The organism is Anaeromyxobacter sp. SG17 (assembly GCF_022690695.1).
Lineage (GTDB): Bacteria > Myxococcota > Myxococcia > Myxococcales > Anaeromyxobacteraceae > Anaeromyxobacter > Anaeromyxobacter soli.
The window spans coordinates 55,383-110,241 of the sequence record NZ_JALCYX010000004.1 but is presented as its reverse complement, the minus strand read 5'-3'; the positions used below and the strand labels follow the sequence as shown (position 1 = coordinate 110,241).

General features: G+C 72.3%; 58 protein-coding genes (2 of these 58 only partly in view). 20 read left to right on the top strand and 38 right to left on the bottom strand.

All coding sequences use genetic code 11. The annotated features are described in order from the left end of the window. The 4 genes from MNY60_RS03350 to MNY60_RS03335 form a co-directional block, all read left to right on the top strand. Window positions 1-1,027, top strand: the 3' portion of a protein-coding gene (locus MNY60_RS03350; protein ID WP_242333594.1) for an ABC transporter substrate-binding protein. 200 nt of this gene lie to the left of the window's left edge; only the last 1,027 of its 1,227 coding nucleotides appear in the window; its start codon lies off the left edge, out of view; it ends in the stop codon at window positions 1,025-1,027. Window positions 1,028-1,120: 93 nt separating this feature from the next. Continuing rightward, window positions 1,121-1,999: a branched-chain amino acid ABC transporter permease gene (locus MNY60_RS03345; protein ID WP_242333596.1), complete on the top strand. Its 879-nt coding sequence runs from the start codon at window positions 1,121-1,123 to the stop codon at window positions 1,997-1,999. 16 nt (window positions 2,000-2,015) lie between these two features. Then, window positions 2,016-3,977: an ATP-binding cassette domain-containing protein gene (locus MNY60_RS03340; RefSeq protein ID WP_242333599.1), complete on the top strand. Its 1,962-nt coding sequence runs from the start codon at window positions 2,016-2,018 to the stop codon at window positions 3,975-3,977. An 11-nt stretch (window positions 3,978-3,988) separates the two neighbouring features. Then, entirely contained in the window at window positions 3,989-4,705 is a 717-nt protein-coding gene (locus MNY60_RS03335; RefSeq protein WP_242333602.1) for an ABC transporter ATP-binding protein, read from the top strand. A 6-nt stretch (window positions 4,706-4,711) separates the two neighbouring features. Here the strand turns inward: MNY60_RS03335 and MNY60_RS03330 are convergent, their stop codons facing one another. Further along, entirely contained in the window at window positions 4,712-5,149 is a 438-nt protein-coding gene (locus MNY60_RS03330; protein WP_242333606.1) for a response regulator, read from the bottom strand. 316 nt (window positions 5,150-5,465) lie between these two features. Between MNY60_RS03330 and MNY60_RS03325 the strand changes: the two genes are divergently transcribed. Next, the gene (locus tag MNY60_RS03325) at window positions 5,466-7,802 is read left to right on the top strand and encodes a CARDB domain-containing protein (protein WP_242333609.1); all 2,337 of its coding nucleotides are present in this window, start codon (window positions 5,466-5,468) and stop codon (window positions 7,800-7,802) included. 298 nt (window positions 7,803-8,100) lie between these two features. After that, a complete protein-coding gene (locus MNY60_RS03320) occupies window positions 8,101-8,820 on the top strand; it encodes an MBL fold metallo-hydrolase (protein ID WP_242360032.1) in 720 nt (239 codons plus the stop codon). Window positions 8,821-8,834: 14 nt separating this feature from the next. Here the strand turns inward: MNY60_RS03320 and MNY60_RS03315 are convergent, their stop codons facing one another. Continuing rightward, entirely contained in the window at window positions 8,835-9,137 is a 303-nt protein-coding gene (locus MNY60_RS03315; protein WP_242360031.1) for a hypothetical protein, read from the bottom strand. A gap of 56 nt (window positions 9,138-9,193) precedes the next feature. On the opposite strand from MNY60_RS03315, the gene MNY60_RS03310 reads away from it, so the two are divergent. Genes MNY60_RS03310 through senB form a run of 3 tightly spaced genes read left to right on the top strand, consistent with a single transcriptional unit; the run spans window position 9,194 to window position 12,146 of the window. Then, window positions 9,194-9,838 carry a TetR/AcrR family transcriptional regulator gene (locus tag MNY60_RS03310; protein WP_242360030.1) on the top strand — a complete coding sequence of 215 codons (645 nt, stop codon included), beginning with the start codon at window positions 9,194-9,196 and terminating at the stop codon, window positions 9,836-9,838. A gap of 54 nt (window positions 9,839-9,892) precedes the next feature. Continuing rightward, window positions 9,893-11,173 (top strand): selenoneine synthase SenA, encoded by a 1,281-nt coding sequence (gene senA, locus MNY60_RS03305; protein ID WP_242360029.1) that lies wholly within the window; start codon window positions 9,893-9,895, stop codon window positions 11,171-11,173. Window positions 11,174-11,198: 25 nt separating this feature from the next. Then, window positions 11,199-12,146: a selenoneine biosynthesis selenosugar synthase SenB gene (gene senB / locus MNY60_RS03300; RefSeq protein WP_242360028.1), complete on the top strand. Its 948-nt coding sequence runs from the start codon at window positions 11,199-11,201 to the stop codon at window positions 12,144-12,146. Window positions 12,147-12,163: 17 nt separating this feature from the next. On the opposite strand, the gene MNY60_RS03295 is transcribed toward senB, so the two are convergent. After that, the gene (locus MNY60_RS03295; protein ID WP_242333626.1) at window positions 12,164-12,532 is read right to left on the bottom strand and encodes a DUF4865 family protein; all 369 of its coding nucleotides are present in this window, start codon (window positions 12,530-12,532) and stop codon (window positions 12,164-12,166) included. Window positions 12,533-12,734: 202 nt separating this feature from the next. Here MNY60_RS03295 and MNY60_RS03290 point away from each other — a divergent pair, with 202 nt between their 5' ends. Then, the gene (locus MNY60_RS03290) at window positions 12,735-14,372 is read left to right on the top strand and encodes an ATP-binding protein (protein ID WP_242360027.1); all 1,638 of its coding nucleotides are present in this window, start codon (window positions 12,735-12,737) and stop codon (window positions 14,370-14,372) included. A gap of 16 nt (window positions 14,373-14,388) precedes the next feature. On the opposite strand, the gene MNY60_RS03285 is transcribed toward MNY60_RS03290, so the two are convergent. Next, window positions 14,389-14,673 carry a hypothetical protein gene (locus tag MNY60_RS03285; protein ID WP_242360026.1) on the bottom strand — a complete coding sequence of 95 codons (285 nt, stop codon included), beginning with the start codon at window positions 14,671-14,673 and terminating at the stop codon, window positions 14,389-14,391. Window positions 14,674-14,782: 109 nt separating this feature from the next. Beyond that, window positions 14,783-15,685, bottom strand: a complete 903-nt coding sequence (locus tag MNY60_RS03280) for a LysR substrate-binding domain-containing protein (protein WP_242360025.1) — start codon at window positions 15,683-15,685, stop codon at window positions 14,783-14,785. A gap of 168 nt (window positions 15,686-15,853) precedes the next feature. On the opposite strand from MNY60_RS03280, the gene MNY60_RS03275 reads away from it, so the two are divergent. Together MNY60_RS03275 and MNY60_RS03270 are read left to right on the top strand one after the other, a co-directional pair. Then, window positions 15,854-16,333, top strand: coding sequence for a cyclic nucleotide-binding/CBS domain-containing protein (locus tag MNY60_RS03275; protein ID WP_242333638.1), 480 nt, complete (start codon window positions 15,854-15,856; stop codon window positions 16,331-16,333). Between the two features lie 170 nt (window positions 16,334-16,503). Next, complete coding sequence (locus MNY60_RS03270; RefSeq protein ID WP_242333641.1) at window positions 16,504-17,319, top strand: alpha/beta fold hydrolase; 816 nt, start codon at window positions 16,504-16,506, stop codon at window positions 17,317-17,319. 22 nt (window positions 17,320-17,341) lie between these two features. Here MNY60_RS03270 and MNY60_RS03265 read toward each other — a convergent pair whose 3' ends face one another. After that, window positions 17,342-17,923 carry a response regulator gene (locus MNY60_RS03265; protein WP_242333644.1) on the bottom strand — a complete coding sequence of 194 codons (582 nt, stop codon included), beginning with the start codon at window positions 17,921-17,923 and terminating at the stop codon, window positions 17,342-17,344. A 127-nt stretch (window positions 17,924-18,050) separates the two neighbouring features. Beyond that, window positions 18,051-18,809: a DUF554 domain-containing protein gene (locus MNY60_RS03260; protein ID WP_242333647.1), complete on the bottom strand. Its 759-nt coding sequence runs from the start codon at window positions 18,807-18,809 to the stop codon at window positions 18,051-18,053. Between the two features lie 266 nt (window positions 18,810-19,075). Here MNY60_RS03260 and MNY60_RS03255 point away from each other — a divergent pair, with 266 nt between their 5' ends. The 5 genes from MNY60_RS03255 to MNY60_RS03235 all read left to right on the top strand — a co-directional run bounded on the left by MNY60_RS03255 (window position 19,076) and on the right by MNY60_RS03235 (window position 23,602). Next, window positions 19,076-20,167, top strand: coding sequence for a branched-chain amino acid ABC transporter substrate-binding protein (locus tag MNY60_RS03255; protein ID WP_242355699.1), 1,092 nt, complete (start codon window positions 19,076-19,078; stop codon window positions 20,165-20,167). Between the two features lie 66 nt (window positions 20,168-20,233). Next, window positions 20,234-21,136, top strand: a complete 903-nt coding sequence (locus MNY60_RS03250; RefSeq protein WP_242333653.1) for a branched-chain amino acid ABC transporter permease — start codon at window positions 20,234-20,236, stop codon at window positions 21,134-21,136. Further along, entirely contained in the window at window positions 21,136-22,107 is a 972-nt protein-coding gene (locus MNY60_RS03245; protein WP_242360024.1) for a branched-chain amino acid ABC transporter permease, read from the top strand. Before MNY60_RS03250 ends, MNY60_RS03245 begins: the two co-directional genes overlap by 1 nt. Further along, entirely contained in the window at window positions 22,104-22,871 is a 768-nt protein-coding gene (locus MNY60_RS03240; protein WP_242360023.1) for an ABC transporter ATP-binding protein, read from the top strand. The genes MNY60_RS03245 and MNY60_RS03240 overlap by 4 nt, the downstream gene beginning before the upstream one ends. Next, the gene (locus tag MNY60_RS03235; protein ID WP_242333662.1) at window positions 22,871-23,602 is read left to right on the top strand and encodes an ABC transporter ATP-binding protein; all 732 of its coding nucleotides are present in this window, start codon (window positions 22,871-22,873) and stop codon (window positions 23,600-23,602) included. Before MNY60_RS03240 ends, MNY60_RS03235 begins: the two co-directional genes overlap by 1 nt. Before the next feature lie 78 nt (window positions 23,603-23,680). Here MNY60_RS03235 and MNY60_RS03230 read toward each other — a convergent pair whose 3' ends face one another. From MNY60_RS03230 to MNY60_RS03155, 16 genes are all read right to left on the bottom strand, one after another. Further along, window positions 23,681-24,370 (bottom strand): P13 family porin, encoded by a 690-nt coding sequence (locus MNY60_RS03230; RefSeq protein ID WP_242333665.1) that lies wholly within the window; start codon window positions 24,368-24,370, stop codon window positions 23,681-23,683. A gap of 131 nt (window positions 24,371-24,501) precedes the next feature. After that, entirely contained in the window at window positions 24,502-25,401 is a 900-nt protein-coding gene (gene rarD, locus MNY60_RS03225; RefSeq protein ID WP_242333668.1) for an EamA family transporter RarD, read from the bottom strand. After that, complete coding sequence (locus tag MNY60_RS03220; protein WP_242333672.1) at window positions 25,398-26,345, bottom strand: DMT family transporter; 948 nt, start codon at window positions 26,343-26,345, stop codon at window positions 25,398-25,400. The genes rarD and MNY60_RS03220 overlap by 4 nt, the downstream gene beginning before the upstream one ends. 80 nt (window positions 26,346-26,425) lie before the next feature. Beyond that, complete coding sequence (locus MNY60_RS03215; protein WP_242333675.1) at window positions 26,426-27,058, bottom strand: LysE family translocator; 633 nt, start codon at window positions 27,056-27,058, stop codon at window positions 26,426-26,428. A gap of 13 nt (window positions 27,059-27,071) precedes the next feature. Beyond that, window positions 27,072-27,386 carry an AzlD domain-containing protein gene (locus MNY60_RS03210; RefSeq protein WP_242333678.1) on the bottom strand — a complete coding sequence of 105 codons (315 nt, stop codon included), beginning with the start codon at window positions 27,384-27,386 and terminating at the stop codon, window positions 27,072-27,074. Continuing rightward, window positions 27,383-28,099 carry an AzlC family ABC transporter permease gene (locus MNY60_RS03205; RefSeq protein WP_242333681.1) on the bottom strand — a complete coding sequence of 239 codons (717 nt, stop codon included), beginning with the start codon at window positions 28,097-28,099 and terminating at the stop codon, window positions 27,383-27,385. Before MNY60_RS03205 ends, MNY60_RS03210 begins: the two co-directional genes overlap by 4 nt. A gap of 55 nt (window positions 28,100-28,154) precedes the next feature. Then, window positions 28,155-28,877 (bottom strand): ABC transporter ATP-binding protein, encoded by a 723-nt coding sequence (locus tag MNY60_RS03200; RefSeq protein WP_242333684.1) that lies wholly within the window; start codon window positions 28,875-28,877, stop codon window positions 28,155-28,157. Continuing rightward, on the bottom strand, window positions 28,874-29,683 hold the full coding sequence (locus tag MNY60_RS03195) for an ABC transporter ATP-binding protein (protein ID WP_242360022.1): 810 nt from the start codon (window positions 29,681-29,683) through the stop codon (window positions 28,874-28,876). The genes MNY60_RS03200 and MNY60_RS03195 overlap by 4 nt, the downstream gene beginning before the upstream one ends. Next, window positions 29,680-30,726: a branched-chain amino acid ABC transporter permease gene (locus MNY60_RS03190; RefSeq protein ID WP_242333690.1), complete on the bottom strand. Its 1,047-nt coding sequence runs from the start codon at window positions 30,724-30,726 to the stop codon at window positions 29,680-29,682. Before MNY60_RS03190 ends, MNY60_RS03195 begins: the two co-directional genes overlap by 4 nt. After that, complete coding sequence (locus tag MNY60_RS03185; protein WP_242333693.1) at window positions 30,726-31,661, bottom strand: branched-chain amino acid ABC transporter permease; 936 nt, start codon at window positions 31,659-31,661, stop codon at window positions 30,726-30,728. The genes MNY60_RS03190 and MNY60_RS03185 overlap by 1 nt, the downstream gene beginning before the upstream one ends. A gap of 89 nt (window positions 31,662-31,750) precedes the next feature. Beyond that, window positions 31,751-32,929 (bottom strand): ABC transporter substrate-binding protein, encoded by a 1,179-nt coding sequence (locus MNY60_RS03180; protein WP_242353532.1) that lies wholly within the window; start codon window positions 32,927-32,929, stop codon window positions 31,751-31,753. Window positions 32,930-33,157: 228 nt separating this feature from the next. Next, window positions 33,158-34,399: a DcaP family trimeric outer membrane transporter gene (locus MNY60_RS03175; protein ID WP_242353530.1), complete on the bottom strand. Its 1,242-nt coding sequence runs from the start codon at window positions 34,397-34,399 to the stop codon at window positions 33,158-33,160. A 209-nt stretch (window positions 34,400-34,608) separates the two neighbouring features. Further along, complete coding sequence (locus tag MNY60_RS03170) at window positions 34,609-35,529, bottom strand: DMT family transporter (protein ID WP_374109394.1); 921 nt, start codon at window positions 35,527-35,529, stop codon at window positions 34,609-34,611. A gap of 104 nt (window positions 35,530-35,633) precedes the next feature. Further along, a complete protein-coding gene (locus tag MNY60_RS03165) occupies window positions 35,634-36,371 on the bottom strand; it encodes an amino acid ABC transporter ATP-binding protein (RefSeq protein ID WP_242333705.1) in 738 nt (245 codons plus the stop codon). Then, a complete protein-coding gene (locus MNY60_RS03160) occupies window positions 36,368-37,084 on the bottom strand; it encodes an amino acid ABC transporter permease (protein ID WP_242353518.1) in 717 nt (238 codons plus the stop codon). The genes MNY60_RS03165 and MNY60_RS03160 overlap by 4 nt, the downstream gene beginning before the upstream one ends. A 30-nt stretch (window positions 37,085-37,114) precedes the next feature. Beyond that, window positions 37,115-37,894 carry a transporter substrate-binding domain-containing protein gene (locus MNY60_RS03155; RefSeq protein WP_242333711.1) on the bottom strand — a complete coding sequence of 260 codons (780 nt, stop codon included), beginning with the start codon at window positions 37,892-37,894 and terminating at the stop codon, window positions 37,115-37,117. Window positions 37,895-38,060: 166 nt separating this feature from the next. Between MNY60_RS03155 and MNY60_RS03150 the strand changes: the two genes are divergently transcribed. Next, a complete protein-coding gene (locus MNY60_RS03150; protein ID WP_242333714.1) occupies window positions 38,061-39,116 on the top strand; it encodes a methionine ABC transporter ATP-binding protein in 1,056 nt (351 codons plus the stop codon). Beyond that, complete coding sequence (locus MNY60_RS03145) at window positions 39,085-39,762, top strand: methionine ABC transporter permease (protein WP_242333717.1); 678 nt, start codon at window positions 39,085-39,087, stop codon at window positions 39,760-39,762. Before MNY60_RS03150 ends, MNY60_RS03145 begins: the two co-directional genes overlap by 32 nt. A 101-nt stretch (window positions 39,763-39,863) precedes the next feature. On the opposite strand, the gene MNY60_RS03140 is transcribed toward MNY60_RS03145, so the two are convergent. The 14 genes from MNY60_RS03140 to MNY60_RS03075 form a co-directional block, all read right to left on the bottom strand. Beyond that, window positions 39,864-40,658: a MetQ/NlpA family ABC transporter substrate-binding protein gene (locus MNY60_RS03140; RefSeq protein WP_242360021.1), complete on the bottom strand. Its 795-nt coding sequence runs from the start codon at window positions 40,656-40,658 to the stop codon at window positions 39,864-39,866. A gap of 118 nt (window positions 40,659-40,776) precedes the next feature. Then, window positions 40,777-41,937: a benzoate/H(+) symporter BenE family transporter gene (locus tag MNY60_RS03135; protein ID WP_242360020.1), complete on the bottom strand. Its 1,161-nt coding sequence runs from the start codon at window positions 41,935-41,937 to the stop codon at window positions 40,777-40,779. A gap of 97 nt (window positions 41,938-42,034) precedes the next feature. Next, a complete protein-coding gene (locus tag MNY60_RS03130; protein WP_242333726.1) occupies window positions 42,035-42,748 on the bottom strand; it encodes an ABC transporter ATP-binding protein in 714 nt (237 codons plus the stop codon). Beyond that, window positions 42,748-43,509, bottom strand: a complete 762-nt coding sequence (locus MNY60_RS03125) for an ABC transporter ATP-binding protein (RefSeq protein WP_242333729.1) — start codon at window positions 43,507-43,509, stop codon at window positions 42,748-42,750. Before MNY60_RS03125 ends, MNY60_RS03130 begins: the two co-directional genes overlap by 1 nt. After that, entirely contained in the window at window positions 43,496-44,575 is a 1,080-nt protein-coding gene (locus MNY60_RS03120) for a branched-chain amino acid ABC transporter permease (RefSeq protein ID WP_242360019.1), read from the bottom strand. Before MNY60_RS03120 ends, MNY60_RS03125 begins: the two co-directional genes overlap by 14 nt. 4 nt (window positions 44,576-44,579) lie before the next feature. Further along, window positions 44,580-45,473 (bottom strand): branched-chain amino acid ABC transporter permease, encoded by an 894-nt coding sequence (locus MNY60_RS03115; RefSeq protein WP_242333735.1) that lies wholly within the window; start codon window positions 45,471-45,473, stop codon window positions 44,580-44,582. Between the two features lie 73 nt (window positions 45,474-45,546). Next, a complete protein-coding gene (locus MNY60_RS03110) occupies window positions 45,547-46,695 on the bottom strand; it encodes an ABC transporter substrate-binding protein (protein WP_242360018.1) in 1,149 nt (382 codons plus the stop codon). A gap of 122 nt (window positions 46,696-46,817) precedes the next feature. Beyond that, window positions 46,818-48,308: a DcaP family trimeric outer membrane transporter gene (locus tag MNY60_RS03105; RefSeq protein WP_242333741.1), complete on the bottom strand. Its 1,491-nt coding sequence runs from the start codon at window positions 48,306-48,308 to the stop codon at window positions 46,818-46,820. Window positions 48,309-48,367: 59 nt separating this feature from the next. Then, entirely contained in the window at window positions 48,368-49,141 is a 774-nt protein-coding gene (locus tag MNY60_RS03100; protein WP_242333744.1) for an amino acid ABC transporter ATP-binding protein, read from the bottom strand. Window positions 49,142-49,158: 17 nt separating this feature from the next. Next, window positions 49,159-49,944, bottom strand: a complete 786-nt coding sequence (locus MNY60_RS03095) for an amino acid ABC transporter permease (protein WP_242333746.1) — start codon at window positions 49,942-49,944, stop codon at window positions 49,159-49,161. A gap of 40 nt (window positions 49,945-49,984) precedes the next feature. After that, window positions 49,985-50,734: an ABC transporter substrate-binding protein gene (locus MNY60_RS03090; RefSeq protein ID WP_242360017.1), complete on the bottom strand. Its 750-nt coding sequence runs from the start codon at window positions 50,732-50,734 to the stop codon at window positions 49,985-49,987. Between the two features lie 236 nt (window positions 50,735-50,970). Continuing rightward, the gene (locus MNY60_RS03085) at window positions 50,971-52,236 is read right to left on the bottom strand and encodes an MFS transporter (protein WP_242333752.1); all 1,266 of its coding nucleotides are present in this window, start codon (window positions 52,234-52,236) and stop codon (window positions 50,971-50,973) included. An 88-nt stretch (window positions 52,237-52,324) separates the two neighbouring features. Beyond that, window positions 52,325-52,972: a glutathione S-transferase gene (locus tag MNY60_RS03080; protein WP_242333755.1), complete on the bottom strand. Its 648-nt coding sequence runs from the start codon at window positions 52,970-52,972 to the stop codon at window positions 52,325-52,327. Window positions 52,973-52,977: 5 nt separating this feature from the next. Further along, window positions 52,978-53,298 carry a DUF2917 domain-containing protein gene (locus tag MNY60_RS03075; RefSeq protein WP_242333758.1) on the bottom strand — a complete coding sequence of 107 codons (321 nt, stop codon included), beginning with the start codon at window positions 53,296-53,298 and terminating at the stop codon, window positions 52,978-52,980. 134 nt (window positions 53,299-53,432) lie between these two features. On the opposite strand from MNY60_RS03075, the gene MNY60_RS03070 reads away from it, so the two are divergent. Next, entirely contained in the window at window positions 53,433-54,377 is a 945-nt protein-coding gene (locus MNY60_RS03070; protein WP_242353503.1) for a LysR substrate-binding domain-containing protein, read from the top strand. Here MNY60_RS03070 and MNY60_RS03065 read toward each other — a convergent pair. Next, window positions 54,337-54,859, bottom strand: the 3' portion of a protein-coding gene (locus tag MNY60_RS03065) for a LysE family translocator (RefSeq protein WP_242333764.1). Its footprint extends 101 nt past the window's final position; the window shows 523 of its 624 coding nt (coding positions 102-624); the start codon falls outside the window, past its right edge; it ends in the stop codon at window positions 54,337-54,339. The genes MNY60_RS03070 and MNY60_RS03065 overlap by 41 nt on opposite strands.

Genomic DNA, 54,859 nt, shown 5'->3' with positions numbered 1-54,859 from the left:
GATCGAGGCCGTCGAGCGCGACGACGAGGCGAAGAACGAGCGCGGGGCGCTCATCGCCCAGGAGCTCGCCGCCATGCCGGACCTCTCCGGCGTCATCGGCTCCGTGAACACGGGCGTGGTGCTCGCGGGCGACAAGCACCTCCAGGACCGGGGCATCGTGAAGATCATCACCCCTGCGGCGGGCTCCGCCTCGATGACCCAGTGGGCGAAGGGCGCAGAGGGCCCGAAGACGCTCTCCATGTTCCGCTTCGCGGCGCACGACGGCATCCAGGCGGCCATGGTGGTCGAGGAGGCGGTCAACCGGAAGTACACGAAGGTCGCGCTGCTGCACGACGCGACGAACTACGGCGTCTCCGGCCGTGACGACCTCGTCCGCCAGATGAAGCTGCAGGGCGACAAGCTCCAGGTGGTCGCCACCGAGAAGTTCAACATCGGCGACAAGGACATGACCGCCCAGCTCCTCCGCGCGAAGGCCGGCGGCGCCCAGGCGATCCTGATCTGGGGCATCGGACCCGAGATGGCGGCCGTCGCGAACGGCATGGCCAAGCTCGGCATGAAGGTGCCGCTCATCGGCGGCTGGACGCTCTCCATGTCGAACTTCATCGACAACGCCGGCAAGAACGGCAACGGCACGCTCATGCCGCAGACGTTCATCGAGGAGCCCATCACCCCGAAGGCCAAGGCCTTCATCGCGGCCTACCACAAGGCCTACGGCGTCACGCGCATCCCCTCCCCCGTGTCGGCCGCGCAGGGCTACGACGCGGTGTACGTGTTCGCCGCGGCGGTCAAGCAGGCGAAGAGCACCGACAGCCAGAAGATCCGCGAGGCGCTCGAGGACCTGACGGAGCCGGTGAGCGGCGTCATCGCCACCTGGAAGAAGCCCTACTCGAAGTGGGATCCGTCGAACGTCGAGACCCACGAGGCGTTCCGCCGCGAGCAGGTCGTGATGGGGATGATCCAGGACGGCCGCGTCGTGTTCGCGAACGAGCGCGATCGCGCCCGCCTGCAGAAGAACGGCAACATGTAGCCTCCGGCGAGGGGGAGGAGGGCCGCCCTCCTCCCCTCCCCCGTTCTCCTCGTTCTCCTCCGGTCTCCTCCCCGCACCTCGGATCCCGCGCCCGTGCCCGCCTCGATCGTCGCCCAGATGGCCATCAGCGGGGCGCTGATGGGCCTCGTCTACGCCCTCATCGCCTACGGCTTCCAGCTCACCTACGCCACGAGCAAGAGCATCAACTTCGGGCAGGGCGAGCTCGTGATGGTGTCGGCGTTCTTCAGCCTCACGCTCCTCGACCTGGGCCTCTCCTACTGGCTCGTGCTCCCCGCCGGCCTCCTCTTCGGCGCGGCGCTCGGCCTCGTGGTCGAGCGCGCCGGCGTGCGGCTCGCGCTGGAGCAGAAGAGCGAGGGCTGGATCCTGCTCACCATCATCCTCGGCCTGTTCTTCTTCTCGGCCGCGGAGAACATCTGGGGCCGCGACGACCGGCCGTTCCCGACGCCCATCCCCTCCGACTCCATCCACGTGCTCGGCGTGGACGTGACGCCGCTCGAGCTGTCGGTCGCGGTCGGCGTCCTCGCCGTGATGGGCCTCATCGAGCTCCTCAAGCGCAGGACCCTGCTCGGGAAGGCGTTCGAGGCGGTGTCGGTGGATCGCGACGCCGGGGAGCTCATGGGCATCTCCGCGAAGCGGACGGTGATGCTCTCGTACGCGCTGTCCGGCGCGGTGGCCGCCCTCGCCGGCATCCTCGTCTCGCCCATCACCACGGTCGGGCCGACGATGGCCTCGGCGCTCGTGCTGAAGGCGTTCTCGGTGGCGGTGGTGGCGGGCCTCGACTCCGGGTTCGGCGTGGTGCTCGTCGGGACGTTCCTCGGCGCCCTCGAGACGCTCGCGAGCTTCTACGTCGGGAGCGGCTGGCGCGAGGCGCCCGGCCTCGTCCTCCTCATCCTGGCCCTGGCCGTGCGCCCCACCGGCGTGTTCGGCAAGGCCGCCATCCGCAAGGTCTGACGGGAGCGCTCGCGCCATGTGGAAACGGCTGTTCCTCGTCCGCGGTGCCGAGCTCCTGCTGTTCGCGTCCCTCGCGGCGCTCCCCCTCGCCGTGGCGAGCCCGTACGCGCTCGGGCTCCTCACGCTCCTCGCCATCTACGGCATCCTCCTCATCGGCCTCGACGTCACGGTCGGCTACCTCGGCCAGGTGAACCTCGCCCAGGCGGCGTTCCTCGGCCTCGGCGCGTACGCCGCCGCGATCGTCGTCACCCACACCGGCCTGGGCCTGGTCGGCGCGCTCCTCGTCGCGCCCACCGTGTGCTTCGTGCTCGGCGCGCTCCTCGCGCTCCCGGCGCTCCGGCTCGAGGGGCCGCAGTTCGCGCTCGCGACCCTGAGCTTCACGGCGCTCGCGACCACCGCCCTGAACGAGCTCGAGTGGCTGACGCAGGGCGCCCAGGGCTTCAGCCTCTCCCGCCCGCCGCTCCTCGGCCACGCCCTCGGGGCGCGCGCGTTCTACTGGATGTGCGTGGCGCTCCTCGCGATGGTCTGGATCGCGATGCGGAACCTGCTCTCGTCGCAGTGGGGCCGCGCGTTCGAGGCGCTGCGAGACAGCCCCATCGCCACCGACGCGATGGGCGTCGGCACCTACCGCCACAAGGTCGCCGCGTTCGCGTTCGGCTCCGGGCTCGGCGGCCTCGCGGGCGCGCTCTACGCGTTCAACTTCCAGTACCTCCAGCCGCAGAGCTTCGTGTACGAGCTCACGGTGATCCTGCTGCTCGGGGTCGTGCTCGGCGGGAGGAAGAGCCTGTGGGGCGCGTTCGTGGGCGCCTCGCTCGTGGCGCTCCTCCCGAACCTGCTCTCCAACCGGACGCTCTTCCAGGCGTTCTCCGCGCTCGGGCTCGCCGTCGCCCTCGCCGCGGGCGCGCGCGGGCTCTTCCGGCGCACGATGCGGCCGTTCCAGGCGATCGCCCCGGTGGTCGCGACCTCCGCGCTCGTGGTGGGCGGGCTCGTCGTCGAGAACACCGAGGACTGGCGCAAGGCGATCTTCGCCTTGATGCTGTTCTCGGTGGTGGTGGGGCTGCCCGAGGGGCTCATGGGCTTCGCCACCCGCTTCCTCGCGCAGCTCCTCCGCATCGCCCCGCCGCCGCTCCCGCCCCCTTCGCCCCTCGACGAGGTCCTCCCGGCCCGGCTCGCCGACGGCGCCGTGCTCCTCGAGCTGCGCGACCTCCGGCGGCACTTCGGCGGCGTGAAGGCGGTCGACGGCGTCTCCCTCGCGGTGCGCGCCGGGCACGTCCACGGCCTCATCGGCCCGAACGGCTCCGGCAAGAGCACGCTCGTGAACGTGATCTCCGGCCTCTACACGCCGACCTCGGGCGAGGCGCTGCTCAGGGGCAGCCCGCTCCCCCACGGCAGCCTCGTCCGCGTCGCCCGTGCGGGCGTCGCCCGCACGTTCCAGAACCTCCAGCTCTTCACCGGGCTCACCGCGCTCGAGAACGTGATGGTCGCGCTCACGGGCGTGTACCGGGCTCCCCTGCCGTTCGTGCTGCTCGGCCTCGGCCGCGCGGAGGACCGGCGCGCGCGCGCCGACGCCCTGGCGCTGCTCGAACTCGTCGGGCTGCGGGAGCAGGCGCGCACCCCCGCGAAGGACCTCACCTACGGCGCGCAGCGCTTCCTCGAGATGGCCCGGGCCCTCGCGCGGAAGCCCGAGGTCCTCATCCTCGACGAGCCCGCCGCCGGCCTCGCTCACCCGGACGTGGTGAAGCAGGTGGAGGTCATCCGCCGGATCCGCGAGCGCGGCGTGACCATCGTGCTCATCGAGCACCACATGGACGTGGTGACGCAGCTCTGCGACGTGGTGACCGCGCTCGACGGCGGCAAGCTCATCGCGGAGGGCTCGCCCGACGAGGTGAAGCGCCACCCCAAGGTCATCGAGGCCTACCTCGGCAACGTCGGGGACGCCGCCCTGCCCGCGCCGCCCGCCGGCGCACGGATCTCGTGAGGGAGAGCGCGATGCTGCTCGTGGAGGACGTGTACGCGGGGTACGGCCTGAGCGAGGTGCTGCTCGGGACCTCGCTCGCCGTGAAGCCCGGGACGGTGGTCGCGCTCATCGGCGCGAACGGCGCGGGCAAGACCACGACGATGCGCGCCATCTCGGGGCTCATCCGGCCGGCGCGCGGCCGCGTGCTCCTCGACGGGGAGCCCGTCGGCGGCCTCCCGGCGTCGCGGATCGCCCGGCTCGGGCTCGCGCACGCGCCGGAGGGGCGCAAGGTGTTCGGCACGCTCTGCGTGGAGGACAACCTGCTCCTCGGCGCCTACGGCCGGCTGCCGCGCTTCTTCGGCTTCCGCCGCCGGGCGGCGGCCGATCTCGAGCGCGTGTACGGGCTCTTCCCGCGCCTGCGCGAGCGGCGCAGGCAGCTCGCCGGGACCCTCTCGGGCGGCGAGCAGCAGATGCTCGCCATCGGCCGGGCCCTGATGGCACGGCCCAAGGTGATGCTGCTCGACGAGCCTTCGATGGGGCTCGCGCCGGTGATCGTGCAGGAGGTCTTCCGCACGATCCGCCAGCTCAAGGCGGAGGGCATGACGATGCTGCTCGTCGAGCAGTTCGCGAAGACGGCGCTCGAGGTGGCCGACTACGCCTACGTGATGGAGCGCGGCCGCATCGCCATCGAGGGCACCCCCGCCGAGCTGCGCCGCGACGAGCGGCTGCTCGCGGCGTATCTCGGGTAGCGGGCTTCAATCTCCCGAGACGAGCCGCGCGAGCTCGCGCTCGAGCAGGTCGGGCCGGAACGGCTTCGCGAAGGTCCGGTCCGCGTCGAGGGCCGGCTCGTCCTCGAGGTAGGCGCTCGCGACGATCACCCGTCGGTCGCGGTGCTTGGGCTCCGAGCGGAGCCAGTCCAGGAAGGCCCGACCGTCCATCCGCGGCATCGTCAGGTCGAGCAGGATCACGTCGGGCTCGAGGCCCGCCTCGAGCAGCTCGACCGCGTCCTGCCCGTCGGCCGCCTCGACCACGTGGTAGCTCTTGCTCTCGAGCCAGCGCGCGATGAGCTCGCGCAGCTCGTGCTCGTCCTCCACCACGAGCACGCTCGCTCGGGGGTCGAGGCGCGGTTCGTGCTCCTCGACTCCGGCGGTCGAGGTCTCGGCCCCCGGTTGAGCTTCCTGCTGCTGGATCACGGTTCGTCGCCCCCTTCGCCGAACCGTGGCGACTCGACGCGCGCGGCGCAAGGGCAACGGGCGCGGGAACGGGCGCCTGCCTGATCGGGCGGCCACCCTGCTCTGTCGAGCGCTCGCCCGCCTTCTTCCAGCGGTTGTCCGGGGGCAAAGTCGCGCGTCGGGACGGCGCGGCTTTTCGCCGCACGGTGCGCGAACATTGACCCACAGCAAACGCGTTCGGGGTAGGCGTCCGTGAGAGCAGGCACGGTATACGCCGGACACCGACCGTGAACGTCGGCAGGCGCCGCAAGGGCGGCGCGCGAAAGGGGTCTCGACGATGAGCTCTCGATGGATGGTCTACCTCGCGGCGCTGGCGCTCGCCGGCACCGCCTCCGCGGCGCCCGGCGACTTCATCGCCCAGATCGGCAGCTCCGGCGCGGGCGCGGGCCAGCTCGACGCGCCCTCGGGCGCGGCGGTGGACAGCGCCGGCAACGTCTACGTGACCGACACCGCCAACGCGCGCGTGGAGGTCTTCTCGCGCGACGGCCAGTTCCTGCGCGCGTGGGGGAGCCTCGGCAGCGCGAACGGGCAGCTCGACGGCCCGACCGGCATCGCCGTCTGCGAGCCGACCGTCTTCGTCGCCGACACGAACAACAACCGCGTCCAGGTGTTCGACACGGCCGGGAACCTTTCCGCCGTGTACGGGGGCATGAACGCTCCGCACGGCGTCGCGTGCGACGACATGTTCCTGTACGTCGCGGACACCGGGAATCACCGCATCGCGGTCATGATGCTCGCCGACTACGGACAGGACTTCCCGCCGGTCCCGAACGGCGGCCACGGCAGCGGACCGGGCCAGTACGACTCCCCGACCGACATCGCGCTCGGCCCCGACGGCTCGATCTACGTCGCGGACACCGGGAACGACCGGATCGTCGCCTCGCGGAACGGGGTCTTCGACTTCGGCGGGACCGGCACCGCCGAGGGGCAGCTCCAGCGGCCCACCGGCGTGGAGGTGGACGCCGGCGGCAACGTCTACGTGGCGGACAGCGGCAACGCCCGCGTGCAGGTCTTCGCGCCGTCCGGCGCCTTCGAGACCGCGTTCGGCACGCCGGGCGCGGAGGCGGGCCAGCTCGCGTCGCCCTCGGGCATCGCGTTCGACCGGGGCGGGGCCCGCGTCGTCGTCGCCGACTCCGGCAACGATCGGCTGCAGAGCTTCCAGGCCATGAGCTCGGATCTCGCGGTGACCGGGATCGTGGCCCCGGCGGCCGCGAGCACCCTGCAGCAGCTCTCCTACGCGGTGACCGTCCGGAACGTCGGCCCGGGCGCGCAGGGGTACGTCTGGTTGTACGGCTACCTCTCCAGCGATCCGGTCCTCTCCTCCAACGACGTGCAGACCTGCACCTCCGCCCTCGCGACCCTCGACCCCGGCGCCGAGCAGACGCTGACGGCGAACTGCACGGTCTCCGCCTACGCCGCCGCCGTCTCCGGCCCCGCGTACCTCATCGTCAGGGCGGCCTCCGCCGCCGGCGTGCTCGACCCGAATCCGGCGAACGACACCGCCGCGGTGGCGATCCAGGTCAACGCCCCCGATCTCGCCGTCTCCTCCGTCGCGGCGCCGTCCGCCGCCGGCACGCTCCAGACGATCACCGTGAGCGCCACGGTCGTGAACCAGGGGGCCGGGAACGCGAATCCGTCCGCCCTCTCGCTCACCCTCGTCTCTGCCAGCACCGGCACGATGTTGGTGTCGCTCGGCAACTTCCAGGTCGGCGCGCTCGCGGCCGGCGGGCAGCAGACGGTGAGCACCACCTACACGCTCCCGTCCAACCTCACGGAGGGCTCGTACCTCATTCGCGCCACCGCCGACGGCACCGGGGCGGTCCCGGAGAGCGACGAGTCCAACAACTCCACCTCCCGGCCGCTCACCATCGGCCTGCCGGACCTGACCTTCGGGCCGGTCTCGTTCCCCGCCTCGGCCGCGCAGGGCGACACGGTCCCGGTGACCGTCACCATCGTGAACCAGGGCGCCGGGGACTCGAAGGCGTTCAGCGTGAGCATCGTGCTCACGCGCGACGGCAACGTCTGCACGCGCCGCACCACCTGCGACGAGTCGGACGACGACTGGTGGCTCGGCTACGTCTCCGTGCCCGGCCTCGCCGCGGGGGCACAGGTCACGCTGACCATCCCGACGCCCCTCCCCGCGGACTTCGTGCCGCTCTCGTGGCCCGTGATCGGCCTCATCGACTGGGACAACCGGGTCGCGGAGTCGAACAACGGCAACAACATCATCACGATCGGGTCGATCTCGGTCCTCCCTTCCGCGAGCACGATCATCGTCGGCGTGGACATCAAGCCGGGCAGCTCCCCGAACAGCATCAACCTCGGCTCGAACGGCGTCGTGCCGGTCGCCATCCTCAGCAGCCCGATGTTCGACGCGACGACGGTGGATCCGCTCACCGTGACGCTCGCGAGCTCGCCCATCGTCCTGCGCGGCAACGGGACGCCCTCCGCGTCCGCCGAGGACGTGAACGGTGACGGGCTCCTGGACCTCGTCGTGCAGGTCCAGACCGAGGCGCTCCAGCTCACGACGACGTCCACGTCCGCGGCGCTCCAGGGGCGCACTTACCTGGGGCAGGCGATCGCCGGCAACGACGACGTGAACGTGGTGCCGTAGCCACGAACGAGGGCGCGCAGGCCGGCTCGCGGCGACGCGGGCCGGCCTGCGGTCCTCATCCGATCGCCGGACCGTCCGCCCGCCGGCCAGGTCCCCGTGGAGACCGGACGGCGAGCCCCCTCCGGAGAGCGGCGGCTCCCTGCGGACCCTCCGGCGCGTCCGGGGCTCCGCCCCCCGAGCGAAACGAGGCGCCTCGACCGTGCTCGCACGGGCGCGCGCCATTACGCGTCCACCGAGCGACGCCTCGCTCCGCGACCATGAGCGGCCGCCGCGAGGCGGCGGCGAGGGGGAGCGCGAGATGAGCGAGCTCGAGACCCGCATCGACGAGATCGCGGACGGCATCCACCGGATCAGCACCTCCGTCCCGGCCATTCCGGGCGGCTTCACCTTCAACCAGTACCTCGTGGTGGACGACGCGCCGCTCCTGTTCCACACCGGCCTCCGCCGGCTCTTCCCGGCGGTCCGCGCCGCGATCGCCCGGGTCATGCCCGTCGAGCGGCTCCGCTGGATCGCCTTCTCGCACTTCGAGCAGGACGAGTGTGGCGCGCTGAACGAGCTCCTCGCCGCGGCCCCGCAGGCAGAGGCTGCCTGCAGCACGATCGGCGCGATGACCTCGGTCGGCGACCTCGCGATCCGCCCGCCGCGCCCGCTCCCCGACGGCGAGCGGCTGTCGCTCGGCCGTCACGAGGTGGTGTGGCATGACGCGCCCCACGTGCCTCACGGCTGGGACTGCGGGTTCCTCTCGGAGACGACCACGCGGACGCTCCTCTGCGGCGACCTCTTCACCCAGCCAGGCGCGAGCCCCCCTCCGCTCACCGAGGAGGACATCCTCGGGCCCTCCGAGGCGCTGCGCGCCGCGCTCGACTACTGGGCGCACGCCCCCGCGACGCGCGCCACGCTCGAGCGGCTCGCGGCGACCTCACCGCGCACGCTCGCGTGCATGCACGGGGCCGCCTGGCGTGGGGATGGGGCGGCGCTCCTGCTCGCGCTCGCGGAGTCACTCGAGAGGCCGGCGTGATCGCCGCGGGCGGGTCAGGCCGGGAGCGGCGCGCCGGCCCAGACCTCCCGCACGGTGATCGGCTGGGTCGTGGGCTCCCCCGCGCGCGCGACGCCTGCCCGCGCGAGCACGCGCGCGACGATCGGGTGGAGGGTCGTCTCGACGAAGCGTCGGTACGCCTCCTGCGACTCCCACACGTCGAGGTAGCGGAGGCCCTTCTCCAGCTCGATCACCACGTGCACGACGAGCCCGGGCGGCGGCCGGTCGCCGAGCTCCGCGCGGATCTGCCGGTAGACCTCCATGCCGATGGGGACGTCCTGCGTGAACGCGTACGCCATGGGAGCGCCTTCCTTTCATCCGAAGCGACCTCGGATTAATATTCGAGGTAGTGACGATGGGACCTCGGCGCAAGCGCAGGCGCTACGACGCGACGCGTCGCCGCGAGGCCGCGGAGCGGACCCGGCACGACATCCTCGAGTCGGCCCAGCGGCTGTTCACGAGCCGCGGCTACGGCGCGACCGCGATGGCGGACGTCGCCCGCGAGGCCGGGGTCGCGCTCGACACGGTCTACGCCTCGGTCGGGCGGAAGCCCGCGCTCATGCGGCTCCTGCTCGAGCGCGCGATCTCCGGCGTCGACGCGCCCGTGCCGGCGGAGCAGCGGGACTACGTGCGCGCGATCCAGGCGGAGCCGGACCCCGCCCGCAAGCTCGCCCTCTACGCCGCCGCGATCCGGCGCATCCACGAGCGGCTCGCGCCGCTCGTGCGCGCGATCCAGGCGGCCGCGGCCGCGCACCCCGAGGTGGCCGAGCTCTGGAGCGAGATCTCGGCGCGCCGCGCGCGGAACATGCGCCTGCTCGCCGCGCATCTCGCCGAGACCGGTGCGCTCCGGCCCGCGCTCGGCGTGGACGAGGCGGCGGACATCATCTGGGCGACGAACGCGCCCGAGCTGTACCTCCTGCTCGTCGGCGATCGGGGCTGGTCGCCGGAGCGGTTCGAGGTCTGGCTCGCGGACGCGTGGCGCAGGCTCCTGCTCGCCTGACCCCAAGCGAGGGCTCTCCGAGCCCGGCGGCCACAGGCGCGCTACATCTCCCGGATGAGGACGCACCGGCTCGTCGGATCCATCGCCGAAGCCAGGCGTCGCACCCTGGAGCTCGCGTCGGCGCTGTCCGAGGCGCAGCTCCTCGGGCCGCGGCTCGCCATCGTGAACCCGCCCCTGTGGGAGCTCGGGCACGTCGCCTGGTTCCAGGAGCGCTGGGTGCTGCGCCACGCGGCCGGCAGCGCGCCCCTCCGCGCCGACGCCGACGCCCTCTACGACTCGTCCGCCGTCGCGCACGACACGCGCTGGGACCTCCCCCTGCCCGGCTTCGCCGAGACCACGGCCTACCTGCGGGACGTCGAGACGCGCGTGGCGACGCTCGCCGCGCGCGGCGAGGCGGACCCCTACTTCGTCGCGCTGAGCGTCTTCCACGAGGACATGCACTTCGAGGCGATGGCCTTCACGCGACAGACGCTCGGGTACGCACCGCCTCCGCTCTCCGGCGAGGCGCCCGCGGCGCCCCGGGAGACCGGCGATCTGCCGGGGGACGTCGCCGTGCCGGGGGGCGAGCTCCGGCTCGGCGCCGAGCGCGGGGACGGCTTCGTGTTCGACAACGAGAAGTGGGCGCACCCCGTCGAGCTCGCGCCCTTCCGGATCTCCCGGGCGCCCGTCACGCAGGCCCGCTTCGCCGAGTTCGTGGAGGACGGCGGCTACCGCCGGCGCGAGGCGTGGAGCGAGGCGGGCTGGCGCTGGCGCTCGGCGGCGGGGGTGGACGGGCCCGCCTACTGGGAGCGCAGGGACGGGCAGCTCGTCCGGCGCGACTTCGACCGCTGGGTGCCGCTGGAGCCGCATCGACCGATGGTGAACGTCAGCTGGTTCGAGGCGGAGGCCTTCTGCCGCTGGGCCGGGCGGCGGCTCCCGAGCGAGGCCGAGTGGGAGGCGGCCGCCGCGGGCGAGCCCGGGCCCGACGGGCACCTCTCGCGCACGAAGCGGCGCTTCCCGTGGGGCGACGCGCCGCCCGACCCCCGGCGCGCGCACCTCGGCGCCCGCCGGCTGCACGCCGTGGACGTCGCGGCGCTCCCCGCGGGAGACAGCGCCTTCGGCTGCCGGCAGCTCGTGGGGAACGTCTGGGAGTGGACGGCGAGCGACTTCGTGCCCTACCCCGGCTTCGCGCCCGACCCGTATCGCGAGTACTCTCAGCCCTGGTTCGGCACGCACAAGGTGCTGCGCGGCGGCAGCTTCGCCACCCCGGCGCGCCTCGTCTCGAACACCTTCCGCAACTTCTACACGCCCGATCGACGCGACCTCTGGGCCGGATTCCGCACGTGCGCCGCATGACGGCATCCCCGAGGCGACGGACACCGTGAACATCCTCGTCACCACCCCAGCCCCGCGCGGCTCGCACAAGGGCAACCGCGTCACCGCGCTGCGCTGGGCCGGGCAGCTCCGCGCGCTCGGCCACCACGTCGGGCTCGCCGAGGCCTGGACGGGCCAGCGGTGCGACCTCCTCGTCGCGCTCCACGCCACGAAGAGCCACCCGTCCGTCGTGCGCTACCGGGAAGCCCGGCCCGACGCGCCGCTCGTCGTCGGGCTCGCCGGGACGGACCTGTACCAGGATCTCCCCGCGTCGCCCCTCGCCCGCCGCTCGCTCGAGTTCGCGACGCGCCTCACCCTTCTCCAGCCGCTCGGGATGGAGGCGCTGCCGCCCGAGGTCCGGCACAAGGCGCGCACGATCTTCCAGTCGGCGCACCCCGCCAGGCCGGCGCCGGCGCCGCCCGGCGTGTTCAGGGTCTGCCTGCTCGCGCACATCCGCGCGGTGAAGAACGCGTTCCTCGCCGCGGACGCGGTGCGGCGCCTCCCGGCCCGCTCTCGCGTCGAGCTCGTCCACCTCGGCGCCGCGCTCGACCCGGGCGCGGACACGCGCGCCCGGCTCGAGACGGAGGAGAACGGCCGCTACCGCTGGCTCGGCGAGCGCCGCCGCTCCGACGCGCTCGCCACGCTCGCCGGCAGCGCGCTGCTCCTCGTGACCTCGCGGCTCGAGGGTGGCTCGAACGCCGTATCGGAGGCGCTCGCGTCGCGCGTACCGGTGCTCTCCACGCGCGTGGACGGGTCGGTGGGCGTGCTCGGCCCGGACTACCCCGGGTTCTTCCCGGTCGGCGACGCCGGCGCGCTCGCGGAGCTGCTCCTCCGCGCGGAGGAGGACGCCGCGCTCGCGGCCGCCCTCCGGGCCGGCGTGGAGCGCGCGCGCCCGCTCGTCGAGCCCGCCCGCGAGCGCGCGGCGTGGCGCGACCTGCTCGCCGAGCTCTGGTGAACCCTCCCGGACGCGGGTCAGGCCGGGGGGCTCGGTGAGGCGCCCTCGCCCTGCGACACGGAGGGCATGAGGTCGTAGTCCGGCGGGAACACCAGGTCGCCGTCCTCGACGTACGCGCAGATCTCCGCGCGCTCGACGCGCGGCTCCCCGTACATCGAGATCGCCGTGCGCCAGGCGTCGGAGCGCAGGAACGCCTCGGCGTCGTCCTGCGTCTCCCACACGTAGTTGCCGCCGTACTCGCCCCGCTCCGGCGCGAAGATGAACGCCTTCGCGTGGAGCCCAGGCATCCCGCGATACAGATCGAACGCGCGCCGGATCGCGATCTGCCGGAGCCGCTCCCAGTCCGTGTCCGCCGGCAGGGTGAAGCGAATCGTCGTCGCGAACATGGCTCGTCCCTCCTCCCGCCCTTCTTAGCCGCGCGAGCCTTCGAGGGCACCTCGAGGCGAGACCCCGTCTCCCCCGAGTCGGGCCGCACTCGCCCGGCTCGCCGGTCCAGGATCGACCTGCCTTGCGGCCCTGGAGGGGATCGCCTCGCGGGACCCCTCTCTCTCGTCTGGCTGCGCAGATGGTACGGTCCGTTGAACGGTCATGACGAGGCATGCGCACTCTGCAGCGCCGTCGGCGCCCATCGCGGCGGAGCGCTCGGCGCAGGCGCCGGACCTGCATTCGCCGCCCGTGGAGGAGCCGCCCGAGGTCCACCCGGACGAGCCGCCGACCTGGAGCGCGCACGCGCTCCGGTACGCGTTCGCGGTGGGCTGCGCCGCGGCCCTGCTCGCCGCGAGCGGCGCCCTCGAGGATCTCCTCCACGGCTTCGTCTTCAGCCTCCCCGTCGCGGGCGTCTCTCTCGTCGTGTACTTCCTCGGGCCCGGGCCGGCGCTGGCGTTCACCGCGATCGTCGGCCTCGGCTTCTGGAGATTCTTCCAGGAGCCCTTTCGCTCGCACCAGGAGGTCGCGCGCCTCGCCGCGTTCACCGTCGCGTCGCTCGCCATCGTCGCCGCCGTCCGGCAGCTCCAGCGGACGCAGCGGAGGCTCCTCGAGGAGAAGGACAGGGTGGACCGCGCCGAGCAGGAGCTGCGCCGCAGCAACGCGCTCCTGCGGGAGACGGACCGCCGCAAGGACGAGTTCCTCGGCGTGCTCTCGCACGAGCTCAGGAACCCGCTCGCGCCGATCCGCAACGCGCTGTCGCTGCTCGCGCGCGTGGACCCCTGCGGAGACGAGGCCGCGCGCGCGAGGGCGATCCTCGATCGTCAGGTCGTGCACCTGACGCGCATCGTGGACGACCTGCTCGACGTGACCCGCATCACGCGCGGGAAGATCCTCCTCCGGCGATCGCGCGTCGAGCTCGGCGACCTGGTCCGCCGGACCGTCGAGGACCACCGCACGCTGTTCGCCTCCCGCGAGATCGCGGTCGAGGTCAGCCTCCCGGAGGGCCCGGCCTGGCTCGACGCCGACGCGACCCGCGTCGCGCAGGTGATCGGGAACCTGCTGCAGAACGCCGCGAAGTTCACGGATCGCGGCGGCCACGTCGAGGTCACGCTCGAGCGCGACACGGGCGCGAGGGCGGGGATTCTGCTGCGGGTGCGGGACGACGGCGCCGGCATCGACGTCGAGATGCTCGACCGCGTGTTCGAGCCGTTCACCCAGGCCGACGACAGCCTGCACCGCTCGCGGGGCGGGCTGGGCCTGGGGCTCTCGCTCGTGAAGGGGCTCGTCGAGCTCCACGGCGGGTCCGTGGAGGCCCGCAGCGGTGGGGCCGGCCGCGGCGCGGAGCTCGTGGTTCGCCTGCCGCTCGCGCCGCCGGACGGCGGCAGCCCGCGCCACGAACCGCCGGCGCCGGTCGCCGCGGTTGGCCCGCTGCGCGTGCTCGTCATCGAGGACAACATCGACGCGGCGGAGACCCTCCGCGAGCTGCTGCTCATGTGGGGTCACGAGGTCGCGGTGGCCCACGACGGCGCCGCCGGCGTGGAGCGGGCCCGCGCGCTGCGGCCGGAGGTCGTGCTCTGCGACATCGGCCTGCCGGTGATGAGCGGCTACGAGGTCGCGCGCGCGATCCGCGCGGACCCGACGCTCGGCGCGACCTTCCTCGTGGCGGTGACCGGCTACGCGCTGCCCGAGGACCGGCGGCTCGCGGCGGAGGCGGGCTTCAGCCGGCACCTCGCGAAGCCGGTCGCGGTCGAGACGCTGGAGCGGCTGCTCGCGGCCGCGCCACGCTCCCGGCAGGCGTAGCCGCGCCCCCGGAGGATCAGCGCCGCGCCGGCCGGTTCGCCTTCCAGGCGACCCACGTGAGCACCGCCGCGACGACCGGCGCGAGCAGCACCACCGCGGTCATCGCGAACAGCGCCAGCACGGCGGCCGCCGCGACCAGCGCCGGCACGCCCACCACCCCAGCGACGATCGCCGCCGCCTGCGCGGCGTCGCGGCGCGTGGCCCAGGCGTCCGGCGTCGCGACGCCCGGTGAGGGGCCGCCGGGGAGCGAGAGCTCGAGGGCTTGCACCGCCGCCACGAGGATCGGCTCGTTCGCGCTCATCGCGGCCTCCCTGCCCGGCGCGCAGACGACGCTGCATCGTTACTCACCCCGCGCCGGCCGCGTGAGACCCGCGCAGGCGAACACCGAAGGGCACTCTGCCCGAGACCTCCTACGGTCGCGCCGGCGGGTTGCGTCGCGCCCACGCCTCGAAGCGGCCGGCGGCTCCGTGGAGCTGGCGCGACGCCGTGGCCCACGAGAACGACCGGACGAGGCGCAGGTCCCGCAGCGGCAGCACGCGGAGCGTCCCGGCGGCGACCTCGAGCTGCACGCTCCAGCGCGACACGAACGCGACGCCCAGGCCGGCCACGGCCGCCATCTTCATGGACTGGTTCGAGCCGAACAGGAGCTCCGAGCGGCGCACCAGCCGCGATCCCAGCACGCGCGTCAGCGCCTCCTCGACGACGGCGCGGGTGTTGGAGCCCGGCTCCCGCAGGAGGAGCGGGACCTTCGCGAGATCCGCGGCGCGCGCGATGCCGCAGAGATCGCGCGCGGCGCTGGCCGCGACGGCCACGAGCTCGTCCTCGAGGTAGGGCTCGAGGTGAACGCGCGGCGAGCGCTGGCGCCCCTCGACGATCCCGAGCGGCACCCTCCCCTCGGCGACCCACTCGAGCACGCGCGCCGTGTTGCTCACCTGGATGCGGAACGGCACCCGCCCGTGGATGGCGCGGAAGCCCGCCACGAGCGGGGGCACGACGTAGGCGGCGGTCGTCATGCTCGCCCCGATCACCACCTCCTCGCCGACGGCGGTCTCTCCCTGGAACTCCGTCTCCACGGCGCCGAGGACCTCGTGCACCTGCTTCGCCGCCTCGAGGAGCCGCAGGCCCCAGTCGGTCGGCGCCACGCCCTTCGAAGACCTGAGCAGCAGGGCGCGCCCGCACTCCTCCTCGAGCGCGCGGATCTGCGCGGTCACCGCGGGCTGCGAGAGGTGGAGGAGCTTCGCCGCGGCGGAGATCTTCCGCGTCTGCGCGACGACGCGGAACGTCTCGAGCTTCCTGGGGTCGAGCCTGCTCATCGGCGGCGAGCATATCAGGGGACCGCGGTTCCGAGGAGCGGTCCATCAGCGGAGGTTATGGCTCATCCATTCTTGCGACGACGCGTTCGCGGCGGCCGCGCCCATGATGCTCGACGTGGCGCACCGGGCCCCTCCTCCCCCGGCCGCGCCCGCGGAGGAAACCCAGTCATGGCCTGCATCCAGAATCGAGTCGTTCGCGGCGTCGTCTCCCTCGACGAGTCCGCCACCTGCCGGGAGGCCGCGCGCCTCATGGCCGAGCGCGGCGTCGGCTCGGTGGGCGTCCGCCGCGGCGCGAAGCTCGTCGGCCTCGTCACCGAGCGCGACCTGGTCTCCGCGATGGGCGGCGGCGCCCACGCCTGCCACACGACGCTCTGCCAGGTCATGCGGGCCGACCTGCCGTCCGTCTCGCCGCAGGCGACCGACCGCGAGTGCGCCCAGCTCATGCGCACCGGCCACACCCGCCACCTCGCCGTGAAGGAGGGCGGCGAGATCGTGGGCGTCATCTCCATGCTGGACCTCGTCGACCTCGTGGTCGAGGAGAAGCAGTGGAGCATCGACCAGCTCGAGAGCTACATCCGCGGCGGGCGCGCCTGGCAGCTCAGCGAGCCCATCCTGACGATGTTCAGCCACGAGCCGACCGCAGGCTAGACGCGGAGCGAGCAGTGACCCCGGCGGGCCCGCGAGCGCGATCGCGGGCCCGCCGTCGTTCCAGGGGAGCGCGTGATGCGCGACCGGCGTCCTGCGCCCGCGGAGTACCGATCGCCGGGGCCTCGCGCGCCTCCCGTGCTTCCCGGCGGCGGCGGCGCTACCATCGCGCGATGGCGAGCGACGCGGGCGGGTTGCGGCTGTTCCACACGATTCGCGGAGCGGGCGAGCCCGTCGTGCTGGTCCACGGCTCCTGGGGCGACCACCACGGCTGGGACGCGGTGGCGCCCGCGCTGGCCGAGCGGCGCGCAGTCGTCGCCTACGACCGGCGCGGCCACGGCCGCTCCGCCGCCCGCGACCGCCCGGCCACGGTCCACGATCACGTGGCGGACCTCGCCGCGCTCGTCGAGGCGCTCCACCTCGGTCCCGTGCACGTGCTCGCGAGCTCCTACGGCGCGTCGATCGCGCTCCGCACGGCCTCGCTCCACCCCGATCGATTCCGCTCGCTCGCCGTGCACGAGCCTCCCCTCGTGCGTCTGCTCGACGATCACGCCCCGTCCGCGCCGGCCCTGCGCGCGTTCCGCGAGGCGTACCCGCGCATCGAGGCGTTCCTCCGCGCGGGACGGCCCTCCGACGCGGCGCGCACGTTCATCGACGAGATCGCCCTCGGCCCGGGCACCTGGGACCGGCTCCCGCCGCCGGCGCGCGAGGCCTTCCTCCGGAACGCGCCCTCCTTCCTCGCCGAGATCGAGGATCCCGACGCGCTCGACCTCGACCTCTCCGCGCTCCGCGCCTTCCCCGGGCCGGTGCTGCTCACGCAGGGGGACCGCAGCCCGCCGCTGTTCGGCCCGATCCTGGACCGGCTCGCCCCGGCGCTGCCGCATGCGACGCGCCACACCTTCACCGGCGCCGGCCACGTGCCGCACGCGAGCCACCCGCGCGCCTTCGTCGAGCGCGTCGAGGCGTTCTTCGCAGGCGCGGCGGCGTAGCGGCGAAGGTCCCCCGACCGGATCACCGCGCCACGGCGACTGCTGCGAGGCCGCCCGCGGTGGCGCACGCGATCCGAAGTGCAGGGGTGAAACCCCGACGGCGATCTGCCAGCCGCTGGCGAGGCGCAGGCGCAGCGACGGTCGAGACGACGAGCGTGCCGCGCGCCGCAGGGTGCACCTCGTCCGCTGCCCGGAGGGGCGCCGGCTGCGCGCGCCGCGAGGCGACCGCGCCGACGGCCTCCGCCGCGGCCGCGGGTCCGAGCGCGCGGTCCACGACCGCGTCGGCGCCGAGGGCGAGGAGCTGCTCGCAGAGCCCCCGCGCCGCGCCGGCGGCGAGGACCACGATGCCGAGGTCGCGCTCGCCTCCGGCGTGGCGGACGAGGTGGACGAACGACACGGCGTCGCGGCCGGGCAGCGCGGAGTCGACGACGAGCACGTCGAGGTCGAGGAGCTCGTCGAGGAGGAGGCCGAGGCCGCTCGTCGCATCCGCCGCGGCGCGCACCTCGAAGCCGCGCGCCTCCAGGGCCGCGCCGAGGAGCCGGAGCACGTTCGCGTCGTCGTCGAGGAGGAGCGCCCTGGGCCGCCGGATCGTCGTCGCGTTCATGCCCTGCCGACGCGCCGCCGCGCAGCGCTATTCAGCGCGTGAAAACGCGCCGAAATCGCCGTGACGGCGGGCGGTTCCGGAGCGTGAACGGCAGCCACAGCGTGAAGAAACGGCGCGCGTGCGCCGCTCAGGGCACGACGTAGGCGAGCACGGCCGCGACGAACACGCCGGGGAGGAGGTTGCCCACCGGCAGCCGCTTGATGCCGGTGAGATCGAGGCCGATCGCGGCGATGAGCAGGCCGCCGGCCGAGGTGAGCGTCGCGAGGACCGGGACCGTGAGGTAGGCGGCCACGCCGCTCGCGGCGGCCGTGATGCCACCCTGGTAGAGCGCGAGCGGCAGCACCGAGAGTCCCACCCCCGGACCCAGCGTGGAGGCGAGCACGATGGAGGTGACACCGTCGAGCAGCGCCTTGACGAACAGCACGTCGGGCTGGCCGGCGGCGTCCTGGATCGAGCCGATCACGGCCATGGCTCCGACGCAGTACAGCAAGGACGCCGTCACGAACCCCTCGACGAGGTCATGGCCCTGCGGCGCGGCGTGGCCCGCCGTGGCGGGCGCCCGCCGCGCGAAGGACTGCATCCAGATGCCGAAGCGCTCCAGCCGCAGCTCGAGCTGGAGCAGCTCGCCCGCGATCCCTCCCACCACCAGCCCGCCGATGACGACGAGCGGGTTGGGGTGGAACGGCCCGGCGCCCGCGTGGGCCAGCTTCGTCGCGTCGACGCGCGGATCGAGGGCCATCTGCAGCCCGACCCCGAGCACCGACAGCCCGATGGCGGCCATGGCGGTCGAGCGGACGCGCTCCGGGATCAGCCGGCCGAAGAGCAGCCCGACCCCGGTCCCGGCGACGATGGCGCCGACGTTGACGACGGTTCCGATGCCCTGCATTCGTTCTCCTGAGCCGCCGGGCCGCGACGTGCCGCCCGACGCAGTGCGCCGCAACCTACAAGAAACCCTCCTGGCGGGCGATGCGGAACCAACCCGCCCCGGGCTCGGGCGCGAGGGGATGACGACCCCCGGACCCCGCGACCGCCGGTCGGAACGGGCCCCCTCACGCGTTTCCGCTACCGGAGGGCGCCCGACTGGTGCTGAGATGTCGCCTCCCCGGGTTCAAAGGAGGACACATGACGAAGCCGATGAGACTCGCTGTCGCGATGTCCCTGCTCGCATTCGGATCCGCCCGCGCGGCGGACACGGTCAAGATCGGGCTGATGGCCCCGATGACCGGCTCCTGGGCCAGCGAGGGCCAGGAGATGAAGCGCAACGTCGAGCTGCTCGCCGCGGAGCAGAACGCGCGCGGGGGCCTGCTCGGCAAGCAGATCGAGGTGGTGCTGGAGGACGACGGCGGCGATCCGCGGACCGCGGCCCTCGCCGCGCAGCGGCTCACCACCCGCGGCGTCGTGGCCGTCATCGGCACGTACGGCTCGGCGGTGACCGAGGCGACCCAGAACATCCTCGACGAGGCCGGCGTCATCCAGGTGGCGAACGGCTCCACCGCCGTACGGCTCACCGAGAAGGGGCTCAAGCACTTCTTCCGGACCTGCCCGCGCGACGACGAGCAGGGGCGCGTCGGCGCCGCGACCCTCGAGAAGCTGAAGGCGAAGAAGGTCGCGCTGCTCCACGACAGCTCCGCCTACTCGAAGGGGCTCGCGGACGAGATCGCCGCGATCCTCAAGAAGCGCAACATCCCGATCGCCTTCTTCGACGCCCTCACGCCCAAGGAGCAGGACTACTCGGCCATCCTCACGCGCCTCAAGGCGGCCGGGCCGGACGTCGTGTTCTTCACGGGCTACTACCCCGAGGCCGGCCTGCTCCTGAAGCAGAAGAAGCAGATGGGCTGGAAGGTCCCGTTCATCGGCGGCGACGCGATCAACAACCCCGACCTCGTCAAGATCGCCGGCAAGGACGCCGCGGCCGGGTTCCAGTTCCTCTCGCCGCCCGTCCCGAAGGACCTCGACACGCCCGAGGCCAAGGCCTACGTGGCGAGCTACCAGAAGAAGTATGGCGAGGCCCCGAGCTCGATCTACGGCGTCCTCGCCGGCGACGGCTTCCGCGTCGTCGCGAAGGCCATCGAGGCGACGAAGTCGACGGACGCCGACAAGCTGCGGGCGTACCTCGTCGGCCAGCTCAAGGACTTCCCGGGCTTCACCGGCAAGATCGCCTTCAACGACAAGGGTGACCGGGTCGGCGAGCTGTACCGCGTGTACGCGGTGGACGCGGCCGGCAACTTCGTCCTGCAGAAGTAGTCCTGCAACCCGGAGCGGGGCCCCGCCGCAAGGGGCCCCGCTCGACCTCCGGAGCCGACAGACTTCATGGAGCAATTCTTCCAGCAGGTGACGAACGGGCTCGCGGTCGGGAGCATCTACGCCCTGATCGCGCTCGGGTACACGATGGTGTACGGCGTGCTCCGGCTCATCAACTTCGCGCACGGCGACCTCTTCACCTACGGCGCGTACCTCGGGATGACGCTCCTCACGTCGTTCCTCCTCCACGATCACCTCGGCCTCGCGCTCGCGCTCGTCGTGCTGGCGGTGATGGTGATGGGGCTCGTCGCCGTCATCGGGGTGATCCTGGAGCGGGCCGCTTACCGGCCGCTGCGGGAGTCGCCGCGCCTGTCGGCGGTGGTCTCGGCGCTGGGCGCCTCGATCTTCCTCCAGAACGCCCTCATGCTCGTCTACGGCGCCCGGTACCAGGTCTACCCGGACGTCCTCCCGCAGACGACGGTCTCGTTCCTCGGCCAGCAGATGCCGGTGATGCGCCTCGCGGTCGTGCTGGTGTCCGTCACCATCATGGCGGCCCTCTACCTGTTCGTGCAGAAGACCAAGGTCGGCACCGCCATCCGGGCCGCCGCCATCGACCAGGGCGCGGCGCGGCTCATGGGCATCGACGTGAACAAGGTGGTCACGATCGTCTTCGTGATCGGCCCCGCCCTCGGCGGCGGGGCGGGCCTCCTCGTCGGGCTCTACTACGGCCAGATCAGCTTCACGATGGGCTGGATCTACGGGATGAAGGCGTTCACCGCCGCCATCCTGGGCGGGATCGGCAACATCCCCGGCGCGATGGTGGGCGGGCTCCTGCTCGGCGTCGTCGAGGCGCTCGGCGCGGCCTACCTCTCCATCGCCTGGAAGGACGCGTTCGCCTTCCTCGTGCTCATCCTCATCCTCATCGTGCGTCCGTCCGGCCTGCTCGGCGAGCGCGTGGCGGAGAAGGTCTGATGGCGGCCCGGACCACCACCCGCCTCGCGGTCGGGTACGCCCTCGCGGCCGCGTTCATCGTGGCGGCGCCCCGCTTCCTCGACGCGTACTGGCTCGACGTGCTGAACAGCGTCGGGCTCTACGTCCTCCTGGCGCTGAGCCTGAACCTCATCCTCGGCGACGCGGGGCTCTTCAACATGGGGCACGCGGCGTTCTACGCGGTGGGCGCCTTCACCGCCGCGATCCTCAACACGAGGTACCAGATCCCGATCCTCTGGACGCTCCCGGCGAGCGCCGTGGTGGCGGCGGTCTTCGCGGCGCTGGTGGCCCGTCCCGTCGTCCACCTGCGCGGCGACTACCTGCTCGTGGTGACCATCGGGCTCGGCGAGATCGTGCGGATCGCGCTCGTGAACGACGTGTTCGGGCTCACTGGCGGGGCGAACGGGATCTTCGGCATCTCCCGCCCGATGGTGTTCGGCTACAAGATCCGCCGCCCGCACGAGTTCCTCTACCTGATCTGGGCCTTCGTGGCGGTCACCGTGCTCCTGTTCCACCGCCTCGAGCAGTCGCGCTTCGGCCGCGCCCTCAACTACCTCCGCGAGGACCCCGTCGCCGCCGAGGGCAGCGGCGTGAACACCGCCCGCTACCGCCTGCTCGCCTTCGCGCTCGGCGCCGCCTGGGCCGGCATGACCGGCACCCTCTACGCCGCGAAGATGACCATCATCTCCCCCGAGTCGTTCGGGTTCTGGGAGTCGGTGGTCCTCTTCCTCATGGTGATCCTCGGCGGCTCGGGCTCCATCCCCGGCGTCATCGTGGGCGCGGTGCTCGTGGTGGTGCTCCCCGAGGTGTTCCGCGGCTTCGCGAGCGCGCGCATGCTCGTCTTCGGCCTCGTGATGATGGTGATGATGGTCGTCCGGCCCCAGGGGCTCCTCCCGTTCCGGCTCCTCCGCTTCAAGGAGTCCGACGTGCGCCGGGCAGGAGCGTCGTCGTGAGCGCGCTGCTCGAGGTCCGCGGCGTCACGAAGAGCTTCGGCGGGCTCACCGCCGTGAGCGACGTCACGTTCGACGTCCAGGCAGGCTCGGTCGTCGGCCTCATCGGGCCGAACGGCGCCGGGAAGACCACCACCTTCAACCTCATCACCGGCAACTACCGCGCCGACCACGGGACGATCCGCTTCCAGGACCGGGCGATCGACCGGATGCGGACGCACAAGATCGTGCAGGCGGGGATCGCCCGCACCTTCCAGAACGTCCGGCTCTTCCAGCAGCTCTCGGCCGTCGAGAACGTCCTCGCCGGGCGCCACTGCCGCACGCGGAGCGGCGCGCTCGGCGCGCTCCTCCGCCCGCCCTGGCAGGTCCGCGAGGAGCGCGAGGCCGCGGCGCGGGCGGTGGACGAGCTCGCCTTCGTCGGCCTGCGCGGGCGCGCCATGGAGCTCGCGAAGAACCTCGCCTACGGCGACCAGCGGCGCCTCGAGATCGCCCGGGCGCTCGCCGCGGACCCGCGGCTCGTGATCCTGGACGAGCCGGCAGGCGGGATGAACGAGCAGGAGACCGAGGAGCTCATCGGCCTCATCGGCCGGATCCGGGCGCGCGGCATCACCATCCTGCTCATCGAGCACGACATGAGCCTCGTGATGCGGGCCTGCGAGCACATCGTGGTGCTCGAGTACGGACAGAAGATCGCCGAGGGCTCCCCGGCCGCGATCCAGGTGAACCCGCGGGTCATCGAGGCGTACCTCGGCACGGAGGAGGTCTAGTGGACGCGCCGCTCCTCGAGACGCGCGGCCTGCGGGTCAAGTACGGCAACGTCGAGGCCCTGCACGGCATCGACCTCGCCGTCCGGCAGGGCGAGATCGTCAGCATCCTCGGCGCGAACGGCGCCGGGAAGTCCACCACCCTCCGCGCCATCAGCGGCCTCCTGCGCCCCTCGGGCGGCGAGATCCGCTACGACGGCAAGCCGGCGGCCGGCATCCCGGCGCACGAGCGGGTGCGGCTCGGGATCGCCCAGGCGCCGGAGGGCAGGCGCATCTTCGGCACGCTGACCGTGCGGGAGAACCTCGTCCTCGGGGCGTTCACCCGCTCCGACAAGGACGAGATCGCCGCCACCGCCGCCTGGATCTACAAGCTCTTCCCGGTCCTCGAGACGCGCCGGCTGCAGCTCGCCGGCACCCTCTCCGGCGGCGAGCAGCAGATGCTCGCCATCGGGCGGGCCCTGATGGCGAAGCCGCGCGTGCTCCTCCTCGACGAGCCGTCCCTCGGCCTCGCCCCGCTGCTCGTGAAGGCCATCTTCCGCACGCTGCGCGAGATCAACGAGCAGACGGGCGTGACGGTGGTGCTGGTGGAGCAGAACGCCCGCGCGGCGCTCAAGCTCGCCCACCGCGGCTACGTGATGGAGGTCGGCCGGATCGTGCTCGAGGGCCCGGCCGCGACCCTCGCGTCCGATCCGAAGGTGCAGGCGGCCTACCTCGGCGGGAAGACCGGCGCGTAGAGCTCCTGGAGCCGCAGGCGTGGACCTTGCGCGCGGTGGAGCAGGCAGCGGCCCCCGCGTCGAAGGATCGCCTCCCAATCAATAGCGGAGCGCCACGCCGAGGGCCGCGCCGGGGGCTCCGCGTCCCGGCGCGATCGGGAGCAGGGCCGGCATCGCCGTGACGGGCGGCGGCAGTGCCCGCAGCGCGCGCTCTGCCTCGCGGTGGCGCCGGCCGGAGAAGGTGAACGGGAGGATCACTCCCCCCACCCGGGAGCCGAGGATGAGCGCCGCGCCCGTCCCCAAGAGCACGGACCCGCTGCGGCTGGGCTGCGAGGTCCCGAACGCCGAGAGGACGCCCGCGAAGAAGAGCGTCGAGCCTGCAAAGTCCGCCGCCGCGAGCCACGCGCCGCGCGGGTCACGCGACGCGAGAGAGCCGAGCCCGTATCCCGGGTAGAGGTTGAGGAGCGGGGCCCACCAGCGGATCCCCTCCTCGAGCCCGTCGAGCAGCCGGGCCCGCTCCGCGTGCGTGAGCCGCACGAAGCGTGCGTCGCTCGCGATGACGCTGCCCGCGTCGTACGGACTCTCGGCGCGGAGGGCGGCGACGAGAGCCGGGACGGCGTCCGCGCCGTCTCGCTCGAGCGTCAGCGCGGCAGTGCTCTCGGCGTCCCCCTGCGTCGCCTCGGGCTCATCGTCCCAGGCGCCCGTCGGTGGCTCGGGATCGTGACGCGGTTCTGCCGGCGTCGAGGCGGAGACCAGGAGCGCGGCGATGCAGGGCAGGACGGCGTGCATGCGACCGATCGTACCGCACGCGATGCAGGTTCGATCCGCCTTCGAGCACGCCCCGAGCTCGGCGGCAACGCTCGGGAGGATTCTCCCTGGCCGGCGAGCGTCTCTTCACGGGGCCCGACGGTCGCGTCCCGTCACCCCGCCTGACGCCGAGCCAGCGCGAGCGCCTCGAACGAGTAGATCGCGAGCGAGAGCCAGATGCAGCCGAAGGTCAGGGCGTGCGCCGCGGAGAACGGCTCCCGGAAGACGAGCACGGCGATGGCGAACTGGACGGTCGGGTTCACGTACTGGAGGAGCCCGATCGTGGAGAGCCGGAGCCGCTGGACGCCGAGGGCGAACAGCATGAGCGGGATCGCGGTCACCACCCCGCTCGCGGCGAGGAAGATCGTCACGCGTGCGCTCGCGCCGAGGTGGCCCGCGTGCGCGGCCCCCAGCGCCGCGAGGTAGATCGCCGCGACGGGCGTGAGGAGCGCCACCTCCCCGAGGAGCCCGGCGGTCGCGTCCACCCGCACCCGCTTGCGGATGAGCCCGTACAGCCCGAAGGTCAGCGCGAGGGCCAGCGCGACCCACGGGAACGTCCCGGCGCGGACGACGAGCGCGACCACGCCCAGGGCCGCGAGGATCACCGCGATCCGCTGCGCGCGCGTGAGCGGCTCCCGCAGAAACACCACGCCGAGGACCACCGAGACGAGCGGGTTCACGAAGTAGCCGAGGCTCGCCTCCAGGACGCGCCCCGCGTTCACGGCCCAGACGTAGACGAGCCAGTTGGCCGAGATGAAGAGCGCGCTCGCGGCGAGGCTCGGAAGCGTCCCCGGCGCGCGGAGCTGCCGGAGGACGTCCGCCCAGCGCCGCTTCAGCGTCACGAGCGCCGCCACGAACAGCGTCGAGCAGACGATGCGGTAGGCTAGGATCTCGGGGGCGGGCACGCCGGCGAGGGCGTGGAAGTAGAGCGGGAACAGCCCCCACATGAGATACGCGGCCGCGGCGTAGCCGACCCCAGCCGCGCCGCGGGACCCTTCCGCGGGGACCGTCACCGGGACGCCGCCTCGACGCGCGAGAGGAGCAGCACGGCGCCGAGGATGAGCGCCCCGCCCGCGGCGCGCACGAGGGTCACCTGCTCGCCGAGCAGGACGGCGGCGAGGACGAGCGTGGTCACGGGCTCGAGGGTCGAGTAGACGGAGGCCCGCACCGGACCGAGCCGCTCGAGCCCGGCCAGGAAGAACGCGACGGCGAGCACGGTGCAGATCACCGCGATGGCGAGGACCGCGGCCCAGCCCACCGGCGTCCGCGGCAGCTGCGGGCCGCGCAGCAGGACCACGCCCGCGAAGACCACCGCCGCGGCCGAGCTGACCACCGTGGTCGAGGCGGTCGGCGTGATGCCGGCCGGGAGCCGGCCGCCGGTGAGGATGTAGACCGAGTAGATGAGCGCCGCGAGCACGCCGAAGAAGATCCCGAGCGGCGACCCGTCCACCGCCCGCCCGATGGTGAGCAGGCTCCCGAGGAGCGCCATGACGATGGCGACGAGCTGCGCGCCGGAGAGCGGGTGGCGGAGGACGACGCGCGCCAGGATCGCGACGAGGGCCGGGTAGAGGTACAGGAGCAGCGCCGCGAGCCCGGCCGACGCGAGGCTCACCGCGGTGAAGTACGAGAACGCCTGCCCGGCGTACCCGATCGCCCCCATGCCGACGAGCATGGCGAGCCCCTTGCCCCGCGGGACCCGGGCGCCGCGGAGCGCGAGCACGATCCACATGAGGGCGGCGGCGATCGTGAAGCGGAGCAGGAGGAGCGTCGAGGTGTCCACGCCCGACGCGTAGGCGAGGCGCGCGAAGATGGGCAGCGTGCCGAAGCTCACCGCGGACGCCGCCACGTAGGCGACCCCCAGCGCCGTGCCGCGCCCGCGCGGAGGCCGCGCGGGGGCCCCCGGCGGCACTGCCGCCGCGGGGTCCATCACCGTTCGCTCGGGCTCGGTCGCGGGCACGGCGCGAGGACATATCAGCCCGCGCGGAGCGGGGCAAAGGGCGCGGATCGCGACGGGCTCGGCCCAGGCGAGCAACGCCGTCACCGCGCGAGCGCGCTCAGCGCGCCGAGGCCCACGTAGATCGCGCCGCTCAGGTAGCGCTCCCTGCGCGCGAACGCGGGGTTCCGGCGCAACCAGCCCCCGAGCCCACCGGCGACGAGCACGTAGCCGCTGTCGGTGACGACGGCGAGCGCCACGAAGAGGAGGCCCAGGGCCAGGACCTGCGCCGCCATCGACGCGCGCGCGGGATCCGCGAACTGGGGCAGGAAGGCGAGGAAGAAGAGCGCCGTCTTGGGGTTGAGCGCGGCCACCAGGAAGCCCTGGCGGAGGATCGAGCGCGGCGCGGCGGGCGCCGCCCCTGCGTCCGCGGCCCCCAGCGAACCGCCGCGGTCGAGCACCCGGCGAACGCCGAGGAGCACGAGGTAGGCGGCCCCGAGGTACCTCACGAAGGAGAAGGCCACCGGCGACGACGCGAGCAGCGCCGCCAGGCCGAGCGCGGCCGCGGCGGCGTGGACGGTGTTCCCGAGCCCCACCCCCAGCACCGACAGGAACCCGGCGCGCCGGCCGAGGCTCATGCTGCGCGCCACGATGAACAGCACCGCCGGGCCGGGCGTGAGCGTGAGGGCGAGCGTGGCGGCGACGAAGAGCGCGAGCTTCTGCGGGGGGATGACCATCGCGGCGCGCTCGTCAGGCCAGGGCCTGCAGGGTCCACAGCACCGCCATCCCGACCGCGATGGTGAGGACCACGTTCCGCGTGCGCCACGCGACGAGGGCCGCGACGACGCCCGCCACGAGCCGGAGGTTCCCGGGGCGCAGGTCGAGCGCGCCGTCGCGCACGAGCAGCTCCGGGAAGACGATCGCCGAGAGCACGGCGGGCGGGACGAAGCGCAGCGCGTGGGTGACGATGGGCGGCAGCTCCACCTTCCCGAGGAGCAGGATGAAGGAGAGCCGGATCGCGAAGGTGACGAGCCCGGCGACGGCGAGGGCGGGCAGCCAGCTCATGCCCGCCTCGCGTCCACGAACAGCCCGACGAGGATCCCCACCAGCGCGGCGAGCACCAGGCCGAGCTTGTAGGGCAGCCCCACCACCATGACCGCGAGGAGGCCGGCGGCGATCGCGGCGGCGGCGGCCGCCACGTCCTTCAGCGCCGGGATGACGAGCGCGATGAAGGTGAGGGCGAGGGTGAAGTCGAGCGACCAGCTCCGCGGCACGGCCGCGCCGAGGAACACCCCCGCGGCGGTGCTGGCCTGCCAGGCGGCCCAGAGGGTCACGCCGGCCCCGAGGAAGTACCAGTGGAGGTGCGGCGCGACGTCGGGCCGGTCGCCGTCGCGCGCGTAGCGCGAGGCCGCGACGGCGTAGGCCTCGTCGGTGAGGAGGTAGGCGAGGAGCACCTTCCAGCCGGTCCCGAGGTGCTTGAGGCGCGGCGCGACCGAGGCGCTGTACAGCGCGTGGCGCAGGTTCACGACGAACACCGTCACGACGAGGACCACCGCCGGCGTGCCCTCGCGGATGAGCTGCGTCGCGATGAACTGCGCCGACCCGGCGAACACCACCGACGACATCGCCTGGGCGGTGAGCGCGGGGAGCCCCGCGCCGAGCGCGAGCAGGCCGTAGATCATCCCGAAGGGCGCGACGCCGAGCAGGATGGGGAGCTCGTCGCGGCAGCCGGCCAGGAACTCCCGGCCCTGCGCCGAGCGTGGTGAGGCGATGGACATCCCCGGAAGATAGCCTCCCGGCGCGCGCGTGGACACACCGCGCGCGCGTGGCCCGTCACTCCCCGAGATACGCCTTGCGGACCTCCGGCGAGGCGAGCAGCTCCTTGCCGGTCCCCTGCATCACGACGTTGCCGGTCTCGAGCACGTAGGCCCGGTGCGCGAGCTGGAGCGCCTTGTGGGCGTTCTGCTCGACGAGGAGCAGCGAGACGCCGGAGGCGTTCACCTCGCGCAGCACGCTGAAGATGCGCTCGACGACCTGCGGCGCGAGCCCCAGGGACGGCTCGTCGAGCAGCATCAGCTTGGGCCGGCTCATGAGCGCGCGGGCGACGGCCAGCATCTGCTGCTCGCCGCCCGAGAGCGTGCCCGCCACCTGGTTGCGGCGCTCGGCGAGGATGGGGAAGAGCGAGAACTGCCGCTCGGCGTCCTGGGCGATCCCGGCCCGGTCGCTCCGGAGGTACGCGCCGAGGTCGAGGTTCTCGCGCACCGTGAGGTTGAGGAAGATCCCCCGCCCCTCCGGCGCGTGGGCCATGCCGCGCGCCACGAGCGCGTGCGAGGGGAGCCGCGTGACGTCCTCCCCCTTGAAGTGGATCGCGCCGGTGCTCGGCTTGAGCATCTTCGACACGGCGCGGAGGGTGGTGGTCTTGCCCGCGCCGTTCGCGCCGATGAGCGCCACGACCTGGCCCTGCGAGACCTCGAGGGAGACCCCGCGCAGCGCCTCGATGGCGCCGTAGTGGACCCGCAGGTCCTTCACCTGGAGGATGAGGCCGTCGCCGCTCATCGCGCGCCCTCCGGGGTGATCGCGATGTGCTTCTCCTCGAGGTACGCGTCGCCGAGGTAGGCCTCGATCACCTTCGGGTTCTTCCGGATGGCCTCGGGCTTGCCCTGCGCGATGGTCACGCCGTGGTCGAGCACGAGGAGCCGCTCGGAGACGCCCATCACGAGCCGCATGTCGTGCTCGATGACGAGGATCGAGATGCCGAACCGATCGCGGATGTTGCGGATGAGCTGCATGAGCTCGACCTTCTCGGCGGCGTTCATGCCGGCCGCCGGCTCGTCGAGGCAGAGCACCTTCGGGCCGGTCGCGAGCGCCCGGGCGATCTCCAGCCGGCGCTGCTCGCCGTAGGGCAGGTTGCGGGAGATCTCGTCGCGCCGGTGCGAGAGCCCCATCACCTTCAGGTACTCCTCGGCGCGGGAGAGGATGCGGGACTCCTCGGTGCGGTGGCGCGCGGTGAGGAACAGCGCGTCGAAGAAGCCGCTCGTCGCCCGCGCGTGGCAGGCGACCCGGACGTTGTCGAGCGCGGTGAGCTGCTTGTAGAGGCGGATGTTCTGGAAGGTGCGGGCGACGCCCTTCCCGCAGATCTCGTGCGGGCGCTGGGCGTTCACGAGCTCGCCGGACACCCGGACCTCGCCCTCGCTGGGCGTGTAGACGCCGGTGATGGCGTTGAAGGCGGTGGTCTTGCCGGCGCCGTTCGGGCCGATGAGGCCGACGAGCTCGCCGGGCTCCATCACCAGGTTGAACTCGGAGAGGGCCTTGAGCCCCCCGAACCGCATGGTGACCGACTTCGCCTCGAGGGGCGCGCTCATACGACCCCCTTGGTCGAGTCGTCGCGGACCTCGGTCGGCGAGGCGCCGGCGGGTCCCGTCGCGGCGAGCTGCCGGGTCCGGAACAGCCGGCGGACGATGGCGAGGTCCCAGATCTCCCGCGTCCCGAAGATCCCCTGCGGGCGGAGCAGCATGAGCGCGATGAGGAGGATCGCGTAGACGACCATGCGGTAGGCCTGGAACTCGCGGAGCAGCTCCAGCGCGATGGTGAGGGTGCAGGCGGCGACGATCGAGCCCGTGATGGAGCCGAGGCCGCCGAGCACCACCATCACCACCACCTCGATGGAGCGGACGAAGGTGAACATGCGCGGCGTGGCGAGCAGGATGGCGTGCGAGATGAGCGCGCCGGCGAGGCCGGCGTACGCGGCCGAGATGACGAACGCCCGCACCTTGTAGCCGGTGGTGTCCACGCCCATCGCCTCGGCCGCGACCTCGTCCTCGCGGATGGCGAACAGCGCCCGGCCCTGGGTCGAGACCGCGAGCCGGCGCGCCATCACCACGGTGGCGATGGCCGAGACGCCCACCCACACGAGGTTGGTCCGCGGGGGCAGGCCGGAGAGGCCCGTCGCCTGCCCGAGGGTCTTCATGTTCTCGATGACGGAGCGGATGATCTCGCCGAACCCCAGCGTGACGATGGCGAGGTAGTCGCCGCGCAGGCGCAGGGAGGGCATGCCCACCAGGAAGCCGGCGAGCGCCGCGGTGGCCATGCCCGCGCTGAGCGCCAGGGCGAAGATGGCCTGATCGGAGAAGGCCTGCGGGACGAAGGGGAGGTCCACGCCCACGAGCCCGGTGGTGATCTTCGCGGCGGTGTACGCGCCCACCGCCATGAACCCGGCGTGCCCGAGCGAGAACTGCCCGGTGAAGCCGTTCACCACGTTGAGCGAGACCGCCAGCACGACGTTCACGCCGACGCTCACCAGGATGAGCGCGTAGTCGGGCGGCGTCACCGACTGGATGGCGAAGAGGACGGGCAGCCCCAGTAGGAAGGGCAGGATCGACCGGAACACTGCCTTCGCGCGCGCCACTATACCTTCTCCACGGTGACGCGGCCGAAGAGGCCGGCTGGGCGGATCAGCAGCACGAGGATGAGCACCGTGAACGCGATGGCGTCGCGGTAGGACGAGTCCGTGTAGCCGGCGACGTACTCCTCGGTGAGCCCGAGCAGGAGCCCGCCCGCCATGGCGCCGGGGACGCTCCCGATGCCTCCGAGCACCGCCGCCACGAACGCCTTGAGCCCGGAGATGAGGCCGAAGAGCGGCTCGATCTTGGGGCGCGAGGAGGCGTTGATGATGCCTGCCGCCGCGGCGAGCGCGCTGCCCAGCATGAAGGTCCAGGAGATGATCCGGTTCACGGGGATCCCCATGAGGCCGGCGACCTGCGGATCGAAGGAGACGGCGCGCATCGCGGTGCCGAAGCGCGTGCGGTAGACGATGAACTGGAGCACGAGCATCAGCCCGAGCGCGACCCCGAGCCCGAGCAGATCGATCTTGGGCATCGTCGCGCCGAGGACCTCGATGGAGCGCTCGCCGCCGAAGTCGATGAGCGGCGGGAAGAAGCGCGGGCTCGGGCCGGGCGGGAACTGCACCGGGGTGCGGATCCAGGGCGACAGCTGGAACCCGTACTCGAGCAGGAACGAGACGCCGATGGCCGTGATGAGCGCGGTCAGCCGCGCCCGGTGGCGGAGCGGCCGGTAGGCGAAGCGCTCGATCACGAACCCGAGCAGCGCGCACGCGATCATCGCGCCCAGCGTGACGTACGCCGCCCGGAAGAACGACGGCTCGCCTCCCCCGCCGACGATCCCCAGGTAGTAGCCCGAGAACGCGCCCACCATGTAGACGTCGCCGTGGGCGAAGTTGATGAGCTTCAGGACGCCGTACACCATCGTGTAGCCGAGCGCGATCAGGGCGTAGATCGTCCCGACGGAGAGGCCGTTCACGAAGTGCTGAAGGAACTCGGTCACGCGGGCCACCCGGGGAAATGGGGTGCGACACCATAGAGAAGGGAAGGGGCCTCGATCAACCCCTCCCCTTCTCTACGGAAGGCGGAGCCCTACGGCTCGACGGTCGTGACGTACTTCGGGGTGTTCTTCTCGATGCCGATCACGACGGCCGACTTCACGGCGTTGTGATCCGCGTCGAGCGTGATGTTGCCCGCCACGCCGTGGAAGCCCTTCGTCTGCTCGATGGCGTCGCGGATCGCCGGGCCCGTGAGGTCCTTGGCGCGGTTCATGGAGTCGATGGCGACGAGGGCCGCGTCGTAGCCGAGGGCGGCGAGCGCGTCCGGCACGGAGCCGTAGGTGTCCTTGTACTTCTTCACGAAGTTCTGGACCCGCGGGTCCGGGTTCTCGTGGGTGTAGTGGTTCGAGAAGTACGAGCCGTCGAGCGCGCCCTGGGCGATCTCGTACAGCTTGGCCGAGTCCCAGCCGTCGCCGCCGGCGAGGGGACCCTTGAATCCCAGCTCGCGGGCCTGGCGGCCGATGAGCGCGACGTCGGTGTAGTAGGCGGGGACGTAGATGAGCTGGGGGTTCTTGTTCTTGATGGCGGTGAGCTGGGCCTTGAAGTCCTGGTCACCGGCCTTGAAGCTCTGGTCGCTCACGACCTCGCCGCCGAGCTCCTTGAACTTGGCGGAGAAGTAGTCGGCGAGGCCGACCGAGTAGTCGTTCCCGACGTCGCGGAGGATGGCCACCCGCTTCAGCTTCAGGTTCTCGTGGGCGAACTTCGCCATCACGGTGCCCTGGAACGGATCGATGAAGCAGACGCGGAAGACGTAGGGCCGGGTCTTCGTGCCGTCCTTCGTGACGCGCGGGTTCGTCGAGGTCGGGGAGATCTGCGGGACCTTGTTGGTGTCCGCGATCGGCGCGATCGCGAGCGAGCGGCTGGAGGCCACCTCGCCGAGGAGCACCGCGACCTTGTCCTGCACGATGAGGCGCGTCGCGGCGACCGCGGCCTCCTCGGGCTTGCCCTGGTCGTCATACGTCTTGAGCGCGAGCTTCTTGCCCTTCACGCCGCCGTTCGCGTTCGCCTCGGCGATCGCGAGCTTGATGGCGTTGTCCGTCGACTCGCCGAACGTCGCCTGCTCGCCGGTGAGGGACGCGACGTGCCCGATGAGGATCGTGTCCGACGGTGCCGCCGCCTGCTGCTGACCCGCAGCGGCGGGTTCCTGCTTCTTCTCGCAACCGGCTACGGCCAGGACCAGTGCCGAAACCGCCAACGCTCGCGCGAAACGCATGGGAGCCTCCAGGGGTGAAGAAACGGAAGCTTCCGTCATACAGAACGCATTTGTCATGGGCAATGTGCAACGCGCTTCCTGGCCCGCGGCGCCGTCCCGGGCGGTGCTCGTTTCGCGGGCACCCTCCTCACCCCCGGTTCTTTGCGCACCGCGCCGAGGTGACGACGAAAACGAGGGGGGCGGCGGCCTCGCTCGGCCACCGCCCCCCTCGGAAACCACCCGCCCCGCCTAGAAGAAGGTGTAGCGAGCGAGCGCGTTGACGCGGTGCTGCGTGCCCACGTCGTTGGACGGATCGGCGAGGGCCGCGGCGAAGACGGTCCGGCGGCCGTAAGCGTACTCGAGGCCGAGCTCGACGTTCTTCACCGGGCTGTAGAACGAGTTCACGTAGCCGGCGTCGATGCGCTTGTTCGACAGGGGATCGCCCAGCTCGGCCGCGAGCGCGTCGTCCTTGTCGAAGAACGTCTGGGTCCAGATGAGGTTCGAGCGGAAGGTGGGCGACCAGTTGTGGGTGAGGCCCACGTGGTACGCGACCGCGCTCCACAGCTCGATGTCGTTCCCCACGAACGCGGCGCCCTGGAACAGCGTCGTGAACATGTAGCGGCCGATGCCGTCGCCGCCCTGGACCGACCACACCACGCTGTCCAGCTTGCCGAGCTTCACGCTGCCGGAGACGCCGGCGCCCCAGGCCCAGCGGCTGTCGTGCACGCCGGCCGCGGTGCGGCCCTGGTACTCGAAGGTCACGGCGCGCAGGTTCAGGTGGCCGAGCGAGAACGGGACCGTGAGGTTCGCGGAGACGTCCGGGTAGCGGTCGAACTCGCGCCCGACGGTGAGCGTCCCGGGAGCCTTCTCCGTGTTGAGCACCAGGCTCTGCGGGTTCTCGAGGGCGACCGCGAGGGTCGGCCCGCCGAAGTTGGCGGTGTAGCGGACGCCGGGCGAGCGGGTCAGCGCGAACGCGCCGTGCGGGTTGAAGTCCACGGTGTCGGGGAGCGACCCGAGATCCATGAAGTTGGCCCAGGTCTGGCCGACGAGGAACCCGGCGTACTCGCCGTAGGCGTGGCGGATGCGGAAGTTCGTGCCGTTGGTGGTCGCCTCGGTGGAGTAGTTGAAGGCGGACGGCGAGTTGAAGTCGCCCTCGACGCGGACCACGAGGTTGCCGTGGTCGGTCGGCGTGGTGGTGGTGAGGCCGACGCGCGACGTGCGGGCGGTCACGTACAGGCGGTCCTTGTCGCGCTCGCCGCGGTCGAGCGGCTGGAACTCGAGGAAGGACGCCCAGTCGTCGCCGCGGATGTCCTCGTCGGCGCCGCTGAAGTCGTAGGTGGCGTCGAGCTCGACGAAGCCGTTGAGCTTGAGCGTGGTGTTGGTGCCGGGGATCTTGAACTCACCGGGCTTCGCGTCCTGGGCGTGGCCGGCGGCGGGCATGGCGAGCGCCGCGCTCACCAGGGCGATCGCCCTGAGCTTCGAGAAGTTCATCGTGCCTCCATTACGTTGGGTGATGCACCTCAGTACCGGGCTGCAGAGTGCGCGGCATTGAAGCACAATCGGAGGCTCCCGTTCACCCGCCTCGCGCTTTTTTCTCGAAGGGCAAGCAACCGCGCGTCACGACGACGACGCGCCGCGCAAGTGAAAGCCGAGGGTTGCGTGCGATCAAGGACGGCGCGTCAGCGCGCCGCGACCCGGCCTCACGCCTGTCCGGCGGAGCCCGGCGCCATCGGGGACGCCGAGGAGGCGGCGGCGCGCACCGGCGCTCCGGTCGCGAGCCAGGAGCCGGCGAGGATGAGCAAGAACCCGATGACCGTGCCCGCCGTCAGCGGCTCACCCAGCACGGCGACCCCCGCGGCTACGGCGACCGCCGGATTGACGTACGCGACCACGGTGGCCCGCACCGGCCCGACCTCGGCGATGAGCCGGAAGAAGAGCACGAAGGCGAGCGCCGTGCAGAGCACCCCGAGCACGACCACCGAGAGGATCGCCTCGATCGACGGCAGCGCGGCGGGGAGCTGGGCGATCCCGAACGGCGCGTACCCCACGGCGCCCAGCACGAGCGACACCGCCACCACGTCCAGGGTCCGCACGTCGGTGAGGCGCCGGGACACGACCATGGGGCCCACCGCGTAGCCGATCACCACGAGCACCATCTCGCCCACCGCGCGCAGGTCTCCCCCGCGCACGTCGAGGCCGAGCAGCGCGACCACGCCCGCGAGCCCGACCCAGAGCCCGGCGAGACGGCGTCCTCCGAGCGGCTCGGGGACCCCGCTCAGGCGGGCCAGCACGACGCCGACCAGCGGCACCGACGCGACGAGGAGGCCCGCGAGGGAGCTCGGCAGGTGGCGCTCGGCGTCGGAGAGCAGGAGCCACGGGACCGCGAGCTCCGCCACGGTGAACAGCACGATGGGGCGCCAGCGCGGCAGGAGGGCGCGCAGGTCGCCCCGGGAGAGGAGCACCACCGGCAGGAGGACGAGCGCGCCGATGGCGGTGCGCAGGAAGACGAGGCTCGCCGGGGTGATCTCCCGGACCGCGACCTTGATGAGCAGGTACGGGATCCCCCAGATCACGCACAGCGCGACGAACAGCAGCCAGCCTCGACGGGACAAGGGTGCCACCCTCCTCGCCTCCGGGACCCCGGACGCTCGAGGCACGTGTACCGGAATCCGGGCCTCGACGCTCGCGCGGAGATGCACGGGGCCCGTGCACGGATGCACGCCCGTCAGGTCCGCTTGACCCGCTGCAGGAACTGCCGCGTCCGCTCGTGGCGCGTGCGCTGGAAGACGTCCTCGGCCGCGCCCTCCTCCACGATGCGCCCCTCGTCCATGAAGATCACGCGCTGGGCGACCTCGCGCGCGAAGCCCATCTCGTGGGTGACGACGAGCATCGTCACGCCGTCGCGGGCGAGGCCGCGCATCACGTCGAGGACCTCGCCCACGAGCTCCGGGTCGAGCGCCGAGGTCGGCTCGTCGAAGAGGATGACGTCGGGCTCGAGCGCGAGCGCCCGGGCGATGCCGACCCGCTGCTGCTGGCCGCCGGAGAGCTGGGACGGGAAGTAGGAGAGCCGGTTCGAGAGACCGACGCGCGCGAGGACCCGCTCGCTCGCGGCGCGGGCCTCGGCGCGCGGGAGCTTCCTCACCACGAGGAGCCCCTCCATCACGTTCTCGAGCGCGGTCTTGTTGCGGAACAGGTGGTAGTGCTGGAACACCATGGCGGTCCGCCGCCGCAGCGCCGCCGCCTCCGCCTTCGTGGCCCGGTGGGCGTCCACGGTGAGATCGCCGACGCGGATCGTCCCGCCGTCCGGGCGCTCGAGGAAGTTCACGCAGCGCAGCAGCGTGGACTTGCCGGAGCCGCTCGGCCCGAGGATGACGACGGACTCGCCCTCGTGGACCTCGAGGCTCACGCCCCGCAGGGCTGGCACGCCGTTGAACGCCTTCGTGACGTCGCGGAGCTCGATCATGCCGGCGAGAGCCCCTCGTACCGCCTCACCCGGCGCTCCAGCACCGCCATGCCCCGCTCGATGCCGATGCAGATGACCCAGTAGACGAGCGCGGCCACCAGGTAGACCTCGAAGAACTGCAGCCCGCGCGCCGCCTGGATCTTCGCCTCCCCCATGAGCTCCACCACCGACACGAGGAAGGCGAGCGAGGTGTCCTTGAGCAGCGCGATGACGGTGTTCCCGAGGCTCGGCAGGGCGATGGTGAGCGCCTGGGGGAGCACGATCCGGCGCATGCCTTGCCAGCGCGTCATCCCCACCGAGAGCGCCGCCTCCATCTGCCCCCGGTCGATCGCCTCGATCGCCGCGCGGAAGGTCTCGGAGGCGTAGGCCCCGACGTTCAGCGTGAACGCGAGGTAGATGAAGGCGATGGCCGGGATGCTGCTCACGTCGAGGGACCAGCCGTAGCGGTCGCCGAGGTGGTTCAGCACCTTCGGCAGGCCGTAGTAGGCGAGGTAGATCTGCACGAGGAGCGGCGTGCCGCGCATGAACGAGACGTAGAGCGCCGCCACGTGCCGGAGCACCGGGACGCGGGAGATCCGGACGAGGGCGGTGGCGAGCGCGAGCGGCAGCGCCAGGCTCATCGACACCACGGTCACGTTCAGGGTGACCGGCAGCGCCCGCAGGAGCGCGGGCACCACCGACACCATGAAGGGATAGTCGAGCAGCGGCTCCATGCCGGCGGCGTCCACGGGCGGGAGGGAGCGCTAGCGCGTGTAGTCGGCGCCGAACCACTTCACGGAGAGCTTCGCGAGCGTGCCGTCCCGCTTGGCCGCGGCGATGGCCGCGTCGAGGCGCTTCACGAGCGCCTCGCCCTCCGGCCCCTTGCGGACCACGAAGTGCGAGGGGACGAGCGCGAGCGGCGCCCCGACCAGCTTCACGGGGAGCGCGAGCTTCTTGACGTTGTACCCCACCGTCAGGCGGTCGTTCACGGTCGCGTCGAGGCGGCCCGCGACGATGTCCTGGAGGACGGTGGTGAGGGTCCCGTCGTAGTACTTGATGTCGATGGGCGGGGTGTGGCTCGCGTTGTAGGCCTCGAGCAGCTTGCTGTAGTTGCTGCCGACGCCGGTGCCGACCTTCAGGCCCGCGAGGCTCTCGAGCCCGGAGAACGTCCCGGCGCGCCCTTCCTTGACGATGATCTGTGCGCCGGAGACGAGGTAGTCGTCGGTGAAGAGGTACTTCTTCTCGCGCTCGGGCGTCTTGCCGATCTGGTTCGCGACCAGGTCGAACTTCCGCGAGTCGAGCCCGAGGAAGATGCTGTCCCACGGCGTCGGGGCGAACACCGGCTCGAGCCCGGCGCGCCGCGCGATCTCCCGGACGACCTCGACGTCGTAGCCGGTGAGCTTCCCGTCGGCGTCCTGGAACGTGAACGGAGCGTAAACACCCTCGGTGCCGACCTTGAGGGTCTGGGCCGGCGCCGCACGGGCGACGCCGGCGAGCGCGAGGAGTGCGGTGGCGAGGAGCGGGATCGTCCGGACGGCTCTCATGTGGGAGGTCTCCTTCCGTGATAACGGATGCTCATCCTATAGGGGAGATCGAGGCGCCGGGCAACGCGCCGATCGCCCCGCGGAGCCTGCCACGCCGGCCGGCCTCGCGCCGCGGGGGCTCCTCCAGTATAACGGACACCCCGCGTCCAGCCCCCCGCGAAGCACGATGATCGAGCTCCGAGACCTCACGAAGACCTTCCACGCCGAGGGCGGCCCCGTCCACGTCCTCAAGGGCGTCTCCCTCGCCATCCCCAGGGGCGAGGTGTTCGGCGTCATCGGCCGCAGCGGCGCCGGCAAGAGTACGCTCGTCCGCTGCATCAACCTCCTCGAGCGGCCCACGTCGGGTCGCGTGGTGGTCGAGGGCCGGGAGATCACCGCGCTCCGAGGCCGGGCCCTGCGCGAGGCGCGCCACGCGATCGGGATGATCTTCCAGCACTTCAACCTGCTCTCCTCGCGGACCGCCCTCGACAACGTCGCCCTCCCCCTCGAGCTCGCCGGCCGCTCGCGCGCGGACGCGCGCGCCGCCGCGGCGCCGCTCCTGGAGCTGGTCGGGCTCGCGGGCAAGCACGGCCGCTACCCCGCCGAGCTGTCCGGCGGGGAGAAGCAGCGGGTCGGCATCGCGCGGGCGCTCGCCTCGGAGCCGTCGGTGCTGCTCTGCGACGAGGCCACCTCGGCGCTCGACCCCGAGACCACGCAGGCGATCCTCACCCTGCTCCGCGACATCAACCGGAAGCTCGGGCTCACCATCGTCCTCATCACGCACGAGATGCCGGTCATCAAGGAGATCTGCGACCGGGTGGCGGTGCTGGAGCACGGCGAGATCGTGGAGCTCGGCCCCGTCTTCGACGTCTTCACCTCGCCGACCGCCGAGGTGACCCGGCGCTTCGTCCGCGACCTCGTGGACCGGGCCCTCCCGGCGAACCTCGTCGCGCGCCTGGCGGCGCCGCCCGAGGCCGGCGGCAACCCGGTGCTCCGGATCGTCTTCCGCGGGCCGTCGGCGAACACGCCCGTGATGGCCGAGGTCGTCCGCCGGTTCGGGATCCTGCTCAACATCCTGCAGGCGCAGGTCGACTACATCCAGGGTGAGCCGTACGGGAACATCATCGTCGAGGCGATCGGGCGCGCCGAGGACGTCGCGGCCTCCCTCGAGTTCATCCGCAGCAAGGACCTGAAGGTGGAGGTGCTCGGCCATGTCGCCGGCGATGCTCGGGCTGTTGCTTGACGCGTTCCTCGAGACCCTGCTCATGGTGGCCGTGTCGTCCACCCTGGCGGCGCTCGTCGGCGTGCCGCTGGGCGTCGTCCTGGTCGCCACGAGCCCCGGCCACATCCGGGAGCACCCCCTGCTGAACCGGGTGCTGGGCGCGGTGGTGAACGCCGGCCGCTCGACGCCGTTCATCATCCTGCTCGTGGCCATCATCCCGTTCACGCGGCTCCTCGTCGGCACCTCCATCGGCACGGCGGCGGCCATCGTGCCGCTGACGATCGCGGCCATCCCGTTCGTGGCCCGGCTCGCCGAGGCGGCGCTCCGCGAGGTGGACCCCGGCCTCATCGAGGCCGCGCAGGCCATGGGGGCCTCGCCGATGCAGATCGTGACGAAGGTCCTCGTCCCGGAGGCGCTCCCCGGCCTCGTCGCGGCCCTCACCATCACGGTCGTGAACCTGATCAGCTACTCGGCCATGGCCGGCGCCGTCGGCGGCGGCGGGCTCGGCGACCTCGGCATCCGCTACGGCTACCAGCGCTTCCTGCCGGAGGTCATGCTCGCGGTGGTGGTCGTCCTCATCGTGCTCGTGCAGGGGGTCCAGTCGGTCGGTGATCGCGTGGCGCAGCGGCTCAACAAGCGGCTCGTGCGCTCGCGGCCGAACGCCTAGGCGCCGCGGGGCGGAGGCGGTTCGGGCGCCTTCGACGAAGAGAGGCCCGCCCCAAACCCAGGGGACGGGCCTCGGCTCCGCCGGCGACGCTCCGCTCGGCCCTACCAGCCCGGGACCACGACGCCCGGCCACTTCGTGTCGATGAGCTTGCGCACCTCCGCCGAGTGGTAGGCGGCGACGAGCTTCTTCACCCACGGCTTGTCCTTGTCCGCCTGCCGCACGACGAGGAGGTTCACGTACGGCGAGTCCTTCGCCTCGCGGGCGATGGCGTCCTTGGCCGGGTCGAGCTTCCCCTGGATCGCGTAGTTCGTGTTGATGACGGCGGCGGACACGTCGGGGAGGAAGTTCGGGAGCTGGGCGGCGTCCGCCTCCACGATCTTCACGTTCTTCTTGTTCTCGACGATGTCGATCGCCGTCGGGGTGATGCCGCTGCCGGGGCGGAGCTTCAGGACCCCGTTCGCCTGCAGGAGCAGGAGCGCCCGGCCTCCGTTCGACGGATCGTTGGGGATGGCGATCTTGGCGCCCTGGGGCAGCTCCGCGAGCGACTTGATCTTGCGGGAGTACACGCCCATCGGGAAGACCACGCTCTTCGCCACGCCGACGAGCTTGTAGCCGCGCGCCTTCACCTGCTCGTCGAGGTACGGCTGGTGCTGGAACGAGTTGGCGTCCAGGTCGCCCTGGTCGAGCGCCGGGTTCTGCTGGGCGTAGTCCGAGAGCTCGATGACCTTGAGCTCGATGCCGTCCTTCGCGACGAGCGTCTTCACCAGCTCGGCGATCTCGGCGTGAGGCCCGTTCTCCACGCCGAGCTTGATGACCTGCCCCGCCGCAGCGGGGCGGGCGCCCAGCGCGCAGAGCGCGAGCACGGCGGCGGCGAGGGTGCGGATGGTGCGCTTCATGAGTTCCTCTCCTGGGCGGCCGGGGCCGCGCGTCGATGCGACCCCGTCTTCCTAAATGACGGACGTGCGTCCGGTCAAGCGGATAACGCCGGGGGGCTCCGCGCGCGGCTCCGCTCGGCTAACGGCGGAGCGCGAGGAGCGCGATCACGCCGGCCACGAGCCCCCAGAAGGCCGACCCGATCCCGAACAGCGAGACCCCGGAGGCGGTGACGAGGAACGTGAGGAGGGCCGGCTCCCGATCCGACTCGTCACGCACCGCCGCCGCGAGTCCAGCGCCGATCGTGTTCACGAGCGCGAGCCCCGCCACCGCCATCACGAGCTCCTTCGGGAACGCCGCGAACACGGCGCCCACCGTGGCGCCGAAGAGGCCGGTGAGCAGGTAGAAGCCGCCGGCGGCCACGGCGGCCACGTAGCGCCGGTCCTTGTCCGGGTGAGCCTCGTGCCCCATGCAGAGGGCCGCCGTGATCGCGGCGAGGTTGAACGTGTAGCCGCCGAAGGGCGCGAGGAGGACGGTGGTCGCGCCGGTCCAGCCGATGAGGGGCGACACCGGCGTGTCGCCGTACCCGGCCGCGCGCATCACGGCGACCCCCGTCACGTTCTGCGAGGCCATGGTGACGACGAAGAGCGGGATCGCCACGCCGACGAGGGCGCTCGTGCTGAAGGTCGGCGCCGTGAGCACCGGGCGCGTGAGCTCGAGGTGCACGCCCGACAGCCCGAGCAGCCCCAGGGCCGCCGCCACGGCGACGCCCACCGCGAGCACGCCCACCACCGCGTAGCGGGGCCAGAGCCTGCGGCCGACGAGGTAGGCCGCGACCATGGCGAGCGCGAGGCCGAGCTGCGTCCTCATCGCCACGAAGGTGTCCATCCCGAACCGGAGCAGGACCCCGGCCAGCATCCCGGCGGCGATCGGCATCGGGATGCGCGACATGCCGCGCTCGAACCAGCCGGTGACGCCGAAGAGGAGCAGGAGCGCCCCGCAGACGAGGAAGGCGCCGACGGCGGCCGACATCGGCAGGCCGGCCGCGCTGGTCGCGAGGAGCGCCGCCCCGGGCGTGGACCAGGCGGTGACCACCGGCACGCGGTAGCGCAGCGACAGGCCGATGCAGGTGAGCCCCATCCCCAGCCCGAGCGCCCACATCCAGGAGGCGATCTCCGCGGGGCCGGCCCCGCAGGCCCTCGCCGCCTGGAACACGATCACCGCGGAGCTGGTGTAGCCGACGAGGACCGTGACGAAGCCCGCCACGACGGCGGACGCCGAGAGATCGCGGAGGAAGCGCATGGCCCGGCAATGTAGCCCAGCGGCGCGCCGGCGCCGATGGCGAGACGTCAGCGAGTGAAGCGGATCCCGCGCGCGGGGGCGCAGGCCGCGAGCCACCTCACGCGTGCGCCTCGCCGAGGTACGCGTGGCGCACGCGATCGTCCTTCAGGAGGTCCTTGCCCGGCCCGTGGAAGGTGATGCGGCCCGTCTCGAGGACGTAGCCGTAGTCGGCAATCTCGAGCGCCGCCTTCGCGTTCTGCTCGACGAGCAACACGGTGACCCCCTCCGCGTTGATGGCCTTCACGATGTCGAAGATCATCTTCACGATGAGCGGGGCGAGGCCGAGCGACGGCTCGTCCATCATCAGGAGCCGGGGACGGGTCATGAGCGCGCGCCCCACCGCGAGCATCTGCTGCTCGCCGCCGGAGAGCGTGCCGGCCTTCTGGCTCACCCGCTCCTTCAGGCGCGGAAACAGCCCGAACACCTTCTCGCGGTCGGCGGCGATGCCCGGCTTGTCGGACCGCGAGTAGGCGCCGAGCGTCAGGTTCTCGTCCACCGTGAGGTTCGGGAAGACGTGGCGGCCCTCGGGGACGAGGCACACGCCGCGGGACACGATGTCCTTGGTGGGGAGCCCGGTGAGCACCTCGCCGTTCCAGGTGACGGTCCCGCGCGACGGCTTCACGAGCCCGACGATGGACTTGAGGGTGGTGCTCTTGCCCGCGCCGTTCGCGCCGATGAGGCTCACGATGGAGCCGTCGGGCACGTCGAGCGCGATGCCCTGGAGCGCGTGGATGCCGCCGTAATGAGCGGAGAGCTGCTCGACCTTCAGCATCACTGGGCTCCCAGGTACGCTTCGATGACCTTGGGGTCGTTCTGGATCGCGGCCGGATCGCCCTGGGCGATCGTCTGCCCGTACTCGAGGACGTAGATGCGGTGGCAGACCCCCATCACCACCTGCATGTGGTGCTCGATGAGGAGGATGGTCAGGCCGAACTGATCGCGGATCCGCCGGATGAAGTGCATGAGCTCGAGGGACTCCTGCGGGTTCATGCCGGCCGCGGGCTCGTCGAGCAGCAGCATCGTCGGCCGCGTCGCGAGGGCGCGCACGATCTCGAGGCGCCGCTGCTTCCCGTAGGGGAGGCTCGTGGCGAGCTCGTCCGCGTTCGACTCGAGGCCCACCTCGCGCAGCAGGTCGAGGGCGAACGCGCGGGCCTCGGCGTCCCGGCGGCGATAGCCCGGCAGGTGGAGCGTCGCCTCGAAGACGTTGGGGCGGAGCCGCAGGTGGCAGCCGACGAGGACGTTCTCGAGGACCGACATCTCCTTGAAGAGCCGGATGTTCTGGAACGTCCGCGCGACCCCGCGCCTGGCGATCTCGTGGCGCGGCATGCCGGTGATGTCCTCGCCGGCGAAGAGCACCCTCCCCTCCGTGGGCGTGTTCATCCCGGTGATCACGTTGAAGGCGGTGGTCTTCCCGGCGCCGTTCGGCCCGATGAGGCCGACGATCTCGTCCTTCTCGATGCGGACCTCGAGGCGGGAGACGGCGGTGAGGCCGCCGAACCGCATGGTGACGCGCTCGGTGCTAAGCAACGCCATGCGTCCCCCCGTCGGTGCCGGCCGGCCCGCTCCTCCGCCACGGCAGCCTCGCCCTCGACAGCATCGCCCACGAGAACTCGCGGCTGCCCATGAGCCCGCGCTGCCGGAAGATCACGACCGCCATCAGCAGCGCCGAGAACACCACCATGCGCAGGCCCGGGCGCGCGTCGAGCTGGAAGACGCCGAGGTCGAGGGGGCCGTCCAGGAAGCGGAGCGCCTCCATGAGGATCGTCACCGCGATGGAGGCGATCACCGAGCCGGTGATGGAGGCCATCCCGCCGAGCACGACCACGAGCAGGATGTTGAACGTCAGCATGAACGTGAACATCTTCGGGTCGATGGTGGTGAGCAGGTGGCCGAGGAGCGCGCCGCCGACTCCCGCCATGAAGCTCGAGACGGTGAAGCTCACCACCTTCGTGCGGAACACGTTCACGCCCATCGCCCCGGCGGCGATCTCGTCGTCCCGCACCGCCTTGAGCGCCCGCCCGTAGGCCGAGCGCGTGAGGAGGATCATGAAGAGGACGGACAGCGCGGCGCAGCCCCAGACCTCCCAGGTCCCGGCGAACTTGGGCAGCCCCTTGAGCCCCAGGGCGCCGTTCGTGATCGGCTGCGCGTTGGTGAGGACGACGCGGATGATCTCGGCGAAGCCGAGGGTGGCGATGGCGAGGTAGTCGTCCCGGAGGCGCAGCGCCGGCGCCGCGATGACGAACCCGAGCCCCGCCGCGACGAGCCCCGCCACCACGAGCGCCGGGATGAAGGGGATCGAGAGGTGCGCGAGCCACGGCGCGATGGGCTCGAGGAAGAAGTTCATCTCCTTCTGCTCGGCGGTCATCGTGAGCAGGGCGCTCGTGTAGGCGCCGACCGCCATGAAGCCCGCGTGGCCCAGCGAGAAGAGGCCGGTGAACCCGTTCACGAGGTTCAGGGAGAGCGCCAGCACGACGTAGATGCCGCACAGGTCGAGGACGCGCAGGGCGAAGGCGTCGAAGGTGGCGTCGGCGACGCCGAGGAACACGGCGAAGGCGGCGACGGCCGCGAGCGTGTAGAGGTGCGTGCGCTTCGGCTTCATGGCGTCACACCTTCTCGACGTGGCGCCCGCCGAGGAGGCCCGAGGGCTTCACCAGGAGGACGACGATGAGGAGCACGAACGCGAACGCGTCGCGGTAGCCGGTGAGCGTCGGCAGGAACGCGACGGTGAGGAGCTCGATCCCGCCGAGCAGGAAGCCGCCCAGCACCGCCCCCTGGATGCTGCCGATCCCGCCGATGACCGCCGCGATGAAGCACTTGAGGCCCGGCATCGTGCCCATGAGCGGGTTCAGCTGCGGGTACTTGTAGGACCACATGATGCCGCCGACCGCGGCGAGCAGCGAGCCGGCGCCGAACGTGAACGAGATGATGCGGTTCACGTCGATCGCCTGCAGGCGCGCGGCGTCGAGATCGGTCGAGACGGCGCGCATCGCCATCCCGGTCTTCGTCCGGTGCACGACCCAGAGGAGGATCGCCAGCACCACGAAGGTGAGGACCGGGATGACGACGCTCACCGACATGACCGAGACACCGCCCAGCCCGAGCTTGACGTTCATGACGTCGGGGACCAGGACGCCCTTGGGGCGGCCGCCGAACACCACGATGCCGACGTTCTCGATGAGGAACGAGGCGCCGATGGCGCTGATCATCACCGAGATGCGCGGGGAGTCCCGCAGCGGGCGGTACGCGACGCGCTCGAGCACCACGCCGAAGAGCGCGGTGACCAGGATGGCGAGGAGGAAGGCCGCCCACCAGGGAAGGAGGAACGTCGCCACGGCGTAGAACGCCAGGTAGGCGCCCAGCATGAAGACGTCGCCGTGGGCGAAGTTGATGAGCCGCAGGATGCCGTACACCATCGTGTAGCCGATGGCGATGAGGGCGTAGAGGCTGCCCAGGGACAGGGCATTCGCCAGGTGCTGCAGGAAGAGCGCGAGTGTCATGACGCCTCGGGGCCTCTGCGGCGGGCGCGGGGGGCTGCACCCGCCCCCCGGCCGCCGCGATGAGCTCCTGGCCCTACGGCTGAACCGTGGTCAGGTAGGTGAACTTCCCGCCCTTGACGACCTTGATGACCGCGCTCTTCGTGGCGTCGCGGTTCTGGTCGAACGTGATGTGGCCGGCCGCGCCCGGGAAGCGCTGCGTGGCGGCGAGCGCGTCGCGGATCTTCACGCCGTCGAGGCTGCCCGCCTTCTCGATGGCCGAGCGCACCACGAGGTAGCCGTCGAAGCCGAGCGCGGTCACCGCGGCGGGCTCCTTGTTGTACTGCTTGCGGTACGCGTCGAGGAACGTCTTGCTGGTCTCGGTGATGGGCACCTCGGTCGCGAAGAACGTCGAGAACACCGCGCCCTCGACCGCCTGCTTGCCGACGTCCACGAACTCGGGGGTCTCCCAGGTGTCGCCGCCGAGGAAGGGCGCGGTGATCCCGAGCTCGCGCGCCTGCTTGATGACGAGCGCGCTCTCCGTGTAGTTGCCCGGGGCGAAGATCACGTCGGGGTTCATGGACTTCGCGGTGGTGAGCTGGGCCGTGAAGTCCTGGTCGTTCGTGTTGTAGTTGAGCTCCGAGAGGATCGCGCCCTCGTCGCCGGTGAGCTTCTTGAAGCTGTCGGAGAAGAACCGGGCGAGGCCCACCGAGTAGTCGTTCGAGACCTCGCGGATGATGACCGCCTTCTTGGCCTTGAGGTCCTTGAAGGCGTAGTTCGCCATCACCGTGCCCTGGAACGGGTCGATGAAGCAGACGCGGAAGTAGTACTCGTTGCCCTTCGTGACGAGCGGGTTCGTCGCGGAGAGCGCGATGGCGGGTACCTTCTTGTCCTTGACGATCGGGCCGGCCGCCATGGACAGCGACGAGCCCCACGAGCCCAGGACGGCGGCGACCTTGTCCTGATCGACCAGCCGCTGGGCGGCGTTGGCCGCCTCGACCTTGTCGGACTTGTTGTCCGAGACGACGAGCTCGATCTTGAGCTCCTTGTCGCCGACCTTCACGGTGGGGAACATCTCGTTCGCGAGCTTGATCCCCTCCACCTCCATCGCCCCGCCGGCCGCGTTCGCGCCGGTCATCGGCTCGAACACGCCGATCTTGACGGTGGTGGGCGTCGAGGACTTCTTCTGGCAGGCGCCGAGCGAGACGAGCGCGAGGGCGCCGAGGACGAGACCGAGGGTGCGCATGTTGTTGCCTCCTGCCGAAGTCGAGACGCCGCTGCTCGGGTCTCGGTTGGGTACCGCCGGGATGAGGACCCGCGCAGGGTTGCACGCCGGCTCATGGCGGGCAAGGCGCGCGGGACCGCGCGTCAGTTCACGTAGTACTTCACCGAGAAGTCGAGGCGCTGATCCTCGCCCCGCTCGCCGGCGAGCGTCCTCCGCTGCGCCCAGATGCCCTCCACGCCGACGTCCACGCCCTTCACCGGCGTGAAGATCGGGCCGACGTGGAGCTGCTGCACCGAGCGGTTCACGCCGTACCGGCCGCCGTCGAGGCCGGTCGCCTTCGCCACGTCGGTGTAGGAGCCGTCGAGGTCCCGCGTAGCGCCGTAGACGAAGTTCACGCGCACCCAGCCCGCGGGCTTGAGCTGGTAGCCGGCGATGACGCCGACGGCGCGCTCGGTCCGGATCCGGCCGGCCGCCGCGTCGTAGAGGGCCCCCTCGATGTAGTTGAGGTAGCGGCCGATGCCGTCGCCGCCCGTGACCTGCAGCGCGAGCCAGTCGGAGCCGCGCACCTTGAACGAGGCGCTCGCCGCCGCGCCCCAGCCGCGCGCCGCGGCCTTCGTGCCGTCGCCGTCGTCGAAGCGGAGCTCCTGCGTCATCGCGCGGGCGCCGAGCGCGCCCCACTGGAACCCCTTGTCCCAGCGGACCACCACGTCCGGCACGCGCGAGAGGCTCGTGGGGATGGGGAGGCCGTAGTCCGGGTTCGGGCTGTCGGCGGGGCCGGCGCGGGAGTCGAGCACGTAGCTCGAGGAGTTCTCGAGCGCGACGGTGAAGCCGCCGGCCGACTGCGTCGCGTAGGTGTAGCGGATGACCGGCTGGCGGATGAAGGTGGCGCCCGTGGGGCCGTTGTAGTCGACGGTCTCCGGGTAGTTGTCCACGTCCATGAACGTGGACCACGTCTGGCCGACGAGGAGGCCGCCGAAGACGCCGTAGAGGTGGCGGACCCGGAAGCCGTAGCTGCTCGTCTGCTGCTGGGTGAAGAGGTTCTCCGGCGCGCCGTACTGGGCGGTGTTCCCGGTGCGCGGCTCGTTGTTGAAGTCGCCCTCGATCTTGACGCCGAGGACGCCGTACCGCGTCGGCGTGGCCGCGTCGATGCCGAGCCGGGAGGTGCGGGCGGTGAGGTAGTCCCGGTTCGTGCGCCGCCCCGCGGCCGTCCCCTCGAGCGGCAGGTACGGAGCGAAGGTCGCGTAGTCGATGTCCGAGTTGTCGGGGCCGAACGCGTGCACCCAGTTCAGCTCCGCGAACCCGTACAGCCGGAGCGAGAGCTCCGTGCCGGGCACCCGGAACGAGCCGGGGACGTCCCCCGCGACCACCGCGTCCTTCTGCTGGATCTCGACCACGTCCACGCGCTCCGCGAGCGCGGCCACCTGCTCCGCCGCCGGGGCGGGCGGCGGGGTGTAGGAGGCGGGCGTGGGCGCGGCCGCCCTCGCCTTCAGGGCCTCGAGCTCCTCCGCGAGCCGCTTCACCTCGGCCCGCAGGGCCTGGACGTCGTCCGGCCGGGCCGCCTCCTCGGCGCGGGCGGCGCCGCCGAGCAGCAGGGTCAGGAGGGAGATGCCGAAGATCGTGTTGCGCGTGCTCATCCGTGTCCTCTGCGAAAGCTCCCGCTCGCGGGCGAAGCGCCCGAGTGGAGATGTCACTGTCAGTGAGATATCTGGCCCAGGAACGCCCGGATCCGGTCGTTGCGCTGGCGCTCGAAGAACTCGTCCGCGGGGGCGTCCTGCAGGAGCTCCCCGTGGTCGAAGAAGAGGATCCGGTCCCCGACCTCGCGCGCGAACCGCATCTCGTGCGTGACGACGATCATCGTCATGCCGGACCGCGCCAGGTCCTTCATCACGTCGAGGACCTCGTTGATCATCTCGGGATCGAGCGCGCTCGTCGGCTCGTCGAAGAGCAGCACCTTCGGGTTCATCGCGAGCGCGCGGGCGATGGCCACGCGCTGCTGCTGGCCGCCGGAGAGCTGGAAGGGGTACTTGTGGACGTGGTCGGCGAGGCCGACGCGCGTGAGCAGCTCGAGCGCGGCGCGGGTCGCCTCGGCGCGCGGCGTGCCCCGGACCCGCCGCGGCGCGAGCGCCACGTTCTCGAGCGCCGTGAGGTGCGGGAACAGGTTGAACTGCTGGAACACCATGCCGACCTCGCGGCGGATGGCGTCGAGGTTGCGGACGTTGTCGTCGAGCTCGATCCCGTCCACCACGATGCGCCCGGAGTCGTGCTTCTCGAGGCGGTTCAGCGTCCGGAGGAAGGTGGACTTGCCGGAGCCGGAGGCGCCGATGATCACGGCCACCTCGCCCTCGAAGAAGCGCGTCGTCACGCCGCGCAGCACGTGAGCCGGGCCGAAGTGCTTGTTCACGCCCTCGGCGACGATGAGCGGCGGCCGGTCGGTGGCGAGCGAAGGAGCGGAGTGTACGAGCGACATGAGGTCCGTCCTGCCGCTCAGCGCCGCTGCTCGAGGTCGAGCCGCTGCTCGATCGCCCCGGAGATCCGGGTGAGCACGGTGGTGAGGACGAGGTAGATCGTGGCGGTCGTGGCGAGCGTCGGCACCGGCTCGAAGGTGGCGGCCTGGAGCCGGTTGCCCACGTTCGAGAGCTCCACCACCCCGATCACGTAGGCGAGCGACGAGTCCTTGAGCAGGGCCACCACGTTGTTCACGAGCGGCGGGAGCGCGATCTTGAACGCCTGGGGGAAGACCACGTCGCGGAAGGTCTGCAAGGGGGACAGGCCCAGCGCGCGGGCGGCCTCGGTCTGCCCCTTCGGCACCGCGACGATGCCGGCGCGGATCGCCTCCGCGTTGTAGGCGCCGACGTTCACCGCCAGCGCGACCACCGCCGAGGTGAAGTCGGAGAGCTGGAGGCCCGGGACGATCGCCGGCAGCGCGAAGTACACGAACAGCACCTGCACGAGGAGCGGCGTGCCGCGCACGGCCCAGACGTACAGGTCGGCCGCCCAGCGGATCGGCGGGAACGGCGCGAGCTTCGCCACGGCGGTGAGGACGCCGATGGCGATCCCGGCGAGGCCGGAGGCGAGCGTCAGCCAGACGGTGACGCGCGTGCCGCTCGCGAACTCGTCGGCGACCGGGCCGACGGGGTCCGGCATCCACGAGAGCGGCTTCGCCACGCCCCACATGAACAGCACGAGCACCACCGCCGACGCGGCGATGGTCGCGGTGCTGCGCTGCTGGCGCGTCCAGCGCGCGGGCCAGACGCCGAGTGCGACGTTCATGGGACCGGCTCGAGGGCGGTGCCGTCGGAGCGACGCCGGCTCACCGGCAGCGGACGTCCTCGTTCAGATACTTCCTGGAGATCTTCTCGTACGTCCCGTTGGCCATGATGTCCGCGAGGGCCTTGTTCAGCGCCGCCTGGAGCGAGCCGTTGCCCTTCTTCACGGCCATGGCGATGCGCTCCACGAAGACGAAGTCGCCGATCTTCAGCCCCGCGCCGCCGGCGGACTCGACCGCCGCCTTGGCCACGAAGCGATCGGTCACCCATGCGTCGACCCGCCCGGCCGCGAGCGCGGAGCGGGCGTCGGTGTCCTTGGGGAAGTTCTTGACCTCCTTGAGGCCGGGGATCTTCTGGACGTGCGCGAGGTAGGTCGTGCCGGTCTGCACGGCGACGACCTTCCCGGCGAGATCCTTCACCGTGCGGATCGCGGGGTCCTTCGCGACGATGACGCCGCCCGAGCAGTAGTGCGGATCGGTGAACGTGACCGCCTTGGCGCGCTCCTCGCTCACGCCGAACGAGGCGATCACCATGTCCCAGCGATCCTGCCGGAGCCCGGCGAGCAGCGCGTCGAACGACAGGGCCCGCCACTCGATCGCGACGCCCAGCTTCTTCGCGAGGGCCTCCGCGACGTCGATCTCGAAGCCGGTGAGGGTCGGCCCGCGGAAGAAGTTGAAAGGAGGGAACGCGCCCTCCGAGGCGACGACCATCGTCCCCGACGCCTTGATCTCCTCGAAGGTGCGGGCCTGGGCGGGCAGCGCGGCGAGGGTCAGCGTGAGGGCGAGGAGCTTCATGGGGGTCTTCATCGCGCGGTTCCCTGGAGTCGGAGTTGCGCGGACCCTCCGCGCCGGACGCACACGAGGTCTCGGTGGGGGGCGAGCGGGGCGCGCCCCTGGACCTCGGCGCGGGGTGGTAGCCCGCGTGGGGCGCGCTTGTCAATCGGTCGCGGGACGCCGGACGCCCGGCCCGGCGCGTCGAGCCGGACGAGGCGGCCGCGGGCGGTCGGCGGCGGGCGGCCGGGCCGCTTCGGTCACGCCGTGCGCACGGGGGAGAGCTCGACCTCGGGCCGGGCGCGGCCGCGCCCGATCGCGAGCGCCAGCAGCGCGGCGGCCATGCAGATCGCGCCGGAGGCGAGGAACGCCAGGCGGTAGTCGCCGAGCTCCGTCCGGACGAGGCCGGCGCCCAGCGCGGCCAGCGCGGCGCCCACCTGGTGGGACGCGAACACCCAGCCGTACACGATGGGCGCGTCGTCCTTGCCGAACGCGTCGGTCGCGAGCCTCACGGTCGGCGGCACCGTCGCGATCCAGTCGAGCCCGTAGAACACGCTGAACAGGCCGAGCCCGTCGCCGTGGTGGAGCGCGCCGGGGAGGAAGACGAGCGAGAGCCCGCGCAGCGCGTAGTAGGTGAACAAGAGGCGCCTGCTGTCCCACCTGTCCGTGAGCCAGCCCGAGGCGGTGGTGCCCACGAGATCGAAGAGCCCCATCGTCGCGAGCAGGCTCGCCGCGCGGACCTCGGGGATCCCGTGGTCGAGGCAGGCGGGGATGAGGTGCGTGCCGACGAGGCCGTTCGTGCTCGCGCCGCAGACGAAGAACGTCGCGGCGAGCAGCCAGAAGTCGCGGTGCCGCATCGCCCGGCCGAGCGTGGTGACCGCGAGCACCGCGGGGTTGCCACGCCGCGAGGGGGGCGGCGGCGCCTCCGTCGCGCCGACGGGCAGGAGCCCCACCGCGGCGGGCGACTCGCGCACCACGGCGAGGACGAGCGGCACCATCGCCAGGGCGGCGACCGCCACGGCGCGGACGGCCCAGCGCCACCCCTCCGCCTCCGTCAGGTGGGCGAGGAGCGGCAGGAACAGGAGCTGCCCGGTGGCGGTGCTGGCGGTCAGCGCCCCCATCACGAGCCCGCGGCGGGCGTGGAACCAGCGCGCCACCACGACCGCGCCGAGCACGGTGGCCGCCATCCCCGAGCCGACGCCGACCAGGACGCCCCACAGGACCACGAGCTGCCACGCCGCCCGCATCTCCGTGGCGAGCAGGAGGGCGCCCGCGAGGAGCGTCATCGCGACGGCCATGGTCCGGCGGAGGCCGATCCGCTCGGCGATCGCGGCGGTGAACGGGCCCATGAGGCCGTACAGCAGGAGGTTCACGCCGATCGCGCCGGAGATCGTCGCGCGCGACCACCCGAGGTCGTGCTCGAGCGGCACGATCACCACGCCGGGCGTCGCGCGGATGGCGGCGGCGACGAGGAGCACGCCGAACGTCGCGCCGAAGACGTACCAACCGTGATGGAGCCGCCGCATCCTGGTCACCTCGTCCTCGCGCGGCGGGCAGACGGCCGCCGCCCGGGCGATTCGCCCGGCCGCACCTCGGGATCGATCCGGCCCAGCGTCAGGCCAGGTCGTACTTCGGGATGGCGTCCTGCTCGGCCGCGGCGCCCGCGACCCACTTCACCACCGCGGGGTGGCGCCAGACCGCCTCGGCGTACTCGGCCTCCGGCCCGTCCAGCGCGATGCCGTAGGTGCGGAAGCGCCCGACGACCGGGGCGAACATGACGTCGGCGATGCCGAACCCGCCGAACAGGAACTCGCCGCCCCGCGCGCCGGCGCGGAGCTCGCGCCAGATCGCGCGGACGCGGGAAACGTCGGCGAGCACGTCCTCCGCCGGCGACGCGATCGTCCGCCGGAGCCGGAGGTTCATCGGCAGGCTCGAGCGCAGCGCCTGGAAGCCCGAGTGCATCTCGGCGGACACCGCTCGCGCCACCGCCCGCGCGCCCGGCTCCGCGGGCCAGAGCCCCGCCGCGGGGAACTTCTCGGCGAGGTACTCGCAGATGGCGAGCGAGTCCCAGACGAGGAGCCCCTCGTCGCGGAGCACCGGCACGCGGCCGGCCGGCGAGATCTCGCGGATCCGCCGCGCCGTGTCGGGCCGGTCGAGCGGGACGAGCAGCTCCCGGTACGGCGCCCCCGTCAGCTCGAGCGCGAGCCAGCCCCGCATCGACCAGGACGAGTAGTTCTTGTTGCCGATGACGATCTCGAGCACGCGGTTCACCCTCGCTGGTGGGAGGCCGGGAGGATAGCAGGGCACGGGATGGTCACGGACCGCTCCCGCCGCGGCTCGCGGACCGCGAGGCGCGAAGGAGCGAGCGCGAAGGCCACGACCAGCCCGCCGGCCGGGAGCCTGAGCTCCTCGCCGGCCGCGAGGACGTGGTCCTCGAGATCGCCGGACTGCGTGACGTGGACGAGCCCCGCCTCGGCGCGCAGCACCACCCCGCGGCGGCCCGGGCGCACCCGCGTGGTCGCCTCCGCCGGAAGCTCCCGGCTCCCCGTCTCTCGAACGCTCCACCCGAACGGCCAAGCTCCGAACATGACGCCTTCCTCGCTTCCGGGGCGGATCTCCCTTCCCCGTCGAGCCTGATCTTGCTCTCCCCGACTGGCGGCGTATCTGCACGTTTGTGCACTCCGGGCGTGCACGGATGCACGGCTTTGGACAGGATGGGCTCATGTTCGCCTGGGACGACCTCCGCATCTTCCTCGCCGTGCACCGCGCGCGCAGCCACGCCGGCGCCGCGCGCGTGCTGCGCACCGCCTCCACCACCGTCGGCCGGCGCCTCTCGGCCATGGAGGCCGCCGTCGGGGCGCGCCTCTTCACGCGGACGCCGGAGGGGCTCGCGCCGAGCGCCGCCGCGCAGCGGCTCCTGCCCTACGCGGAACGCGTCGAGGCGGAGCTCCTCGAGGCGGAGCGCGCGCTCTCCGGCGCCGACTCGCGCCCGACGGGCTCGGTGCGCGTCACGACCGGCGACGGCTTCGCCTCCTTCGTCCTCGCGCCCGCGCTGCCGGCCTTCCTCGAGGCCCACCCCGGCCTCACCATCGAGATCCGGGCCGACGTCCGCGCCCTGGATCTCACCCGCGGCGAGGCGGACGTCGCGGTCCGCCTCTTCCGCCCGCGGGAGCGATCGCTCGTGGCGCGCCGCCTCGGGCTCGAGCGCTACGCCTTCTTCGCCGCGCCCGCCTACCTCGCCCGGCGCGGCACGCCGCGCCACCCGCGCGACCTCGCGCGGCACGATCTCATCCTTTATGACCAGGACTTCGACCGGATGCGCACGCAGGCCTGGGTGCGCCAGACCGCGGCCGGCGCGCGCGTCGCCGTCCGCGCCAGCACGACCACCATGATGCACGCCGCCTGCGCCGCGGGCGCTGGCATCGCGCTCCTCACGGTGAGCACGGTGCGGGACGACCCGGCGTTCGCGCCGGTGCTGCCCTCCCTCCGGCCCCCGGCGAACGAGATCTGGGCGGTGACACACCCCGAGCTGCGATCCACCGCGCGCGTGGCGACGGTGCTGCGCTGGCTCGAGGCGCTCGTCCTCGCGAGCGAGGGGCCGGCGGGGGCGGCGGAGGCGCGCGCGCTCAGCGCCGAGCCATGGCCAGACGCACGCCGAACCCGATGAGCACGAGCCCGGTGAGGCTCTCCAGGGCGCGGGTCGCCCTCGGGTGCGCGAGCGCGCCGCGCATGCGGCCGACGAACAGGGTGACGAGCGACAGCCAGATCATCCCTTCCGTGAAGTGGATGCCGGCGAGGAGGATCGACTTCGCCAGCACCGGGTCGCCCGGGCCGATGAACTGGGGCAGGAACGCGAGGTAGAAGACCGCGACCTTGGGGTTGAGGACGTTGTTGAGCATCCCCTCGACGAAGGCGCGGTGGGCGCCGACGGGCTCGAGGCCGGGCGCCGCCGCGGGGACGCCGCGCACGGCGCTCCAGATCGCCTGGAGCCCCAGGAAGACGAGGTAGGCGGCGCCGGCGAGCTTCACGAGCTCGAAGGCCCTCGCCGAGCGCACGAGGATCACGGAGAGCCCGAGCGCGGAGAGGGTCGCGTGAACGAACAGGCCGGCGCAGACGCCCAGCACCGTGAGCATGCCGGCGCGGCGCCCG

Bases quoted from the DNA above. Each gene is read 5' to 3' on its own strand.
- MNY60_RS03340 (WP_242333599.1), top strand. From the start codon at position 2,016: ATGTGGAAACGGCTGTTCCTCGTCCGCGGTGCCGAGCTCCTGCTGTTC.
- MNY60_RS03335 (WP_242333602.1), top strand. From the start codon at position 3,989: ATGCTGCTCGTGGAGGACGTGTACGCGGGGTACGGCCTGAGCGAGGTG.
- MNY60_RS03325 (WP_242333609.1), top strand. From the start codon at position 5,466: ATGAGCTCTCGATGGATGGTCTACCTCGCGGCGCTGGCGCTCGCCGGC.
- MNY60_RS03320 (WP_242360032.1), top strand. From the start codon at position 8,101: ATGAGCGAGCTCGAGACCCGCATCGACGAGATCGCGGACGGCATCCAC.
- MNY60_RS03315 (WP_242360031.1), bottom strand. From the start codon at position 9,137: ATGGCGTACGCGTTCACGCAGGACGTCCCCATCGGCATGGAGGTCTAC.
- MNY60_RS03310 (WP_242360030.1), top strand. From the start codon at position 9,194: ATGGGACCTCGGCGCAAGCGCAGGCGCTACGACGCGACGCGTCGCCGC.
- senA (WP_242360029.1), top strand. From the start codon at position 9,893: ATGAGGACGCACCGGCTCGTCGGATCCATCGCCGAAGCCAGGCGTCGC.
- MNY60_RS03295 (WP_242333626.1), bottom strand. From the start codon at position 12,532: ATGTTCGCGACGACGATTCGCTTCACCCTGCCGGCGGACACGGACTGG.
- MNY60_RS03290 (WP_242360027.1), top strand. From the start codon at position 12,735: ATGACGAGGCATGCGCACTCTGCAGCGCCGTCGGCGCCCATCGCGGCG.
- MNY60_RS03285 (WP_242360026.1), bottom strand. From the start codon at position 14,673: ATGAGCGCGAACGAGCCGATCCTCGTGGCGGCGGTGCAAGCCCTCGAG.
- MNY60_RS03280 (WP_242360025.1), bottom strand. From the start codon at position 15,685: ATGAGCAGGCTCGACCCCAGGAAGCTCGAGACGTTCCGCGTCGTCGCG.
- MNY60_RS03275 (WP_242333638.1), top strand. From the start codon at position 15,854: ATGGCCTGCATCCAGAATCGAGTCGTTCGCGGCGTCGTCTCCCTCGAC.
- MNY60_RS03270 (WP_242333641.1), top strand. From the start codon at position 16,504: ATGGCGAGCGACGCGGGCGGGTTGCGGCTGTTCCACACGATTCGCGGA.
- MNY60_RS03265 (WP_242333644.1), bottom strand. From the start codon at position 17,923: ATGAACGCGACGACGATCCGGCGGCCCAGGGCGCTCCTCCTCGACGAC.
- MNY60_RS03260 (WP_242333647.1), bottom strand. From the start codon at position 18,809: ATGCAGGGCATCGGAACCGTCGTCAACGTCGGCGCCATCGTCGCCGGG.
- MNY60_RS03255 (WP_242355699.1), top strand. From the start codon at position 19,076: ATGTCCCTGCTCGCATTCGGATCCGCCCGCGCGGCGGACACGGTCAAG.
- MNY60_RS03250 (WP_242333653.1), top strand. From the start codon at position 20,234: ATGGAGCAATTCTTCCAGCAGGTGACGAACGGGCTCGCGGTCGGGAGC.
- MNY60_RS03245 (WP_242360024.1), top strand. From the start codon at position 21,136: ATGGCGGCCCGGACCACCACCCGCCTCGCGGTCGGGTACGCCCTCGCG.
- MNY60_RS03230 (WP_242333665.1), bottom strand. From the start codon at position 24,370: ATGCACGCCGTCCTGCCCTGCATCGCCGCGCTCCTGGTCTCCGCCTCG.
- MNY60_RS03215 (WP_242333675.1), bottom strand. From the start codon at position 27,058: ATGGTCATCCCCCCGCAGAAGCTCGCGCTCTTCGTCGCCGCCACGCTC.
- MNY60_RS03210 (WP_242333678.1), bottom strand. From the start codon at position 27,386: ATGAGCTGGCTGCCCGCCCTCGCCGTCGCCGGGCTCGTCACCTTCGCG.
- MNY60_RS03205 (WP_242333681.1), bottom strand. From the start codon at position 28,099: ATGTCCATCGCCTCACCACGCTCGGCGCAGGGCCGGGAGTTCCTGGCC.
- MNY60_RS03200 (WP_242333684.1), bottom strand. From the start codon at position 28,877: ATGAGCGGCGACGGCCTCATCCTCCAGGTGAAGGACCTGCGGGTCCAC.
- MNY60_RS03195 (WP_242360022.1), bottom strand. From the start codon at position 29,683: ATGAGCGCGCCCCTCGAGGCGAAGTCGGTCACCATGCGGTTCGGGGGG.
- MNY60_RS03180 (WP_242353532.1), bottom strand. From the start codon at position 32,929: ATGCGTTTCGCGCGAGCGTTGGCGGTTTCGGCACTGGTCCTGGCCGTA.
- MNY60_RS03175 (WP_242353530.1), bottom strand. From the start codon at position 34,399: ATGAACTTCTCGAAGCTCAGGGCGATCGCCCTGGTGAGCGCGGCGCTC.
- MNY60_RS03165 (WP_242333705.1), bottom strand. From the start codon at position 36,371: ATGATCGAGCTCCGCGACGTCACGAAGGCGTTCAACGGCGTGCCAGCC.
- MNY60_RS03160 (WP_242353518.1), bottom strand. From the start codon at position 37,084: ATGGAGCCGCTGCTCGACTATCCCTTCATGGTGTCGGTGGTGCCCGCG.
- MNY60_RS03155 (WP_242333711.1), bottom strand. From the start codon at position 37,894: ATGAGAGCCGTCCGGACGATCCCGCTCCTCGCCACCGCACTCCTCGCG.
- MNY60_RS03150 (WP_242333714.1), top strand. From the start codon at position 38,061: ATGATCGAGCTCCGAGACCTCACGAAGACCTTCCACGCCGAGGGCGGC.
- MNY60_RS03145 (WP_242333717.1), top strand. From the start codon at position 39,085: ATGTCGCCGGCGATGCTCGGGCTGTTGCTTGACGCGTTCCTCGAGACC.
- MNY60_RS03140 (WP_242360021.1), bottom strand. From the start codon at position 40,658: ATGAAGCGCACCATCCGCACCCTCGCCGCCGCCGTGCTCGCGCTCTGC.
- MNY60_RS03135 (WP_242360020.1), bottom strand. From the start codon at position 41,937: ATGCGCTTCCTCCGCGATCTCTCGGCGTCCGCCGTCGTGGCGGGCTTC.
- MNY60_RS03130 (WP_242333726.1), bottom strand. From the start codon at position 42,748: ATGCTGAAGGTCGAGCAGCTCTCCGCTCATTACGGCGGCATCCACGCG.
- MNY60_RS03125 (WP_242333729.1), bottom strand. From the start codon at position 43,509: ATGGCGTTGCTTAGCACCGAGCGCGTCACCATGCGGTTCGGCGGCCTC.
- MNY60_RS03120 (WP_242360019.1), bottom strand. From the start codon at position 44,575: ATGAAGCCGAAGCGCACGCACCTCTACACGCTCGCGGCCGTCGCCGCC.
- MNY60_RS03115 (WP_242333735.1), bottom strand. From the start codon at position 45,473: ATGACACTCGCGCTCTTCCTGCAGCACCTGGCGAATGCCCTGTCCCTG.
- MNY60_RS03110 (WP_242360018.1), bottom strand. From the start codon at position 46,695: ATGCGCACCCTCGGTCTCGTCCTCGGCGCCCTCGCGCTCGTCTCGCTC.
- MNY60_RS03105 (WP_242333741.1), bottom strand. From the start codon at position 48,308: ATGAGCACGCGCAACACGATCTTCGGCATCTCCCTCCTGACCCTGCTG.
- MNY60_RS03100 (WP_242333744.1), bottom strand. From the start codon at position 49,141: ATGTCGCTCGTACACTCCGCTCCTTCGCTCGCCACCGACCGGCCGCCG.
- MNY60_RS03095 (WP_242333746.1), bottom strand. From the start codon at position 49,944: ATGAACGTCGCACTCGGCGTCTGGCCCGCGCGCTGGACGCGCCAGCAG.
- MNY60_RS03090 (WP_242360017.1), bottom strand. From the start codon at position 50,734: ATGAAGCTCCTCGCCCTCACGCTGACCCTCGCCGCGCTGCCCGCCCAG.
- MNY60_RS03085 (WP_242333752.1), bottom strand. From the start codon at position 52,236: ATGCGGCGGCTCCATCACGGTTGGTACGTCTTCGGCGCGACGTTCGGC.
- MNY60_RS03075 (WP_242333758.1), bottom strand. From the start codon at position 53,298: ATGTTCGGAGCTTGGCCGTTCGGGTGGAGCGTTCGAGAGACGGGGAGC.
- MNY60_RS03070 (WP_242353503.1), top strand. From the start codon at position 53,433: ATGTTCGCCTGGGACGACCTCCGCATCTTCCTCGCCGTGCACCGCGCG.